At 70.7% G+C, this 57,671-nt stretch carries 46 protein-coding genes (1 of these 46 running past the window's edge); 26 read left to right on the plus strand and 20 right to left on the minus strand.

The window, feature by feature from the left end; translation table 11 throughout:
• From Aco03nite_RS09540 to Aco03nite_RS09560, 5 genes are all read left to right on the plus strand, one after another.
• Positions 1-1,848: DUF5691 domain-containing protein (locus Aco03nite_RS09540; RefSeq protein ID WP_239145028.1), on the plus strand; the 1,848-nt coding region annotated here is incomplete at its 5' end.
• The gene (locus Aco03nite_RS09545) at positions 1,845-2,912 is read left to right on the plus strand and encodes an ATP-binding protein (RefSeq protein ID WP_203794431.1); all 1,068 of its coding nucleotides are present in this window, start codon (positions 1,845-1,847) and stop codon (positions 2,910-2,912) included. The genes Aco03nite_RS09540 and Aco03nite_RS09545, both read left to right, overlap by 4 nt.
• Entirely contained in the window at positions 2,905-5,217 is a 2,313-nt protein-coding gene (locus Aco03nite_RS09550; protein WP_203794432.1) for a DUF5682 family protein, read from the plus strand. The genes Aco03nite_RS09545 and Aco03nite_RS09550 overlap by 8 nt, the downstream gene beginning before the upstream one ends.
• Positions 5,214-6,344 (plus strand): VWA domain-containing protein, encoded by a 1,131-nt coding sequence (locus Aco03nite_RS09555; RefSeq protein ID WP_203794433.1) that lies wholly within the window; start codon positions 5,214-5,216, stop codon positions 6,342-6,344. The genes Aco03nite_RS09550 and Aco03nite_RS09555 overlap by 4 nt, the downstream gene beginning before the upstream one ends.
• 19 nt (positions 6,345-6,363) lie before the next feature.
• Positions 6,364-7,125 carry a class I SAM-dependent methyltransferase gene (locus tag Aco03nite_RS09560; protein ID WP_203794434.1) on the plus strand — a complete coding sequence of 254 codons (762 nt, stop codon included), beginning with the start codon at positions 6,364-6,366 and terminating at the stop codon, positions 7,123-7,125.
• A 10-nt stretch (positions 7,126-7,135) separates the two neighbouring features.
• On the opposite strand, the gene Aco03nite_RS09565 is transcribed toward Aco03nite_RS09560, so the two are convergent.
• Positions 7,136-7,468 carry a hypothetical protein gene (locus tag Aco03nite_RS09565; RefSeq protein WP_239145029.1) on the minus strand — a complete coding sequence of 111 codons (333 nt, stop codon included), beginning with the start codon at positions 7,466-7,468 and terminating at the stop codon, positions 7,136-7,138.
• Positions 7,469-7,611: 143 nt separating this feature from the next.
• Between Aco03nite_RS09565 and Aco03nite_RS09570 the strand changes: the two genes are divergently transcribed.
• The gene (locus Aco03nite_RS09570; protein WP_203794435.1) at positions 7,612-8,349 is read left to right on the plus strand and encodes a hypothetical protein; all 738 of its coding nucleotides are present in this window, start codon (positions 7,612-7,614) and stop codon (positions 8,347-8,349) included.
• Here Aco03nite_RS09570 and Aco03nite_RS09575 read toward each other — a convergent pair.
• Positions 8,336-10,120 (minus strand): S8 family peptidase, encoded by a 1,785-nt coding sequence (locus Aco03nite_RS09575; RefSeq protein ID WP_203794436.1) that lies wholly within the window; start codon positions 10,118-10,120, stop codon positions 8,336-8,338. The two genes, Aco03nite_RS09570 and Aco03nite_RS09575, sit on opposite strands and share 14 nt — an antisense overlap.
• 68 nt (positions 10,121-10,188) lie before the next feature.
• On the minus strand, positions 10,189-11,940 hold the full coding sequence (locus tag Aco03nite_RS09580; RefSeq protein ID WP_203794437.1) for a S8 family peptidase: 1,752 nt from the start codon (positions 11,938-11,940) through the stop codon (positions 10,189-10,191).
• A 369-nt stretch (positions 11,941-12,309) separates the two neighbouring features.
• Between Aco03nite_RS09580 and Aco03nite_RS09585 the strand changes: the two genes are divergently transcribed.
• On the plus strand, positions 12,310-13,383 hold the full coding sequence (locus Aco03nite_RS09585; RefSeq protein ID WP_203794438.1) for an IPT/TIG domain-containing protein: 1,074 nt from the start codon (positions 12,310-12,312) through the stop codon (positions 13,381-13,383).
• A 273-nt stretch (positions 13,384-13,656) separates the two neighbouring features.
• Entirely contained in the window at positions 13,657-14,766 is a 1,110-nt protein-coding gene (locus tag Aco03nite_RS09590) for an IPT/TIG domain-containing protein (protein ID WP_203794439.1), read from the plus strand.
• Positions 14,767-14,858: 92 nt separating this feature from the next.
• On the opposite strand, the gene Aco03nite_RS09595 is transcribed toward Aco03nite_RS09590, so the two are convergent.
• Positions 14,859-15,566 (minus strand): hypothetical protein, encoded by a 708-nt coding sequence (locus Aco03nite_RS09595; protein WP_203794440.1) that lies wholly within the window; start codon positions 15,564-15,566, stop codon positions 14,859-14,861.
• Positions 15,567-15,895: 329 nt separating this feature from the next.
• On the opposite strand from Aco03nite_RS09595, the gene Aco03nite_RS09600 reads away from it, so the two are divergent.
• Positions 15,896-16,186, plus strand: coding sequence for a DUF1540 domain-containing protein (locus Aco03nite_RS09600; RefSeq protein WP_203794441.1), 291 nt, complete (start codon positions 15,896-15,898; stop codon positions 16,184-16,186).
• A gap of 87 nt (positions 16,187-16,273) precedes the next feature.
• Here Aco03nite_RS09600 and Aco03nite_RS09605 read toward each other — a convergent pair whose 3' ends face one another.
• Positions 16,274-18,742, minus strand: coding sequence for an IPT/TIG domain-containing protein (locus tag Aco03nite_RS09605; RefSeq protein ID WP_203794442.1), 2,469 nt, complete (start codon positions 18,740-18,742; stop codon positions 16,274-16,276).
• A 242-nt stretch (positions 18,743-18,984) separates the two neighbouring features.
• Between Aco03nite_RS09605 and Aco03nite_RS09610 the strand changes: the two genes are divergently transcribed.
• Genes Aco03nite_RS09610 through Aco03nite_RS09625 form a run of 4 tightly spaced genes read left to right on the plus strand, consistent with a single transcriptional unit; the run spans position 18,985 to position 22,846 of the window.
• Positions 18,985-19,737: an NUDIX hydrolase gene (locus tag Aco03nite_RS09610; RefSeq protein WP_203794443.1), complete on the plus strand. Its 753-nt coding sequence runs from the start codon at positions 18,985-18,987 to the stop codon at positions 19,735-19,737.
• Positions 19,734-20,696, plus strand: coding sequence for a protein kinase family protein (locus tag Aco03nite_RS09615; RefSeq protein WP_203794444.1), 963 nt, complete (start codon positions 19,734-19,736; stop codon positions 20,694-20,696). The genes Aco03nite_RS09610 and Aco03nite_RS09615 overlap by 4 nt, the downstream gene beginning before the upstream one ends.
• A gap of 9 nt (positions 20,697-20,705) precedes the next feature.
• On the plus strand, positions 20,706-21,662 hold the full coding sequence (locus Aco03nite_RS09620; RefSeq protein WP_203794445.1) for a hypothetical protein: 957 nt from the start codon (positions 20,706-20,708) through the stop codon (positions 21,660-21,662).
• A gap of 8 nt (positions 21,663-21,670) precedes the next feature.
• On the plus strand, positions 21,671-22,846 hold the full coding sequence (locus Aco03nite_RS09625; RefSeq protein ID WP_203794446.1) for an adenylosuccinate synthetase: 1,176 nt from the start codon (positions 21,671-21,673) through the stop codon (positions 22,844-22,846).
• On the opposite strand, the gene Aco03nite_RS09630 is transcribed toward Aco03nite_RS09625, so the two are convergent.
• The gene (locus tag Aco03nite_RS09630; RefSeq protein WP_203794447.1) at positions 22,833-23,267 is read right to left on the minus strand and encodes a nitroreductase family deazaflavin-dependent oxidoreductase; all 435 of its coding nucleotides are present in this window, start codon (positions 23,265-23,267) and stop codon (positions 22,833-22,835) included. The genes Aco03nite_RS09625 and Aco03nite_RS09630 overlap by 14 nt on opposite strands.
• 129 nt (positions 23,268-23,396) lie before the next feature.
• Between Aco03nite_RS09630 and Aco03nite_RS09635 the strand changes: the two genes are divergently transcribed.
• From Aco03nite_RS09635 to Aco03nite_RS09645, 3 genes are read left to right on the plus strand one after another with little or no spacing between them, the layout of a single operon-like run.
• Positions 23,397-25,097, plus strand: coding sequence for a S8 family peptidase (locus Aco03nite_RS09635; RefSeq protein ID WP_203794448.1), 1,701 nt, complete (start codon positions 23,397-23,399; stop codon positions 25,095-25,097).
• A gap of 29 nt (positions 25,098-25,126) precedes the next feature.
• Complete coding sequence (locus Aco03nite_RS09640) at positions 25,127-25,726, plus strand: sulfite oxidase-like oxidoreductase (RefSeq protein ID WP_203794449.1); 600 nt, start codon at positions 25,127-25,129, stop codon at positions 25,724-25,726.
• The gene (locus Aco03nite_RS09645) at positions 25,696-26,436 is read left to right on the plus strand and encodes a ferredoxin reductase (RefSeq protein ID WP_239145030.1); all 741 of its coding nucleotides are present in this window, start codon (positions 25,696-25,698) and stop codon (positions 26,434-26,436) included. Before Aco03nite_RS09640 ends, Aco03nite_RS09645 begins: the two co-directional genes overlap by 31 nt.
• 35 nt (positions 26,437-26,471) lie before the next feature.
• On the opposite strand, the gene Aco03nite_RS09650 is transcribed toward Aco03nite_RS09645, so the two are convergent.
• Genes Aco03nite_RS09650 through Aco03nite_RS09670 form a run of 5 tightly spaced genes read right to left on the minus strand, consistent with a single transcriptional unit; the run spans position 26,472 to position 33,523 of the window.
• Positions 26,472-28,505 carry an alpha-galactosidase gene (locus tag Aco03nite_RS09650; protein ID WP_203794450.1) on the minus strand — a complete coding sequence of 678 codons (2,034 nt, stop codon included), beginning with the start codon at positions 28,503-28,505 and terminating at the stop codon, positions 26,472-26,474.
• Positions 28,502-29,830 carry an ABC transporter substrate-binding protein gene (locus tag Aco03nite_RS09655; RefSeq protein ID WP_203794451.1) on the minus strand — a complete coding sequence of 443 codons (1,329 nt, stop codon included), beginning with the start codon at positions 29,828-29,830 and terminating at the stop codon, positions 28,502-28,504. The genes Aco03nite_RS09650 and Aco03nite_RS09655 overlap by 4 nt, the downstream gene beginning before the upstream one ends.
• Positions 29,831-29,871: 41 nt before the next feature.
• Positions 29,872-30,705: a carbohydrate ABC transporter permease gene (locus tag Aco03nite_RS09660; RefSeq protein ID WP_307837635.1), complete on the minus strand. Its 834-nt coding sequence runs from the start codon at positions 30,703-30,705 to the stop codon at positions 29,872-29,874.
• Positions 30,702-31,565, minus strand: a complete 864-nt coding sequence (locus tag Aco03nite_RS09665) for a carbohydrate ABC transporter permease (RefSeq protein ID WP_203794452.1) — start codon at positions 31,563-31,565, stop codon at positions 30,702-30,704. The genes Aco03nite_RS09660 and Aco03nite_RS09665 overlap by 4 nt, the downstream gene beginning before the upstream one ends.
• Positions 31,562-33,523: a beta-galactosidase gene (locus Aco03nite_RS09670; protein WP_203794688.1), complete on the minus strand. Its 1,962-nt coding sequence runs from the start codon at positions 33,521-33,523 to the stop codon at positions 31,562-31,564. The genes Aco03nite_RS09665 and Aco03nite_RS09670 overlap by 4 nt, the downstream gene beginning before the upstream one ends.
• Before the next feature lie 149 nt (positions 33,524-33,672).
• On the opposite strand from Aco03nite_RS09670, the gene Aco03nite_RS09675 reads away from it, so the two are divergent.
• The 3 genes from Aco03nite_RS09675 (at position 33,673) to Aco03nite_RS09685 (ending at position 37,408) form a co-directional block, all read left to right on the plus strand.
• Positions 33,673-34,692 carry a LacI family DNA-binding transcriptional regulator gene (locus tag Aco03nite_RS09675; RefSeq protein ID WP_203794453.1) on the plus strand — a complete coding sequence of 340 codons (1,020 nt, stop codon included), beginning with the start codon at positions 33,673-33,675 and terminating at the stop codon, positions 34,690-34,692.
• 215 nt (positions 34,693-34,907) lie between these two features.
• Positions 34,908-35,852, plus strand: coding sequence for a GlxA family transcriptional regulator (locus Aco03nite_RS09680; RefSeq protein ID WP_203794454.1), 945 nt, complete (start codon positions 34,908-34,910; stop codon positions 35,850-35,852).
• Positions 35,849-37,408, plus strand: a complete 1,560-nt coding sequence (locus Aco03nite_RS09685) for a DJ-1/PfpI family protein (RefSeq protein ID WP_203794455.1) — start codon at positions 35,849-35,851, stop codon at positions 37,406-37,408. The genes Aco03nite_RS09680 and Aco03nite_RS09685 overlap by 4 nt, the downstream gene beginning before the upstream one ends.
• Before the next feature lie 274 nt (positions 37,409-37,682).
• On the opposite strand, the gene Aco03nite_RS09690 is transcribed toward Aco03nite_RS09685, so the two are convergent.
• Complete coding sequence (locus Aco03nite_RS09690; protein ID WP_239145050.1) at positions 37,683-38,336, minus strand: SDR family NAD(P)-dependent oxidoreductase; 654 nt, start codon at positions 38,334-38,336, stop codon at positions 37,683-37,685.
• Between the two features lie 432 nt (positions 38,337-38,768).
• Here Aco03nite_RS09690 and Aco03nite_RS09695 point away from each other — a divergent pair, with 432 nt between their 5' ends.
• Complete coding sequence (locus Aco03nite_RS09695; RefSeq protein WP_203794456.1) at positions 38,769-39,395, plus strand: TetR/AcrR family transcriptional regulator; 627 nt, start codon at positions 38,769-38,771, stop codon at positions 39,393-39,395.
• A 252-nt stretch (positions 39,396-39,647) separates the two neighbouring features.
• Here the strand turns inward: Aco03nite_RS09695 and Aco03nite_RS09700 are convergent, their stop codons facing one another.
• A complete protein-coding gene (locus Aco03nite_RS09700) occupies positions 39,648-40,025 on the minus strand; it encodes a hypothetical protein (RefSeq protein WP_203794457.1) in 378 nt (125 codons plus the stop codon).
• Positions 40,026-40,177: 152 nt separating this feature from the next.
• On the opposite strand from Aco03nite_RS09700, the gene Aco03nite_RS09705 reads away from it, so the two are divergent.
• From Aco03nite_RS09705 to Aco03nite_RS09715, 3 genes are all read left to right on the plus strand, one after another.
• Positions 40,178-40,945: an SGNH/GDSL hydrolase family protein gene (locus tag Aco03nite_RS09705; protein ID WP_203794458.1), complete on the plus strand. Its 768-nt coding sequence runs from the start codon at positions 40,178-40,180 to the stop codon at positions 40,943-40,945.
• A gap of 66 nt (positions 40,946-41,011) precedes the next feature.
• A complete protein-coding gene (locus Aco03nite_RS09710) occupies positions 41,012-41,290 on the plus strand; it encodes a PLD nuclease N-terminal domain-containing protein (protein WP_203794459.1) in 279 nt (92 codons plus the stop codon).
• A 77-nt stretch (positions 41,291-41,367) separates the two neighbouring features.
• Positions 41,368-42,600 (plus strand): hypothetical protein, encoded by a 1,233-nt coding sequence (locus tag Aco03nite_RS09715; protein ID WP_203794460.1) that lies wholly within the window; start codon positions 41,368-41,370, stop codon positions 42,598-42,600.
• Between the two features lie 7 nt (positions 42,601-42,607).
• Here Aco03nite_RS09715 and Aco03nite_RS09720 read toward each other — a convergent pair whose 3' ends face one another.
• Positions 42,608-44,644, minus strand: coding sequence for a response regulator (locus Aco03nite_RS09720; protein WP_239145031.1), 2,037 nt, complete (start codon positions 44,642-44,644; stop codon positions 42,608-42,610).
• A gap of 63 nt (positions 44,645-44,707) precedes the next feature.
• Entirely contained in the window at positions 44,708-45,646 is a 939-nt protein-coding gene (locus Aco03nite_RS09725) for a ribose-phosphate diphosphokinase (RefSeq protein ID WP_203794462.1), read from the minus strand.
• A 65-nt stretch (positions 45,647-45,711) separates the two neighbouring features.
• On the opposite strand from Aco03nite_RS09725, the gene Aco03nite_RS09730 reads away from it, so the two are divergent.
• Positions 45,712-46,554, plus strand: coding sequence for an ABC transporter ATP-binding protein (locus Aco03nite_RS09730; RefSeq protein WP_203794463.1), 843 nt, complete (start codon positions 45,712-45,714; stop codon positions 46,552-46,554).
• A gap of 264 nt (positions 46,555-46,818) precedes the next feature.
• On the opposite strand, the gene Aco03nite_RS09735 is transcribed toward Aco03nite_RS09730, so the two are convergent.
• The 4 genes from Aco03nite_RS09735 to Aco03nite_RS09750 form a co-directional block, all read right to left on the minus strand.
• Complete coding sequence (locus tag Aco03nite_RS09735; protein WP_203794464.1) at positions 46,819-47,472, minus strand: ABC transporter ATP-binding protein; 654 nt, start codon at positions 47,470-47,472, stop codon at positions 46,819-46,821.
• A gap of 478 nt (positions 47,473-47,950) precedes the next feature.
• On the minus strand, positions 47,951-50,938 hold the full coding sequence (locus Aco03nite_RS09740) for an FtsX-like permease family protein (RefSeq protein WP_203794465.1): 2,988 nt from the start codon (positions 50,936-50,938) through the stop codon (positions 47,951-47,953).
• Positions 50,935-53,955 (minus strand): ABC transporter permease, encoded by a 3,021-nt coding sequence (locus tag Aco03nite_RS09745; protein ID WP_203794467.1) that lies wholly within the window; start codon positions 53,953-53,955, stop codon positions 50,935-50,937. The genes Aco03nite_RS09740 and Aco03nite_RS09745 overlap by 4 nt, the downstream gene beginning before the upstream one ends.
• Before the next feature lie 71 nt (positions 53,956-54,026).
• Positions 54,027-54,989 carry a magnesium transporter CorA family protein gene (locus Aco03nite_RS09750; RefSeq protein ID WP_203794468.1) on the minus strand — a complete coding sequence of 321 codons (963 nt, stop codon included), beginning with the start codon at positions 54,987-54,989 and terminating at the stop codon, positions 54,027-54,029.
• Between the two features lie 15 nt (positions 54,990-55,004).
• On the opposite strand from Aco03nite_RS09750, the gene pnuC reads away from it, so the two are divergent.
• Positions 55,005-55,703: a nicotinamide riboside transporter PnuC gene (pnuC, locus tag Aco03nite_RS09755; protein WP_203794470.1), complete on the plus strand. Its 699-nt coding sequence runs from the start codon at positions 55,005-55,007 to the stop codon at positions 55,701-55,703.
• Here pnuC and Aco03nite_RS09760 read toward each other — a convergent pair.
• Positions 55,619-57,064: a DHA2 family efflux MFS transporter permease subunit gene (locus Aco03nite_RS09760; protein ID WP_203794471.1), complete on the minus strand. Its 1,446-nt coding sequence runs from the start codon at positions 57,062-57,064 to the stop codon at positions 55,619-55,621. The two genes, pnuC and Aco03nite_RS09760, sit on opposite strands and share 85 nt — an antisense overlap.
• Positions 57,065-57,130: 66 nt before the next feature.
• Between Aco03nite_RS09760 and Aco03nite_RS09765 the strand changes: the two genes are divergently transcribed.
• Positions 57,131-57,671: the 5' portion of a TetR/AcrR family transcriptional regulator gene (locus tag Aco03nite_RS09765; RefSeq protein ID WP_275415855.1), read on the plus strand. It continues 119 nt past the right edge of the window; the window shows 541 of its 660 coding nt (coding positions 1-541); its start codon is at positions 57,131-57,133; its stop codon lies off the right edge, out of view.

The following is a 57,671-nucleotide window of genomic DNA, read 5'->3' on the forward strand; positions in this document are numbered from 1 at the left end:
AACTCGCCGGAACGAATCGCCCCCGCCGCCAGACCGAACTCGCCGGAACGAATCGCCCCCGCCGCCAGACCGAACTCGCCGGAACGAATCTTCCCTGTCGCTGAGCCGGACTCGGCGGAGCGGATCGCCCTTCCGGCGTCTGACTTGGCGCGGGCCGGGGCGCTTCTTGAGGCGGCGGCTGTCGCTCTGGTCTGCCGGCGGGCCGGGGTGGAGCCGGAGACCGGGCACGCGGTGATGGCGAGGGCTCCCGCCGAGGTGGAGGAGTTGCTACCTGCTGCTGCGGGGCGGCGGCTGGCGTTGCTGCTGCGTGGTGGGGCTCCCGGCGGCGGTCATCACGAGCAGGAATTGATCGCTCAATGGCTGACCGCGGCTGCTGCTCGCGGTGGGATCGTGCCTCCGGCGATCCTTCCGGAGCTGATGGAGGCCGGGCGCCGCAACACCATGATCCGGTCCGCGCTGGCCAGGGTCACCGGTCGGCGCGGCACCTGGCTGGCCAGGCAGCGCGCCGACTGGAGCTGGCTGCTCGCCGAGGCGGCCCCGGCACCCACCGAAAGCGGGCCGTCCTCCGAATGCGGAACGTCCTCCGGAGGCGGGACGGCCACCGGATACGGAACGTCCTCCGGAGGCGGAACGGCCACCGGATACGGAACGTCTTCTGGATACGAGGCCCCCGAACCTCAATCGTCCGGGCCAGGGCCGACCGCGGTGGAGTGGGCGACCGCTACCTCCGCTGAGCGGATCGGTCACCTGGCCACGTTGCGTGGCAGCTGTCCGGGGCGGGCTCGGGAGTTGCTGGCCGGCACCTGGTCCGAGGATTCGGCGGAGGAGCGGGCCAAGGGACTGGCCACCTTCGTCACCGGGCTTTCACTTGACGACGAACCTCTCCTCGAACTGGCCCTCGACGATCGTCACCGGATGGTCCGGGAGACCGCCGCCGATCTGTTGCGACGCCTGCCCGGGGCGGGGCTCGGAGAACGGATGGCGGCCCGGGCCCGTGCGGCGGTTCGGCTGGTGGAGGGGCGGAGAGCGGTCGACGGGCGGATGGCGGGCAGCCCTCGGTTGCTGGTGGACGTGCCAACCGGGCTCGATGACGGCCTGCGGCGGGACGGGATCGGTGGGCCGTCGGGGCGCGGGGTCAGTCCCGGCGGCTGGCTGCTGGAGGAGATCGTGGCCGGAACCCCTCTGGTGACCTGGACCGATGGATCCGGGCCGGAGGACTGGGTCGGGCCGGAGGACGGGGTCGGGCCGGAGGACTGGGTCGGGCCGGAGGACTGGGTCGGGCCGGAGGACGGGGTTGGGCCGGAGGACTGGGTCGGGCCGGAGGACGGGGTTGGGCCGGAGGACTGGGTCGGGCTGGCCCGGGGGCACGAGTGGGGGGATGCGCTGCGGCACGGGTGGGGCCGGGCCGCGGTTGCTCAGGGGGACGGCCGGTGGGCCTCGGCTCTGCTCGCCGCCGGGGTGGGGACGCTGCGGGAGTCGGTTCGGTGGGATCTTCATCTGGTGCTGCCTCCGGGACTGCTGGCCGGGCTCGCCGCCGCGGCTCTGCGTGCCGAGGACGGTTCGGCTCAGCGGCTTCTCGCCCTACTTTCGGGGCCGTGGCCGGACGGGCTCTCGGTGGCGGTTCTGGAGACGGTGGAACAGCGGGCCCGCACCGATCGGCACACGTGGCAGCTGGGGGAACTGTGCCGGGCCGCCGGGACCGCGATGCCACCCGATTACGCCGACCTGGCGGGGCGCCTCGCCGGCCGGCTCGACCGGGAGCTGGAACCGGCCCGGGTCCGGCCGGTGGCCGAGCTGGCCCGCACCTTGACCTTTCGACACGAGATGTTTCAGGAGCTGCGCCGATGAACGAACCCGTCCTGCGGCAGCACGCCGAGGAGCAGTACGCCGAGGAGCTGGCCCTGCTCACCGCCGGTGACGAGCGGGTCCGGCCGCCGGGGTGGCGGATGTCGCCGCAGGCCGTGGTCACCTATCTGCTCGGCGACGGCGACAAGATCACCCCGAAGTACGTGGGCCCACGCCGGCTGATCGAGGTGGCCGTCGCCACCCTGGCCACCGACCGGGCGCTGCTGTTGCTGGGCGTACCGGGAACCGCCAAGACCTGGGTCTCCGAACATCTCACGGCGGCGATCTCCGGTGACTCCACCCTGCTCGTGCAGGGGACGGCGGGCACCGCCGAGGAGGCGATCCGGTACGGCTGGAACTACGCACGGCTCCTCGCCGACGGGCCGAGTGATGCCGCCCTGGTGCCGAGTCCGGTGCTGCGGGCGATGCGGGGCGGGGCGATCGTGCGGGTGGAGGAGCTGACCCGGGTGCCGTCGGACGTGCAGGACGCGCTGATCACGGTGCTGTCCGAGAAGACGCTGCCGGTTCCGGAGCTGAACACCGAGGTCCGGGCGCGGCGCGGGTTCAACCTGATCGCCACCGCCAACGACCGGGACCGTGGGGTGAACGAGCTGTCCAGCGCCCTGCGGCGGCGGTTCAACACGGTGGTGCTGCCGGTTACGCGGACGGCCGAGGACGAGGTGGCGATCGTCGTCCGGCGGGTGGCGCAGCTCGGGCGGGCGCTGGAGCTGCCGGAGGTTCCGGCGGCGATGGAGGAGATCCGCCGGGTGGTGACGGTGTTCCGGGAGCTGCGGTCCGGGATGACCGAGGATGGGCGGACCAGGGTGAAGTCGCCGACCGGGAGTCTCTCGACCGCCGAGGCCATCTCGGTGATCACCAACGGGATGGCGCTGGCCGCGCACTTCGGCGACGGGATCCTGCGGCCCGGTGACGTGGCGGCGGGGATTCTGGGCGCGGTCGTCAAGGACCCGGTCTCGGACGCCGTCGTCTGGCGGGAGTACCTGGAGACCGTGGTCCGGGACCGCCCCGGCTGGCTGGGTTTTTATCGGGCCGCGCGCGATGTCTGAGCGGATCTACGGCATCCGGCATCACGGGCCCGGGTCGGCTCGGGCGCTGTTGCGCGAGCTGGAGGCCGATCCGCCGGAGGTGTTGCTGGTCGAGGGCCCGCCGGAGGCCGACGACCTGGTCCGCTGGGTGGCCGACGACGGTCTGGAACCGCCGGTCGCCCTGCTCGGCTGGGCGGTGGACGATCCCGGGCAGGCGGCGTTCTGGCCGTTCGCGGTCTTCTCCCCGGAATGGCAGGCCATCAGGTGGGCGGTCCGGCGCGGCGTCCGCGTCCGTTTTTTCGATCTGCCGTACGCCTACCGAGTGGCCCCGCCCCCATCGTCTCCGTCCACCGCAGCCGGACCGGAAGAAGCGGGCGAGGCGGAGGAGAGCGCCGACGGTGAGGTGCGGCGGCCGGTGGATCCGATCGGGGAGCTGGCCGCGGCGGCCGGTCATGACGATCCGGAACGGTGGTGGGAGGACGTCGTCGAGCATCGGGGGGTTCCGGTCTTCGACGCGATCGCGGAGGCGATGGGCGCGATCCGGGAGACGGCGCCGGACGATCCCGGGGATCTGCTGCGGGAGGCCTGGATGCGGACCGTGCTGCGGGAGGAACGGCGGCGGCAGCAGAGGATCGCCGTGGTCTGCGGGGCCTGGCACGTTCCGGCGCTGACCCGCGCGGTACCGGCCAAGGAGGACGCCGCCCGGCTCAGGGGGCATCGCCGGGGGAAGGTGGCGTTCACCTGGGTGCCCTGGACGTACGGGCGGCTGGCGTCCTGGTCGGGTTACGGGGCGGGGGTGCGGTCACCGGGGTGGTACCACCACCTGTTCAGCACCGGGGACGACGTGATCACCCGATGGCTGGTCGGGGCGGCGGGCGTGCTGCGGGCGGAGGGGTTCGCCGCGTCACCGGCCGAGGTGATCGAGGCGGTGCGGCTCGCCGAGGCGCTGGCCACACTGCGCGGGCGGCCGCTGGCGGGGCTGGCCGAGGTGACCGAGGCCGCCGAGGCGGTGCTGTGCGACGGGGAGCCGTTGCGGTCCGAGCTGATCGCCCGGCGGCTGGTGGTCGGCGAACGGCTCGGCGCGGTGCCCGCCGGGATGCCGGCGATTCCGCTGGTCCGGGACCTGACCGCGACCCAGCGTGCGGTACGCCTCCGGCCGGACGCCGTGGAACGGACCCGCGATCTGGACCTGCGCCAGGACAACGATCTGCGGCGCAGCCGTCTGCTGCACCGGCTGCGGGTGCTCGGCGTGCCGTGGGGTGAGCCGGCGGCGGGCCGGGGCACCGGGACGTTCCGGGAGCAGTGGCGGCTGGCGTGGCAGCCGGAGTTCGCGGTCCGGCTGGTCGAGGCGGGCATGTGGGGGACGACGGTGCCGGCCGCGGCCACCGCCCGGACGGTCCAGCGTGCCCGGGACGCGACGGCGCTGGCCGAGGTCACCGAGCTGGTGGAGACGTGCCTGCTCGCGGACCTGACCGGGGCGTACCCGGCGGTGCTCGCCGCCCTGGACGCCCGGGCCGCCCTGGACACCGACGTCCACCATCTGATGGCCGCCCTTCCGGCGCTGGCACGGACCCTGCGGTACGGGGACGTCCGCCGCACCGACCTGGCCGGACTGTCCACGGTGACCACGAGCCTGCTGGCCCGGGTGTGCGTGGCGCTGCCGGCGGCGGCCGGTTCGCTCTCCGAGGCGGCGGCACGGCGGCTGCGGGACGGGATGGACGGCGTTCACCGGGCGGTCGGGCTGCTCACCGACGGCACGCTGCGCGGACGGTGGCTGGACACCATCGGGGCGCTGGCGGTCCGGCCCGATCTGCACGGGCTGCCGGCCGGGCGGCTGACCCGGTTGCTGTTCGACGCCGGCCGGCTGGACGCCGCCGAGGCACGCCGCCGGCTCCGGTTGCCGTTGACGGTCGGGACTCCGCCGGCCCATGCGGCCGCGTGGGTGGAGGGTTTCCTGTCCGGCGGCGGTCTGCTGCTGGTCCACGACGAGACCCTGCTGTCCCTGGTGGACGACTGGCTGACGGACATCCCCGCGGAGACGTTCGACGACGTGCTGCCGCTGCTGCGCCGGACGTTCGGCGCCTTCGAACCGGCCGAGAGAAGAGCCCTCAGCGAACGAATCGCAGGCGGCAGGCCCGAAGGCGGACGAACCGCAGGCGACAGACCTGAAGGCGGACGAATCGCAGGAGGCAGGACCGAAGGCGGACGCATCGCCGAGCCGGAGGTCGCCCTCGATCCGGCCCGGGCGAGCGCCCCGTTGCCGCTGCTGAGCACGTTGCTGGGCCGCCGGCTGACGGTGACTCCGACCCGGCAGAAGGGGGAATGAGCATGGAACGGGAGCGGCGGTGGCGGCTGGTGCTCGGTGGGGTCGCCGAGGAGGCGCTCGGGGAGGTGAGCGAACGGGACGGCGGGATGGACGCGGCGCTCGGGGCGCTCTACGACTCGGACGACACCCCGGATCGGCCCGGTGCCAGGGGTGCGGGGCTGGGCGGCTCGGCGCCCCGGGTGGCCCGGTGGCTCGGCGACATCCGGGAGTACTTCCCGCGCACCGTGGTGCAGGTGATGCAGGCCGACGCCATCGAGCGGCTCGATCTGGCCCGGCTGCTGCTGGAGCCGGAGATGCTGGCCGCGGTGGAACCCGACGTCCATCTGGCCGGGACTCTGCTGTCGCTGAACCGGGTCATGCCGGACGCGGCCCGGGAGACGGCCCGGCAGGTCGTACGTACCGTGGTCGGGGAATTGGAACGTCGCATCGCGGAACGGACCCGCTCGGCGGTGACCGGCGCGCTGAACCGGGCGGCCCGCGCGAGCCGCCCCCGGCACGCGGACATCGACTGGCACCGGACGATCCGCGCGAATCTGCGGCACCATCTGCCCGAGCACCGGACGGTGGTGCCGGAGCGGCTGATCGGTTTCGGACGCAGCGGGACGGCGATCCAGCGGGACGTGGTGCTCTGCGTGGACCAGTCCGGCTCGATGGCCGCGTCGGTGGTGTTCGCCGGGGTGTTCGCGGCGGTGCTGGCGTCGATCCGGTCGCTGCGGACGTCGCTGGTGGTGTTCGACACGGCGGTGGTGGATCTGACCGACCGGGTGGGCGATCCGGTGGAGACGTTGTTCGGCACCCGGCTCGGCGGCGGCACCGACGTCAACCGTGCGGTGGCGTACTCCCAGCAATTGCTCTCCCGACCGCGGGACAGCGTGTTCGTGCTGATCAGCGACCTGTACGAGGGTGGCCACCGGGAGGAGATGCTGCGCCGGATCGCGGCGATGACGGCGGCCGGGGTGCGGGTGATCGTGCTGTTGTCGCTCTCCGACGACGGCGCTCCGGACTACGACCACGAGAACGCGGCGGCGCTGGCGGCGCTCGGGGTGCCGGCGTTCGCGTGCACCCCGGACGCGTTCCCGGATCTGATGGCCGCGGCGATCGCGGGAAGGGCTTGCGTGGGCGGCTGAGGTAACTACCGTATGGGGTATGAGTGCTTACCTGAAGAATCCCGCGGTGTGGCAGGAGAGCTGGGACCGGCAGCAGCAGGCGTTCATGCCGGACCGCGAGGAGCGGTTCGGCGCGATGCTCGACGCGGTGGCCGCGGTCACCGACGGTGACGCGCCCCGGCTGCTCGACCTGGCCGGCGGCACCGGCAGCATCTCGCTGCGCCTGCTGGCCCGGTTCCCGAAGGCGCAGGTCACCGTGCTCGACCAGGACCCGGTGCTGATGGCCGTCGCGGAGTCCTCGCTGCGTGACCGGGGCAGCGTGATCGACGCCGATCTCAAGGACGGCGGCTGGCGGTCGAAGCTGCCGGGCGAGCCGTTCGACGCGGTGCTGACCGCGACCGCGCTGCACTGGCTGCCGGCCGAGCGGGTGAGCGAGCTGTACGCGGAGGTCCGGGAGGTGCTGCGCCCGGGCGGTGTCTTCGCGAACGCCGACCACATGGAGGACGAGGGGCTGCCGGAGCTGTCGCCGAAGCTGATTGCGCGGCGGGCGGCGCTGCGGGACGTGCGGTACGCGACCGGCGCGGCCACCTCGTGGCCGGACTGGTGGGCGCGGGCCGCCGCCGACGAGCAGCTGGCTGCGAAGGCGGCCGAGCGGGCGCTGATCTACCCGGAGAACCGCCACCACCAGGAGTGGAACCCGCCGGCGACGTGGCACGTCGAGGCGCTGCGCAAGGCCGGTTACCGCGAGGCCGGCGTGCTGTGGCGCGGCGGCCCGGACGCGGCGGTGGCCGGGATTCGTTAACCAGAAAACTTCAGGACGTCCAGCGCAGGAACCGGTCGAAGAGGTACGAGGCGGGCGCCTGGGGCATGTCCCGGGCGGCCTCCTCGAGGTGCTCCCACATCAGCACGGCGAGGTCGAGGCGACTGCGCCCGCGGACCAGCTGTTCGCGGGCCGGCTCGCAGGGCCACGACAGGCCGCAGACGCCGCATCGCCAGGACGGCCGGTCCGGGTTGTGCTCCACCTGGTGACCGCCCCTTTCCTTCACGGTGAGTGCAAGGACACCTTGCGCGTGCATCGCCCGGCGGTCAACAGCCGAGGTGGCCTGCTCGCTTGTCCGGGTGACGCCCGGGAGGAGCATCGGCACCCGTCGTTCCGGCACGGTCACGGTGGGTCGCGCCGGGCGGAAAATCGCGGCCCCGGGAGATGCCCCGATTCTCGCCCGATATGTACCTTTCTTTGGGAGCATGAGGCAGGCGAGGAAAAGGGAGCACGGCCGAGGACGGTGAGATGACCTACGACGATCAGCCGGTCTCCGGCAGTGGCCTGTACGTCTCCTCGGCGGCCTCCACCCCGCAACGCTCGGCCCGCCGCCGCAAGCAGGCGATCGTGGCGGTGGCCGGAGCGGCGGCACTGCTGGCCGGCACCGGTTTCCTGGTGACCCAGCTGATGAACGAGCGGCAGGACGGTCTGCCCGAACCGGCCGCGCTGGCGCCGATGACGGCACCGCCGGAGACCACCGGGCCGACCACGGCTGCCCCGCTCGCCTCGCCCACCCGTACGCCGAAAACCACCAGGCAGGCCGCGCCGGTACGGATCAGCCCGGTCCCGCCACCGCCCCCGGCGAGTCTCGCCGGGATCCCCGGCTACCCCGACCCGGGCGATGCCCAGCCGACGGGCGGTTTCGCCGCCGCCGAGCCGATGTATCCGGAGCCGGACCTGGACGAGGAACCGATCCGGGAACGGACCGAGGCGGTGGGATCCGGGACGATCCGGATCCTCACCGCCCATCGGGATCTGACCAGCGAACGTCAGACGCTGCTCTCCCGGGACAACGGCCGTTCGGTCGGGCGCGGGGTGCGTTGCACCACCGAGATCCGGTTCGGTACCGGCCTGCCGGCCGGGGAGCCCGGTGTCCTGGTGTGCTGGCGCGTCTCGTCGTCCCGCAGTGTGATCACGATCGGTCAGAACACCGATCCGGTGGAGAGCGCCGACGTGATCGCCCAGGAGTGGCTCACGATGCGGTGATCGGCAGGCTGATCACTCCGGCGACGGCCTCGGTGTCCGGGACCACTACGCGGTAGGTCTGGCCGGGCGTGACACCGCCGACGGTCACCCGGGCCGACGACGACGGCACGGTCCAGGTGGCGACGGTCGCCCAGTCGTCACCGGTGGCCTGCTGGATCTCGATGTCCTGCCCTTCGGCGCCGGTCACGGTGAGGGTGAGCTCGCCCGCGCCGGAGTTGAACAGCATCACGCCGGCCTTGACCCGGTAGCTGACCGGCTCCGAGGCGGTCCCCTCGGCCTTGAGCACGACCTGGTACGAGGCGTTCGCGGCTCGGGTCACCTGGGCCATCCCGTTCGGGCCGGTCCAGGTGCGGGTGCACTCGGCGTCGGCGCCGGTCTCGGTCACGCACAGCTCGACCGACTTGCCGGCCCATGCCTTGCCGTCGACCTTGACGGTGAACCGGGTGGTGGTGGAGGTGCCGTAGACGACCTCGGTGGAGGTGGCGTTCGCGGTGATCACCGGCTTGACCGTGGAGGGCTTGGTCGGGACGGCCGGAGCCGGAGCCTTCGTCGTCACGGCTTCCAGCGCGGCGACCGCGTCGATCCGGCCGCTGCCGAAGTCGGTGTCGGCACCCTTGGCCCCCAGGTCCACGGCCGACTTCTTCAGCGCCGACTCGATCTGGTCCGGGGTCAGCGTGCTGTCGAAGCTCTTGAGCAGCGCGGCGACGGCGGCCACGTGCGGCGCCGCCATCGAGGTGCCGTTCATGGTGGTGTAGGAGCCCTTGGCGGTCGGGTAGGTGCTGACGATGGAGCTGCCGGGAGCGGCCACGTCGACGTAGGAGCCGGCGTTCGAGTACGGGCCGATCCGGTCCGCCGAGTCGGTGGCGGCGACCGCGATCACACCGGCGTCGGCGGCCGGGTAGGAGGTGGGGCTGCCCTCGCGGCGGCTGTTGCCGGCCGCGGCGATGACCGTGACGCCCTTGCTGCGGGCGTACTTGATGGCGTTGCTGACCGCGGTGACCTTGGTGGTGCCGCCCAGCGACATGTTGATGACCTGGGCGCCGTGGTCGGCGGCCCAGACGATGCCCTCGGCGGTGTCGGACATGTTGCCGCTGCCCGAGTCGGACAGCACCTTGACCGGCAGGATCTTGACGTCCGGCGCGATACCGGTGACACCGACCTCGTTGCCGGTGACGGCCGCGATGGTGCCGGCCACGTGGGTGCCGTGACCGTGCCCGTCGGTGGTCGGGCCGGCCTTGTCGGTGACGGCGTCGTAGCCGCTGAGGACGTTGTCCTTCAGGTCCGGGTGGTCGGCGTCGACACCGCTGTCGATGACGGCGACGGTCACGCCGGCGCCGGTCGAGCGCGCCCAGGCGTCCGTCGTCCGGATCTTGGCAAGGTCCCACTGCTGGTCCCGGTACGGGTCGGAGCCGGCCGGCACACCGAGCGCGTAGATCGGGGCGTCGATCTCGACACCGACCGCGTCGTCCGAACGCTGCGCGTCCGCGACCAGCTTCACCGCGGCGGCCTTGTCGGTGGCCTTCCGCACCGAGACGACCGGGCGTCCGTCGGCGTCGATCGTGGTGGTGACGACCCGCGCCGGCTGCGCCTCGGTGACGGTGGCCGGGACGATCTCCTCGGGAGCCGTGGTCAGCCCGTACGACACCGGTGTCCAGTCGGCGGTGCCCGCCGGAACAGCGAACACACCAACGGCGGCAAGAGCACCGGCGGTGACGGCAGCGGCGGCAAACCTACGGATCAGCAAACTGTGTTCCTCCCCCTCGAGCGACATGACAAAGATTCGAGGAGGAGGGTTGTGTATTCGGTTTTCGGGCCGTTGCCCGTCGGTAGCGGCTCCTCTCAGCCGTTCACGGTGTTGCTCGTGGCCCCCAGCAGCCCGGCGCCGTCTTGCACCACGACCCGGTACCGCTGCCCGGACTTCAGCCCGGTGATCGTCGTCTTCGGCACCGCGTCGTAGGTGCCGGCGGTCTCCCACTGGCGGTCGGCCGTCAACTGCTGGACCTGCACCGGCTGCCCGGCCGCTCCGGCGATGGTCACCGTCATGACTCCCCGGGAGACGCTCGCGCCGGCCTTCACCCGGACCGTCCAGACCGCCACCGGTGACGTCGCCGCCTGGGTCGTGTCGGTTTCCGCCATCTTCACCGAGAGCTTGACCCCCACGGTTGCGGTACGGGTGACCGGAACGGTCCCGGAACCGGTGGTCTTGACGTCGGTGCAGACATCGTCGGTACAGAGCCGCACCGGCTTGTTCGCCCACGGGACACCGCCGACCCGGACCGTGAACGTGGTCGACGTGCTGCTCCCCCAGGCCACCTCCCGGCTCGTCACGTTGGTGGTGATCAGCGGGTTGAGCTTCGGCTTGGCGCTGCTCGGGCTCGGGCTCGGCCCGGCCGGTGGGGTGACCACCCCGAGCGCCGCCGCCGCGTCGACCCGGCCGTACCCGTAGTCGTTGTCGAACCCCTTCGGCCCCAGGTCGACGGCCGACGACTCCAGCGCCGCCTCGATCTGGTCCGGCGTCAGCTTCGGCTGGGTGCTCTTGAGCAGCGCGGCCGCCGCGGCCACGTGCGGCGCGGCCATCGAGGTGCCGCTGAGACTCCTGTACTGCGCGCCCAGGGCCGTCGGGTAGGTGCTGAGGATCGAACTGCCGGGCGCCGCCACATCGACGTAGGAGCCGGCGTTCGAGTAGGGGGCAACCTTGTCGGCCGCGTCGGTGGCGGCCACCGCGATCACTCCGGCATCGGCGCCCGGATAGGAGGCCGGGCTCCCGGCGGCCCGTTCGTTGCCGGCCGCCGCCACCACCGTCACACCCCTGCTGCGGGCGTACGCGATGGCAGTGCTGACCGCCGTGACCCGGGTCGTCCCGCCCAGTGACATGTTGATGACCTGCGCGCCGTTGTCCGCCGCCCAGACGATGCCGGTGGCGGTGTCGGACATATTGCCGCTGCCGGAGTCGGACAGCACCTTCACCGGGAGGATCCGCGCGTCCGGGGCCACCGCACTGATCCCCACGTCGTTGCCGGTCAGCGCGGCGATGGTGCCGGCCACGTGGGTGCCGTGCCCGTTGCCGTCCCGGCTGACCCCGGCCTTACGGACCGTCGCGTCGTAGCCCGGGAGCACGGTGCCCCGGAGATCCGGGTGGTTCGCGTCCACGCCCGTGTCGATCACCGCGACGGTGACTCCCGTGCCGGTCGACCTCGTCCAGGCGTCACTCACCCGCATCTTGGCGAAATCCCACTGCTGGGGGCGGTACGGGTCGGAGCCGAGCGCGTACACCGGCGCGTCCATCTCGACACTGACCGTGCCCTCGACCTGCTGGGCGCTGGTGACCAGCGCGATGGCGGAGTCCCGGTCGGTGGCCTCGGCGACGGTGATCACCGGCCGCCCGTCCGCGTCGAGCACCGTGCTGACCACGCGGGCCGGCTGCTCCTCGCTGACGACGGCCGGGAGCATCTCCTCGGGACTGGTGGACAGCCCGTAGGAAACTCTTGCGCCCTGGCCCGCGGCGGGGTCCGCCTGGCCTCCGGAGGGAAGCACGAACACCACGACGGCGGCGGCCAGCACCCCACCGGTGGCACAGCTGAGCAGCTTCATGCCCGGTCCCCTCCCGCTCTCGGTTCGGGGACCACCATCGTCGGCGCCGTCGGCCGCTTGACCCTTCCACCGGTTGCGGCTCGGTAGCGGGCACGCCCAGTTCTCTCGGTCTATCTACCGGAATTGCGGCCGGAAACGGCATTAGAATACCGGGCCAAATAATCGGACCTGATGGCTCTCGATATCGCGAACCATTGCCCCGCGCGGTGCTACTTTGACTCGGAAAGCGAGGAAAGGCGGCACCAGAACGGTCGGCCGCACCGCTCTTGAGAGGACCTCTGCTAAATGTCTCACGTCCCACACAAGCGGCGTGCCCGCGCCGTTTCCGTCGCTGCCGCCTGCGTTCTCGCGGCGGGCACGATGAACATCGTGACAGCCACACAGGCGCTCGGCGCGACTTTGCCGGGAACCATCACGGTATCCACCCCCACGAACGGCAAGATAGCCGCCGACACCAGCAAACAAGTCGTGGTCCTAGTGGTCAGCGGGACCAACGCGACACCGCTCATGGAGACGAACGTGACAGGCGTGAAGTTGGGCGCGGACCCGGACTGCGCGAACATCCAGAGCTACGTCGTCTCCAGCGCCACCACCCTGACGGTCAAGACTCCGGACGGCGGGTGCGCGGCCTCGGCGAACAACACCGCCGAGAGCATCTCGATTCTCTTCGGCGCCACCGACACCATCGACAAGGCCTCGGCGATCACCTTCGTCAACGCGCCGGCTCTCGTCGCCGCCGCCAGCAAGCCGGTATTCACCGACAACAGCCTCAACCTCGACGTGGCCGACAAGGTGCAGCGATTCAACGCGGCAGGCGGGCAGACCGTTCGGGTCCTAGCCGACTCCGCTTTCGCCTTCGACCCGCGCAGCTCCTACGGGCTCACCGTGACGTTCGGCGGCAAAGCCGGCAGCGAGGTTAAGGTCTACGCCGACGCGACCTCGACGACACCGCTCTCCGCAACCACGGCGGGTACTATCGGGAACTCCCTCACCTTCAAGACGGGCGCCGGGATGTCGACCACCGACGCCAGCATGACCATCTTCCAGAACGGCGTCGCCAAGACTTTCAACGCCGCCGCCACCGGGGTCACGGGCATCTCCGCCAACCCGACGATCACCTCCGTCACCCCGCCCTCGGGGCGCACCAAGACGGCTCAGCAGGTGGTCATCACCGGCACGAACTTCGACAAGGTCGCGGCCAACTACGGCAACGGCACCAACGTGCGGTTCTGCGGTGTCGCCGCTTTGGCTTTCGGGACGCCCGCCGTCAACGCGGCCGGCACCCAGATCACCGTCACGGTGCCCGCGGCAGTCGCCGACAGCACCCCGGGACTGGGCACCGGCGTTACCGCTGGCAGCTGCCCGGTGCAGGTCTCCGACGGCACCCCGGGCGGCACCAGCCCGGTCACCCCGGCGGCCGTGTACACGTTCGTCCGGGAGTAGCGAACACTGGAAAACAGCACTGAACACCACGAGCCCGGCCCCTTTAGGGGCCGGGCTTCGTCGTGCACGAACCCGCACTCAGGAATTTCTCGATATACAACCAGGATTCGAGAGAACGTGCTAGAGACGAAATCCTTTGACGAATTTTTTAAGTCTTCCCATTTTGGGTAATGCGGCGCAGTTACGCTCCCTGCGAGACCGGCCCGGCGATGTCTAATCCGCCGGCGCCCACCCAAACGACCGAAGCGGTTAAAAACCGCAGGAGGACCTCGCATGAGCAAGTCTCGTACGTCATTCCGGCGGACCGTGCTGCACGCCGGAATCGCCACTGCCACGACGATCGTCGCCACCACCGCAGTGGCCACCCCGGTCTTCGCGAACGCGCCGCTGACCCTGAACGTGACCTCGGCGAACGCCACCCAGATCACGGCGGGTGTCAACGTGATCGCCACGGCAAGCACGAACTGGCTGGCCAACGTCAGCGGCGGAAAGGTCTTCTTCACCACCGCCACCTGCCCCACTTCCTACCCGGCAAGCACTCCCAGCTGGACGCCCTCGGGGGATTTGACAAAGTTCAGCGCCACCAAGGGCTTCTTCAAGGTCGCAACTGGCCTTCCGGCCTCGACCGCAACAAGCTACAAAGTGTGCGTCTATGCGGGCACTACCACCGGCGATGCCTACATCGGTACCGGGACCTTCGCAGCCGCGCCAGCGCCTGTGTTGACATCGCTCGACGTAGTCACCGGGCCTGCCGCCGGCGGTACCACAGTTACCGTGACCGGCTCTGGGCTGCCCACCACAGCAGCCGGATATGCCAGTGCAACCCTGGGCGGCGTCAACGTCGGCACCATTACGGCGGGCAGCGCGACGAAGTTCTCGTTCACGACGCCCGCACGCGCGCCCTCGGGCACCGCACAGCCGCTCGTCGTGAACTTTGCCACCGCGGGCTCTGTCACCCTGGATACGGCCTTCACCTACTACAACGCGATCACGGTTGCACCGAACGTTGGCCGCCAAAACACCGACACTTACATCAACATCACGGGCGCTGGCTTCAACGCCTTGTCTTGGGGTGCCCTCGCCAGTACCGGTGCACACGTTTACCTCACTCATGGCGCTTATGACAAATCATTCACCGACGCCTACAAGGTTGTCACCGAATGCGACAACGCCTCCATCGTCCCGGTGAGCGACAACGAAATTATCTGCCTTCTCAAGCTGAGCGCAACACTGAGCACCACCCCCGCCGCGGTCGCCACGCCGGTATCGAATGGCGCTTACACCGTCACGGTAGTCGACAACGGCGCCAAGGCTGCCGCCACGGTCAATCCGAGCATCGTCAGCCCGTCCGCCACCTTCACGGTCGCGACAGTCACCTCCTGATCCTAGGATTGGCCAGGTGATCGACTGACACCGTAAAGCGCTCGGCTGAAGAGTCAGCCGAGCGCTTTACCATTCCCTAAGAGGCAATCCAATTAGCCCAGCTTTCCCCATTCCTTCTCAATAACCTTAAGGTAGGCAGAAACCGGCGGCTCACTGCCGTCATATGTCGTTCCTAGAGTTATCACGCTACGATTCCCCGAGAGTCGCCAACAAATCATCATGTTGGGGATGTGCCGCGGTTCGGCATTGAGGGCGAACCGAAACTTCTGTGAGCAGGTCGCTTCGCCAGCCGGGAAACCCTTGTCCGCTACGATCCGGAGATCCTTTTGCCCACCCAAGTCTCCCCGCGCGGTTGTAACCCTTAATAAACTGGCTTGCCCCTTCTCGGTCTTGATCTTGATTTCGCTATCCGGCAGGGTCCGACTCGGCGCGGGCAAAGGCTGGGTCAGCTTGATGCCGGCTGCCTCCTGGGCTTTGCGGGCGTCCTCGATCTCCTTGCGCACCTTCGGGAGCATCGCCTCACTGCCCTGAGTCCGGGAAGGTGACGAACTCGGCCCGGTCTCGTCGATCGGTGTCGCAGAGGCCGACGGCGCGACCGACTGTGGACCGGGGTCGACGGGAAGTGTGGGGGCTACCACCACCGCGTCTGATGATGTAGTGGCGTCTCGGTCCACGATCTGGGCTGTGATGGCATATGCGCCGCCGCCTAGCACCACCGCCGCTCCGGCCGCTCCCACCACGATTCGCCTGCGGCGGATATCTCGTGCCGAGGGGCGCCGATCATCGTCGTCGTAGGTCACGTCAGCTTCCTCCAGGGGTTCCGGCCGGTGGCCGCCCTGGTCGGCGGCCAAATCCTCATCGTCCCCATCAGTCGGACATAATGGGCGGGGATCCGGGAAACCGGCCCCGAAGGTGGACCAGACGGGGTCTGAGCTGGCGGAACTCTTGACGTGCGTACGTCAGGCAAGGCAATTGAATTATCAGGTTTGGCTTGCCTAAATTGCTGGAAGTAAGGCTTGCCTAATGATTTATGGATCATAAAAATATTACGGCGGTATCGTGTTTAACAGCATTGGGAATGGCTATATTCGGCAGCGGTGACAATGCCTGCCGACCTGAGGAGAACGTCATGACCCAGATGCTGAACATGCCGCGCGTGCAGACCTGCACCGTCACCGGCTGTGGTTACAACCACGATGGCTGCACCGCCTTCGCCATCACCATCAGTGAGAGCAACTCCGCCTGCGGCACCTTCGCGGGTGAGGGCCTCTCCGGCGGGATGGGGATCGCGACCGCCCAGGTCGGCGCCTGTAAGCGGGCCGACTGCAAGTACAACGAGAACCTCGAGTGTCGCGCGCCGGCGATCACCGTGGGCGCGTCGGCGGACCAGGCCGACTGCCTCACCTACGAGCACGCCTGACCCGGGCCGTCCGGTGCGCCGGGCGAATGCGGACACGCTAAAGGCGCCGCCCCACATCATGTGGGACGGCGCCTTTGCGTTATCCGGTCAGAACGGGCTGACGGTGAAGATGGATCCGCTGGTGAGAGCGGTCTGCTTGTAATCGGCGCTGGTGGTGGACGCGCCCGGAGCGCCGTTGCTGACCAGGGTCAGGTTGTAGGCGCCGTCCGGAACGGCCAGGTTGGGCAGCAGGGTGAGGCCCACCGGCCGGTCGACGGCGGCCGGGGTTCCGGTGACGAGGTTGTTGAAGGTCGAGGTGGCCGCCTGCGAGATCTCCGCGGTGGTGTTGTTGTTCGTCAGCTGGGTGATTCGTGAGCCGACCGGGATGCCGGCGGAGTTCTGGCCGAAGACCGCGCCGGCGTCACCGACGGAGAAGTCGCCGCTGACGAGGTTGCTGCCGAGCAGGGTGCTGGTGATCTTGATCGGGGTGCCGCCGGTGGTGCTGGCGGTGGCCGGCGCCGACAGGACGGCGCTGGTGCCGCCCGGGAGGACCGCGCTGATGGTGGTCCCACTGACGATGCCGGTGACGTCCTTCAGCACGCGCCCGACGTCGGACTTGCTGAACGTCGTGCCGGACGCCGTGACGACGTTGCTGCCGGCCGTGGTGAGCACGCCGACGCCCCCGGTGGTGGCCTTCAGGACGTCACCGACGATCCCGGAGAGCAGGCTCTGCAGCGTGGTGGTGCCGGTGGCCGGCTGGGAGATGAGGGCCAGGCCCGGGGTCAGCACGGCCTGGATGGTCGACCCGGCCGGAATGGTGTTGCCGTTGCCGCTGCCGGTCAGGACCCGCCCGATGTCGTCGAGGCTGAACTTGTTGCCCAGCGAGGTGATCAGCCGGCTGCCCAGGCGGGTGCCGATGTCGCTGGTCAGGCTCTTGGTGGCGCCGAGCACGTCGGCGAGCACCCCGGTCTTGTCCAGGCGGCGGTTGAGCTTCAGCGTGCAGACCAGCTCGGTGTCGCTGAGGACGAACGGGTTGGTGCACTCGGCGAGCGGGCCGTTGGCCTTGTTGTTGTTCTCGTCCACGGTCGGGTCGTACTCACCGCGGACCAGGTAGATCTTGGCGCCGTCGGCGGAGGTGCCGAACACCTGGCTGAGGAAGTCGGTGCCCTGGACCAGGACGTCGGTCGCCGCCGAGGTGGCCGGGGCGGTGTTGGTGCCGAGGATCTTCAGGGCGTTGCGGAACGAGAACGCGCCGGGCAGCGTGCGGGAGCCGGCCAGGGTGTTGACCACCAGGGCGGCGTTGTCTCCGGCGGTGCGCAGCGGGAGCGTGGCGGTGAACGAGGTGGGGTTCACCGGGGTGACGTTCAGCAGGTCGACACCGCCGAGGGTGGCGCTGATCGAGCCGGGCGTGGTCGGGAAGTCGGTGCCGTTGACGGTGATGGTGATGCCACCGGTGGTCGGCCCGGCGTTCGGGGTGATCGAGGTCGGGTTGGGCAGGACCGTCGAGGTGTACGGCGCCGATCCCAGCACCGTCGACTCGCCGGACGACCCGGTGTAGGTGCAGAGCTGGTAGACCTTCGGCTGCTTGTCGGTGATCGCCAGCTTGGGCACGGTGATGCCGAGCCGGTTGTTGGCGAGCTTGCGGATGCCGGAGGCCGGGACCGCGACGCTGCCGGCCACCGTCGTGTCGTAGTTGGCCGGGCAGCCGGCGTTCGGGGTGAACAGCACACCGGGCGCGGCGATGCCGCTGAACAGGCTGGTGGCGCCGCTGTTGGCGGTGATGTTGTTGACCGCGTCGTACGGGCCGCTGTTGGCGCTGAGGCTGAGCTGCGGCAGCGTGACCTGGTAGGTGCTCGCGCCGAGCAGCGGGTCGTTGGTGGTGCTGCCCTGGTAGACGCAGGTGTTGAAGCTCCCGGAGCCGATCACCGCGGACGGGACGGCGACGGTGGCCGCGGAGTTGGCCAGTCCGGCCTTGATCACGGGCGCCGGGATGTTGCCGGCGGACACCCCGTAACCGGCCGGGCAGGGGTTCTGGGTGAAGAGGGCGGCCGGTGTGGTGACGCCGGTGAAGATCGGGGTGGCCGAGTTCAGCGTCAGGTTGTTGGTGACGCCGCTCAGGCCGTTGCTGGGGTTGCTGGTCAGGCTCTGGTACGCGGTGAGGACCGGTGTCGTGCCGCCGATCGGGGTCGCGCCGTTGCCGGCGTTCGGGTAGACGCAGACGTTCTGGGCCTTGGCCACGCCGTTGGTGCCGAGCGGGAGGACCGGGACCTTGAAGCTGATCGTGCTGTTGTCGACCTTGGTGGCCGACTCGGCGGAGACCAGTGTCGACGACGGTGTCGTGTAAATCGCGCATGTCTCGTTGGATGGCCTGAGCAGGACGGCGGGCGCCGAGGTCGCGGTGGTGAAGCCGTTGGGCTCGGTGATCCGGACGGTTCCGCCGATCGGCGCGGTGGTCGCGGACACGACAGCGGCCTGGGCGGGCTGCCCCACGGCGACGACCACGCCAGCGGCGGCCGCTACCGAGGAGGTGACCGTCCCGAGGGCACGGACCAGGGATTTCTTGCGGATCTTGGGCATGCCAGAGCCTTTCTTGCCAACGATGAGGAGTGGATGACCTCGGCAGGCCGTCCCGCCGGAAGCGTAATGATGAAACATTCTCTTTCCAGCGATAACGGCATAAGTCGGACCAGGAGGGCCGGGTACGGACGGTCGAGGCCGGCGTTGACGGCGGCGCGATCTCGCGCTAAGTTGACCTCAGATCGAGTAAGACTCAATCTGAGAAACACTTAGCTTGAGAAGAACTCAGAACGAGAAGGACCATGATGGACGAGGCGAGCTTCCTGGCGGCGTACGACCCCCGCGACTATCCCCCGGTCGCCGTGACCGTGGACGTCGTGGCGCTGACCATCCGGGACGGCAAGCTCTGTGTCCTGCTGGTCGAGCGCGGCCACCAGCCGTTCGCCGGTCAGCGCGCCCTCCCCGGCGGTTTTGTCCGCATCGAGTCGCTGGCCGAGGCCGCGCTGCGGGAGCTGGCCGAGGAGACCGGCCTGACCCCGGGGGTCGACGACCTGGAGCGGGTCCATCTGGAGCAGCTCCGGACTTATGGGAACCCGGATCGTGACCCCCGGATGCGGGTCGTCTCGGTCGCCTACCTGGCGTTCGCCCCGAGCCTGCCCGAGCCGACGGCCGGCAGTGACGCGGCCCGCGCCTACTGGGTGCCCGTGGAGGAGGCCAAGGATCTGGCCTTCGACCACGACGAGGTCTTCGCCGACGGGCTGGAGCGGGCCCGTTCGAAGCTGGAGTACACGCCTCTCGCCACCGCCTTCACCGGCACCGAGTTCACCATCGGCGAGTTGCGGCAGGTCTATGCGGCGGTGTGGGGCGAGGAGCTGCACGCCGGCAACTTCCACCGGAAGGTGCTGTCGGTCCCGGGCTTCGTGGAGAGCACCGGGGGCACGACGGCCAAGGGCGGGGAACGGGGCGGGCCGAAGGCGAAGTTGTACCGGGCCGGAGACGCCCGGCTGCTTCACCCGGCCCTGCTCCGGCCGACCAGAGAGGACCGGGTGCGATGATCACGACGGCCGGGATCGAGACGCTGTCATTCGAGGAGGCCGTGGCCCGGATCGCGGCCGCGGAGGACTTCCAGGAGCTGGGCGAGCGCCGGGCGTACCGGAAATGGGCGAAGTTGGTCCACCCGGACACCGTGGGCGCGGCCCGCCGGGCGACCGCCACCAACGCCTTCGCGAAGCTGGCGAACCTCTACAAGGGTGCCGGCCAGGCACCGGTGCTGCACGGGCGGCGCCGCTCCTACCGGATGGACCGGGTGCACGCGAGCGGCGATCTGGCCGAGCTGTACGCGGACGGCGCGGTGCTGATCAAGGTGCCGCGCAGCCCCCGCGACAACGACCTGATGGAGACCGAGACGGCGTCGCTGCGCCGGCTGTGGAGCGACGGCGACCCGAAGTTCCGGCCCTACGCGCCCCGGCTGGTGGAGAGCTTCGTCTACGAGGACGAGACGCGCCGCCGCCGGCGGGTCAACGTGCTGGAGCGGCAGGCCGGGATGATCAGCCTGGCCGAGATCCGCCGCCCGCTGGACCCGCGGGACGCGGCCTGGATGTGGCGGCGGCTGCTGACCGCGCTCGGCTGGGCGCACCGGGCCGGGGTCACCCACGGGGCGGTCCTCCCGGAGCACGTGCTGATCCATCCGGAGGAGCACGGGCTGGCCCTCGTCGACTGGTGCTATGCGGGACATCGACCTGCGGCGATAGTGAAGGCACGACTGTCCGACTATCCGCCGGAGGTGCGCAACGACCGACTCGCCGGTCCCGCGACCGACATCTACATGGCAACGGGCCTGATGGCGCGGCTGATCGGGCCGGGGATGCCCGCCCCGATGCGGCGGTTCGCCGCGGGTTGCATGTACGACGCGCCGCGCATGCGGCCGCAGGACGCCTGGGCGTTGCTGGGCGAGTTCGACGAGTTGATTCACCGGCTTTACGGCCCGCGCAAGTTCCGGCCGTTCGTTCCTTAGGAGGACAAAATGGGAAGCGGACACTGGTCCACCGACGTCTACACGGCCGCCGCGAACTACCGCACGGCGACCGGGTCGAGCGCGTTCGCGTACAGCGACAGCGGCGCCCGCACCGTCCACGCGGACCTGAACCCGCACGGCGTGTTCATGCGGGAGAGCCGGGACAGTGACGAGCACCCGTTCAGCACGCCGATAGCCGTGCTGTTCGACGTGACCGGTTCGATGGGCAACGTCCCACGAACCCTCCAGACGAAACTGCCGCAGCTGCTGGGCCTGCTGACCCGCAAGAGCTACGCGGTCGACCCGCAGATCATGTTCGGGGCGATCGGGGACGCCACCTGCGACCGGGCGCCGCTGCAGATCGGGCAGTTCGAGTCGGACAACCGGATGGACGGGCACCTGGAGAAGATCGTCCTGGAGGGCGGCGGCGGGGGCCAGAAACACGAGTCGTACGAGCTGGCGCTCTACTTCATGGCCCGGCACACCCTGCTGGACTCGATGATCAACCGGGGCCGGCGCGGGTACCTGTTCATCATCGGTGACGAGATGCCGTACCCGCGGGTCAAGCCCCGTGAGGTGCGGGCGGTCATCGGCGACGAGCTGAGCGAGCCGATCTCCACCGAGGACATCCTGGCCGAGCTGCAGCGCAAGTACGACGTCTACTACATCCTGCCGACCGCCGCCCACCACAGTGGGGACCGTGAGGTGCTCGGCCGGTGGCGCAAGCTGCTCGGGCAGAACGTGCTGGAGCTCGACGACCTGGACGCGGTCTGCGAGACGATCGCGCTGACCGTCGGGCTCGGTGAGGACGCCATCGACCTGGACGAGGGCATCTCCGACCTGACCGACGTCGGGTCGCGCGCGGGTGGCTCGGTGGAACGGGCGCTGGCTCCGCTGCAGCGTACCCAGGTGGTCCGGGCCGGTTTTGAGATCGCCGGAGGCGCGGGCGGCAATCAGCGGCTGTGAATGAGCACATGGCTGTGGTCGATCTGGGCTACGGCGACGCGGGCAAGGGCACGGTGGTGGACGCCCTCTGCGCCGAGCGGCCACGACGGGCCGTGCTGCGTTTCAACGGGGGAGCGCAGGCGGCACACAACGTGATCACCGAGGACGGACGGCACCACACGTTCGCCCAGTTCGGGTCGGGCACACTGCGCGGGGTGCCGACCCACCTGACGCGGTTCACGGTGGTGGACCCACTGGCGCTGGCCGGTGAGGCGGCGGCGCTCGGCAACCCGTTCCACCTGCTCACGGTGGACGGGGACGCGCTGCTCGCCACTCCGTGGCATCGCGGAGCGAACCGGCGCCGGGAACTCGCGCGGGGCGATTCCCGGCACGGTTCGTGCGGGATGGGGGTGGGCGAGACGATGTCGTACGCGTTGAGCCGGCCGGACGACGCGCCCCGGGTGGGTGACGTCCTCTCCCCCACGCGTCTGCGCCGGAAGTTCGGGGTCCTGCGGGACTTCTACGACGACCACGACGTGCCGTTGGAGGACGTGGTGGAGGCGTTCACCGCGTTCGGCGAGACGGTCCGGATCGTCCCGTCATCCTTCACCGACCGGCTGCTCCGCGAGGGGCCGTGTGTGTTCGAGGGCGCGCAGGGTGTGCTGCTGGACGAGTGGCGGGGCTGGCACCCGTACACGACCTGGTCGACGACGACGTTCGACAACATTCAGAAAATTTGTCCGGATTTTTCAAGACTTGGTGTGGTACGGACATACACCACTCGCCACGGCGCCGGTCCCTTCGTCACCGAGGATCCGAGCCTGGACCTGCCCGAACGGCACAACGGCCGGGATCCGTGGCAGGGCGCCTTCCGGGTCGGCCACTTCGATGCGGTAGCGCATCGATACGCGATCGAGGTGGCAGGTGGTGTCGACGCGCTCGCGATCACCCACCTGGACGTCCTCGAGCGCTGCCCCGGCCTGCGGATCTGCACGTCGTACGACATCGGGAGAAGGATCGAACCGGGCCCGTGGAAGGACCTGGACCACCAGGAACGTCTCGGCGCCGCGCTGGCGGCGGCCCGCCCGGCAGAGACCTGTCGCCCGGACGACTGGTGCGACGCGATCTCCACCGAGCTGGGCGCGCCGGTGTACCTGGAGTCCTACGGCCCGTCCGCGGCGGACAAGAAGATCAGGTGCGGGTGAGGACGAAGACCGGGAGCACGCGGTCGGTCTTCTTGGTGTACTCCTCGTACTGCGGGAAGGCGGCCACCGACCGCTCCCACCACACGTCGCGCTCGGCCCCGGAGACCTCGCGGGCGATGTATTCGTGCTTCTCCTGAAGGTCCTGGAGCTCGACCCGCGGGTTCGCCCGCAGGTTGTAGACCCAGACCGGGTTCTTCGGGGCGCCGCCGAGGGAACCGACGACCGCGTACTCCCCGTCGTGCTCGACCCGCATCAGCGGGGTCTTGCGTAGTTGGCCGCTCTTCGCGCCGACGCTGGTCAGCACGATGATCGGCCGGCCCATGATGTCGTTGCCCTCGGCACCGCCGGTGGCTTCATACTTCTCGGCCTGCTCGCGGGCCCAGTCCGAAGGGCTGGGAGCGTATTCACCCGTCAATGGCATGATCCCGACCCTACCTCGCGCACCCGGATCGCACCCCGGGCGCGCCCTCTCCCGCACTGCGCCGGCCTCACCTTTGTTCCCACGGGCCGGCTGCCATCGCACCGGCCCCCCGACGGAGGGTGGACACGGATGCGGGCACGGCGGAACTTCCTGGCGGGCGGGATCGTGGCGGTCACCGCGGCGGCGATCGGCGCGTTCGCCCTGCCCACCGGCAGCCAGGCGTTCAGCCCGGTCTCCTACGGGACGGCCGGCGAGCCGGTCCGGATCCTGACCACCACCCTGGACGCGGACGGCCGGCCGGTCTACTCGGTCCAGGTCGCCACCGGGCAGGCGCAGGCGAAACGGATCGCCGCGTCGGTCGCGGACCGGGACGGCACGGTCGCCGTCGAGGTCGACTCCCGGATCCACGCCCTCGAGGTGCCGGCCGACAACGACCCGTACCGCGGCAAGCAGTGGGATCTCAAGACCATCGGCATTCCCACCGCCTGGGAGTCGAGCACCGGTGAGGGTGTGGTCGTCGCCGTCATCGACAGCGGTGTCGACGCGAGCCACCCGGACCTGGCCGGCCAGGTGCTGCCCGGGTACGACGCGGTCGCGGACGCCGGGGGCGGCGACAGCGACGTGGACGGGCACGGCACCCACGTGGCGGGCACCATCGCCGCGCTCACCGGCAACGGCAAGGGCATCGCCGGAATCGCCCCGGACGCGAAGATCCTGCCGGTGCGGGTGCTCGACGCCAGCGGTGAGGGCTACACCTCCGACGAGGTCGAGGGCATCGTCTGGGCCGTCGACAACGGCGCCGACATCATCAACCTGTCCCTCGGCGGGACCGAGGCCGACACCGCGGAGAAGACCGCCATCGAGTACGCCCGGAAGAAGGGCGTCACGGTGATCGCCGCGGCCGGCAACGAGCGCAAGCAGGGCAGCCCGGTCAGCTACCCGGCCGCGTTCCCCGGCGTGATCGGGGTGGCCGCCACCGACGCGAACGATCACGTGGCCGACTACTCGAACCGGGGCGACTACGTGGACGTGGCCGCGCCCGGCAGCGGCATCCTCAGCACCTGGATCGACGGCAAGTACGCGACCGCGAACGGCACCTCGATGGCGACGCCGCACGTGGCCGCGGTGGCCGCGCTGCTCAAGGCGTACCAGCCGGATCTCACCCCGGACCAGATCGAGCAGACGCTGGAGAAGACCGCGGTCGACCTGGGCACCAAGGGCTTCGACACCGACTACGGCAACGGGCGCATCGACGCGGCGGCGGCACTGGTGGCACTCGGCGCGGACGGCGGCGGCGACTCACCGGCTCCCGAGGTGACCGTCGACCAGGAGGATCAGACCGTCACGTACGGCGCGAAGACCCGGACCACGTTCACCGTGACCGCCGGTGACGAGGCCTACGCCGGCCAGGACGCCCAGCTGTGTCTCACCGTCGGCGGCGTCGACAAGGGCTGCCAGGCCGTGACCACCGACGCCGACGGCGAGTACGTCTACCACCGGGCCGCGACCGGCACGTTCCAGATCACGCTGGAAGTGGCGTCCGGGGACGACTCGGTCGAGTCGCCGGCCGCCTCGGTGGCGTACACGGCCAGGGCCGCGGTCAAGGCGAGCCGGACCGGCAAGGGCGCGATCACGGTGCGGGTGACCGGCGCGACCGGCCAGAAGATGACGCTGCAGCGCCTGGTCAAGGGCAAGTGGAGCACCGCGAAGACCTACAGCGCCACGGCCAGCCGCAAGATCACCGGGCTGGTGTCCGGCGGCAGTTACCGGGTGGTGCTGGCCTCCACCAAGACCGTGGTGGGCGTGACCACCGGCACGGTCAAGGCCTGACGTAACAACGGTGGGGTTTACTCGACCCCATGAGCATCATCTCGCGGGGCTTCGGCGGGCGGCGGCGTGATCCGTCGCCCGACCTGCCTCCCGGTCAGTATCAGGCGCACGACTTCCCGGTGCTCTCCGCCGGGCCGACGCCGCGGATCCCGCTGGACCGCTGGCAGTTCTCGATCCTCACCGAGACCGGCGAGGAGCACACCTGGGACTGGAAGCAGTTCACCGCGCTGCCGGCCGAGGACGTCACGGTCGACATCCACTGCGTCACCAAGTGGTCGAAATTCGGCACCGGCTGGAAGGGCGTCTCCCTCGACACGCTCTTCGAGGACGTGGAGACCGCCGGCGACTACGTGATGGCGCACAGCGTCGGCGGCTACACCACCAACGTCCCGTTCGAGGACCTGCTGGACGGCAAGGCCTGGATCGCCTACGAGTACGACGGTGAGCCCCTGCATCCCGAGCACGGCGGCCCGGCCCGGCTGCTGATCCCGCATCTGTACTTCTGGAAGTCCGCCAAGTGGGTGGACCGGCTGCGGATGATGCACGAGGACGAGCCCGGGTTCTGGGAGAACGCCGGCTACCACATGTACGGAGACCCGTGGCAAGAGCAGCGGTACCACGGCGACTGACCTGGCAGGTGGCGACCGTCCGGGAGACGCGCGAGGAGACCGGCACCGCCCGGACCCTGGTGCTCGACATCCCGGAGTGGGCCGGCCACCTGCCCGGTCAGCACATCGACATCCGGCTCACCGCCGAGGACGGCTACCAGGCCCAGCGCAGCTATTCGATCGCGTCGGCCTGGTCGGCGGACAGCAAGACCGTCGAGATCTCGGTGCAGCGCCTCGAGGACGGCGAGGTGTCGCCCTATCTCACCGAGGTCGTCGAGCCCGGTGATCAGATCGAGGTCCGCGGGCCGATCGGCGGCTGGTTCGTCTGGCGGGCCGAGTCCACGGCGCCGGTGACCCTGATCGCCGGTGGTTCCGGGATCGTGCCGCTGATGGCGATGGTCCGGGCCCGTGGGCGGCAGCTGTTCCGGCTGATCTACGCGGTGCGGACCCCGGCCGACGTGCTGTACGCGGACGAGCTGCGCCGCCGCGCCCGCGAGGATTTCGGGCTGGACGTGCACTTCGTCTACAGCCGGGAGGTGCCGGCGGGCTGGCCGGTCCCGCCGCAACGGATCGACATCGCGGTGGTCAACACGCACGGCTGGCCGCCGGACTTCGCGCCGGACTGTTTCGTCTGCGGACCGAACACCTTCGTCGAGGTCGTGGCCGACATGCTCGTCGCACTCGGCCACGACCCGGCGAAGGTCCGCACGGAACGCTTCGGCGGCGCCTGAGTAAGGCGTCTGAGTAAGGCGCCTGAGTAGAGCGCCTAGTTCAATTCCAGCAGCAGTGCCTGGTCGGGGACCAGCAGCGGGGCCGGGAGACCGGCCTCGCTCAGGATCCGGCCGGGCAGGGTCACGCCGTTCGCCAGCCACGGCGGCGGCGCGTCCTGGACGACCCGCGGCGCGACGCCGATCGGGCGGACCGTGTAGAGCCGGTCCGGGTCCAGGCCCGGGAACCTGATCGGCGGCGGCAGGGCCGCTGCCGGAGTGCCGACCGTGACCAAGGCGTACACCGCGTGGGTACGGTCCTGGGCGACCACCCCGTGCAGCTGCTGGGCCGGGTCCGGGGTGTCGGCCCGGACCACCCGGCCGGTGTGCAGCAGCGGCCGCAGCCGCTTGTGCTCGGCGATCCACGCGGCGACGTCGGCCTTCTCGGCAGGCGACGCCCTGGTCAGGTTCCACTCGATCCCGGCGCTGCCGAACAGCGCCGTGGCCAGGCGGAACCCGAGCGCGGAAGTGCGGCCGGTGACGTGCGCGACGCCGTCGCCGAGGTGACCACCGAGGTACTCCGGCGGCACCACCACCGAGGTCCAGCGCTGGATCGACTGCCGGTCCAGCGGATCGTTGGTGTCCGACGTCCAGAACCGGTCGACGAGCGGCAGGATTCCTAGGTCGATCCGGGCCCCGCCGGAGGCGCAGCTCTCGATCTCCACGTGCGGGAACGCCATCCGCAGGTCGGCCAGCAGCCGGTACAGCGCCCGGGTCTGCCGGTGCGCGTCACCCGGGGTGAGCAGGTCCCGGTTGTGATCCCACTTGAGGAAGGCGATCGGGTACTCGGCGAGCAGCGCGGACAACCGTTCCAGCAGGTGGTCGTAGGCCTTCTCGACGTCGAGGACCCGCTGGTGACGCCAGGTCGGCCCGGCGCCGCCGCCCAGAATCCAGTCCGGGTGCTCGGCGGCCAGCCGGGACTCCGGGCTGATCATCTCCGGTTCGACCCAGAGACCGAATTCCATCCCCCGTTGCCGTACGTGTGAGATCAGCGGGTGCAGGCCCTCGGGCCACACGGTGTCGTCGACGAACCAGTCGCCGAGCGCGCGCTTGTCGTCGCGGCGCCCGGTGAACCAGCCGTCGTCCAGGACGAACCGTTCCACCCCGGCCTCGGCGGCGGCGTCGGCCAGCTCGGTCAGCACCGCCAGGTCGTGGTCGAAGTAGACGGCTTCCCAGGTGTTCAGCACGACCGGCCGCGGCAGCTTCAGCGGCGTCATCCGGCGGATCCACGGGTGCAGCCGGTCGGAGAGCCCGTCCAGGCCGTGCTCCGAATGGACCGTGATCAGCCACGGGGTCTCGTAGGTCTCCCCCGGCCGCAGGACCACCTCGCCCGGGGCGAGCAGCTCACCGGCGCCGAGGACGCCGTAGCCGAGGGCCGAGCGCTCGGCCCAGATCCGCTTGTCGCCGCTCCACGCCAGGTGGGCGGCCCAGACCCGGCCGGTACGGAACCCGAACCCGGGCTCGCCGGCGACCATCAGGAACGCGTCGTCGTGACCGGGACGGCCGTGCCGACTCTCCCGGGACCAGACGCCGTGCCGCAGCGGGAGCCGCTGGGGCTGCCGCTCGTGACACCACAGGCCGGTGAAGTCGAGCAGTTCGGCGGCCTCGGCCGGGATCGGGAGCAGCACGTCCAGGCCGGGAACGGCGAGGTCGGCGCCGGTGCGGTTGGTCAGCGAGTGCCGGACCCGCAGGACGCCTTCGGAGGACAGTTTCAGCTCGCTGAGGACCTCGGCGTCGCTGTTCTCCGAACGTACACAAATCGCCCGGTTCTGCTCGGAGGCAGAGACCAGTCGCAGCGGACCGCCCGCGGTGAGAGCCGGGCGCCCGCTCCATCCCTCGAAGAGGGACGGAAGAAGGGACAACTGCGGGGGTACGTCGATCGAGCTCGGCGGCACGGCCGGAACCGTGGCGTCGGCCCAGGCAGCGACGTCGACGTCGCCCAGATCGGAACCCCAGTGCAGGATCGACGGCGCGACGCCGCGGGCGTCCAGCACAAGGCTGGTGCCCGCGGCGCGCAGGTGGAACACGGTCACTCGGCGACCGGGATGGACTGCGACTTCAGGGTCGCGACGGTCTTCTCCTGGGCGGTCTTGAGCGCGTCGTTGAGCGTGCCGGTGCCGGAGACGACGGCCTTGAAACCGTCCGAGGCCGACGCGTAGGTGTCGGTCATCGTCGGGCCCCACGCGAAGTCGGCGGCGACCTGGGTGGAAGCGGTCGCGAAGACCTCGTAGATCTTCTGGCCGCCGTAGAACTCGACGCCCTCGGTCAGCGCCGGCAGGGTGGCACCGGCCTTGGTCGCCGGGTAGAGCTGGGCGGCCTTGTTCAGCGCGGTCAGCGCCTCCTCGGAGGTGTTCAGCCACAGGGCGAACTTGGCGGCCTCGTACGGGTGCTTCGAGGACTTGAAGACCGCGGTGGACGAGCCACCCCAGTTACCGGCCGAGGTGCCGCCGGCGGTCCACTGCGGCATCGGGGCGACCGCCCACTTGCCGGAGGTGTCCGGCGCGCCGGACATGATCGAGTTGGCGCCCCACACCGCGGAGACCCAGGTCCACGCGTTGCCCTTGTTGTAGGCGTTGTCCCACTCGGTGGTCCACGGCGGGACGCTGGAGACCAGCTTCTTGCTGATCAGGTCCTGCCAGTAGTCGGCGACCTTCTTGGTGTTGTCGTCCTGGAAGTTCACGGTCCACTTGCTGCCGTCGTTCGAGAACCAACGGCCGCCGGCCTGCCAGGAGAGCCCGGCGAACTGGCTGATGTCGCTCTGCGAGAAGTTGGTGATGTAACCACCGGCGGTCTTCACCTTCTCGGCCGCGGCGGCGTACTCCTCCCAGGTCGTGGGGACCGGGATGTTGTTCTTCTCGAACAGGTCCTTGCGGTAGAACAGGGCCATGGGGCCGGTGTCCTGCGGGATGCCGTAGACCGAGTTCTCCTCACCGAAGGTGACCTGACCCCAGGTCCAGTCGACGAACTGGTCCTTGGCCGCGGTCACCTCGGAGCAGGAGGCCAGGTTGGTCAGGCCGTCCTGGACCCGGAAGCTGGGCAGCGCGTCGTACTCGATGTGGCCCAGGTCGGGGGCGTTGCCGGCCTTGAGCTGGTTGAAGAAGTTGGCGTAGGTGCCGCCGTTGCCGTTCGGGCCGGTCTGCACCTTGACCTGGATGTTCGGGTTCTTGTCGTTCCAGAGCTTGACCACGTCCTCGATCCCCGGGATCCAGGTGGTGTAGGTCAGCTCGACGTTGCCGGAGGCCGGGGCGCAGCTGGCCGCGCCGCCGGTCGCCTCGTCGGTCGAGTCGTCGCTGCCGGAGGAACAGGCCGCGAGGGTCACGGCCAGGGCCGAGGTCAGCAGGATGCTGAGCGATCGCATGGGTGGACGCACTTTGATCCTCAATCTTCTGTGATGTGCGGTTACTTGATGGCGCCGGAGCCGAGGCCGTTGCGCCAGAAGCGCTGCAGGAACAGGAAGGCGATCACCAGCGGGACGATGGAGACGAGAGCGCCGGTGAGCACGAACATCCGCAGCTCAGGGATCTGGTTCACCTGGGTGTTCCAGGAGTAGAGGCCGAGGGTGACCGGGAACAGCCGCTCGTTGCCCAGCATGATCAGCGGGAGCAGGAAGTTGTTCCAGACGGCCACGAAGTGGAACAGGAAGATCGTCACCAGGGCCGGGAACATCAGCTTGGCGGAGATCGTGAAGAACGTGCGGACCTCGCCGGAGCCGTCCAGGCGGGACGCTTCGAGCAGCTCGTCCGGGACGCTCGCGGTGGCGTAGATCCGGGCCAGGTAGACGCCGAACGGGTTCACCAGGCTGGGCAGGAAGACCGACCAGAAGGTGTTCGTCGCCTCGAACTGGCTGAAGATCAGGAACAACGGTAGGGCGAGCGCCGTGGCCGGCACAAGTACCCCGGACAGGACGATGTTGAAGATCGCCTCGCGGCCCGGGAACCGGTACTTGGCCAGGGCGTATCCACACATCGCGGCGAGCACGGTGCCGATCAGGGCGGCGCCGCCGGTGTACAGCACGCTGTTCAGCATCCAGCGCAGGAAGACCCCGTCGCGGTAGGCGAACAGCTCACTCAGGTTGTCACCGAGCGAGAAGTCGGCGAACCAGAGCGGGGTGGTGTTGTTGAACTGGGCGCGGCTCTTGGACGCCGCCACCAGCAGCCACCAGATCGGCACCAGGAAGTAGAGGGTCGCGGCGGCCATGACGACCATGGGGCCGATGCGGTTGACGTTCTTCACTTGTCGGCCCCCCGCTGGGTGAGCTTGAGGAAACCGAACGAGAGCAGGCAGGTCGCCAGGGCCAGGACCACCGAGAACGCCGCCGCCAGGTTGAAGTTCGGGATGGACGAGGTCGAGTAGACCGTCAGGTTCGGCGTGTACGTGCTGGTCACCGCGGAGCTGAAGGTGCGGAACACGGCCGGTTCGGCGAGCAGCTGCAGGGTGCCGATGATCGAGAAGACGGTGGTCAGCACGATCGCCGGCATGACCAGCGGGATCTTGATGGCCCACGCGGTCCGGAGCGCGCCGGCGCCGTCCATGCGGGCCGCCTCGTACACCTCCTGCGGGATCGCCAGCAGCGAGGAGTAGATGATCAGCATGTTGTAGCCGACGTAGATCCAGGTCACCACGTTCGCCATCGACCAGAGCACGAAGTCCGCGGAGAGCAGGTCGACGTTGCCGGTCAGAGCGGTGAACGGGGACAGGTTCGGCGAGTAGAGGAAGCCCCACATGATGGCGGCGACCACACCGGGGACGGCGTACGGCACGAAGAACGCCAGCCGGAAGAACGCCTTGCCCTTGACCAGGCCGGAGTCCAGCAGCAGCGCCAGCGCCAGCGCGACGCCGAGCATGACCGGCACCTGCACGATGCCGAACAGCAGCACCCGGCCGATCGACTCCCAGAACGGGCCGTCGGAGAAGACCCGGGTGTACTGCTCGAGTCCGCCGAAGACCTCCTGGGCCTTGCCGAACGTGCCCTGGCGCTCGATCTTGTACAGCGACTGCTTGATCGCGTAGCCGATCGGGGCCAGATAGAAGGCCGCGAACAGCAGACCGAACGGCGCGATGAAGAAAAGGAGCGGGCCCTTCTTGCCCTTCACGATGCCTCCTCCCGGACGACTGCGACACCGCCGCCCTCGACCCGCAACGCTCCGGTGACCGGTTGGCCGGTTACCAGGTCGTGGCCGGTCGCGGGGAACTCGACGGGGTCGGTGCTGTGGTTGATGACGAAGAGATAGCTGCGGCCGCCACCGGAGCGGCGGACGATTTCTACGTTCTTGTCCGTTTGACGGCCGGAAACCTCGGCCGCCTCTTTGAGCAAATCAGACATGTCAGCGTTTGTCGCGATATACCAAGCTGTACCCGCACCGTGCTGGTTGCGAGTGATCGCCGGAAGGCCGGCCATCGGGCCGTCGTCATAGGTGGCGATCGTGGTCGCGGTGGTCGCCTGCAGCCGCTCGGTCCAGAGCGTCGCGCTCTGGCCGTTGCTCAGTGTCACCGTTGTGCCCGGCTTCAGCGGCGCGAACTCCTCGGACCGCACACCCAGCACGTCCCGGAACGCGCCCGGGTACCCACCGAGCCGGACCCGGTCCCGCTCGTCGACGATCCCGCTGAAGAATGTGACCACCAGTCGACCGCCGGCCGCCACGTAGTCGGTGATCAGCTGCGCGTCGGCGTCCGAGATCAGGTAGAGGCAGGGCACCACGACCAGCTTGTACCGGCTCAGGTCGGTACCGGGCGCGATCACGTCCACGGTCACGCCCTGCTCGCGCAGCGCCCGGTGGGCGCCGTGCACCTGGTCCAGGTAGGTGACCGCCTGTGACGGCCGGGCCTCACCCTCGGCGGCCCACCACGACTCCCAGCTGAACAGCAGGGCGACGTCGGACTCGACCTCGGTGCCGGCCACCTCGCCGATCCGCTGCAGGGTCTCGGACAGCTTGAGCACCTCACGGAACCCGGTGCTGTCGGTGCCGGCGTGCGGCAGCAGCGCGGAGTGGAACTTCTCCGCGCCCTGGGCCGACGCCCGCCACTGGAAGAAGCAGATCGAGTCGGCGCCGCGGGCCACGTGCGTCAGCGAGTTGCGGATCATCTCGCCCGGCGCCTTGGTCAGGTTGTGCGGCTGCCAGTTGACCGCGCCGGTGGACTGCTCCATCAGCATCCACGGGCGCCCGCCGGCCAGGCCCCGGGTCAGGTCGGCGGCGAAGGACAGCTCCGCGGCCGGCTCCCCGAGACGGTTGTCCAGGTAGTGGTCGTTGGCGACGACGTCCATCTCCGGCGCCCAGGTCCAGTAGTCCTGGTTACGGATGTGCGCGGTGACCATGAAGTTCGTGGTGACCGGGACGTCCGAGTGGCGGCGCAGGATCGCCGCCTCGGCCCGGTAGTGGTCCAGCAGGTTGTCCGAGCTGAACCGCTGGAAGTCGATGAGCTGGCCCGGGTTGCGGAACGACAGCGTCAGGCGGGGCGTGCGGATCTCGTCCCAGGCGCCGTACCGCTGGCTCCAGAACGACGTGCCCCAGGCCTCGTTCAGCGTCTCGATCTTGTGGTAGCGGGCCCGCAGCCACTCCCGGAACGCCTCGGTGCTGGTCTCGCAGTAGCAGAGCGCGTTGTGGCAGCCGATCTCGTTGGAGACGTGCCAGAGCGCGATGGCCGGGTGCTTGCCGTACCGGTCGGCGACCTTCTCGACCAGGGCGAGCGCCCGCTCCCGGTAGACCGGCGAGCTGGGGCAGAAGCCCTGGCGGCCCCCCGGGTAGCGGGTCGTGCCGTCGGCGGCGACCGGCAGCATCTCCGGGTGCAGGGTGGTCAGCCAGGGCGGCGGCGACGAGGTGCCGGTACCCAGATTGATCTTGATGCCGTTCGCGTGCATCAGCTCGACGACCTGGTCCAGATCGTCGAACCGGTACCGACCCGGGCTCGGCTCGAGGTTGGACCAGCCGAAGATGTTGACGGCCACCAGGCCCACACCGGCCTGCCGCATGAGCGCGGCGTCCTCCCGCCAGACGTCCGGCGACCACTGCTCCGGGTTGTAGTCGCACCCCAGACTCACGCCCGGTAGCGGCATGCTCACGCTTTTCATAGAACTCCAGATCACGAAATGTGTGCACGTGCACACATTTCCGCGAGCCTAAACTGCGGTTACGGATGTGTGAACGTGCACACAGTAGGACTGGCCTGCGACGAGGTCAATACCGGGGCGGTTACTGTTGGTTCATGTCACGGCCACTGCCCCAGAAACGAGCCACGGTGCACGACATCGCGGCCGCCGTCGGCATGTCCCGGGGCACCGTGAGCCGCGTGCTGAACGGGGGCTATGTCTCCGCCGAGGCACGCGCCGCCATCGAAGCGGCGATGACCGATCTCGGCTACGTGCCGAACAATGCCGCCCGCGCGCTGAAGATGCGCAGGTCACAGGCGGTCGCGTTCGTCGCCCACGAGCCGCACTCGCTCTTCCTCGACGACCCCAACATCGGCTCGATCATGCTTGGCGCCAACGCCGCCCTGTCGCTCGCCGACCACCAGATGGTCAGCCTGGTCGTCGAGTCGGCCCGCGACAACGAGCGGGTCGCGCGCTACCTCAGCGGCGGCTTCGTCGACGGCGCCATCGTCGTGTCGGCCAGAACAAACGACCCGATCATCAAGGTCATCAGCGATCTCGCGCTGCCTGCCGCGTTCATCGGCCACCCGCCCGACCTGGCCCAGCACATCCCGTTCGTGGGGATAGACAACGTCGGCTCGGCAGTCGCCATCACCGAGCACCTGGTGAGCACCGGCCGCCGCCGGATCGGCATGATCGCCGCCGCCCTGGACCGTGACTCCGGCATCGACCGGCTCAACGGCTTCCGCGACGCCCTCGGCCCGCTCTTCGACGAGGAGCTGATCGCCGACGTCCCGCACTACGACTACGGCTCCGGCGTCAAGGGCATGCGCGACCTGCTCGAGCGCGAGCCCGGCATCGACGGCGTGTTCGCCGCCTCCGACGCCATCGCCGCCGGCGCTCTCGAAGCGCTTCGCGAGGCCGGCCGCAGCGTCCCCGGCGACGTCGGGCTGGTCGGTTTCGACGACAGCACGTGGGCGGTCCGCTGCCAGCCGCAGCTGACCACCGTCCACCAGCCGGCCAAGGAGCTGGGGTCGTGCGCGGCGCAGGTGGTGCTGCGGCAGTTGAGCGGCGAGACGGTGGAGACGACCAGGCAGCTCCTGCCCACCCCGCTGGTGCTGCGCGACTCGGCCTGAGCTGCCTCACCGCGCTTCCGCACTTTCTCAACAAGCCGCGCTTTCTCAACAAGCCGCATGTTCGCAACAAACCGCGCCTTCGCAACAAACCGCGCCTTCGCAACAAACCGCGCCTTCACGAGAAACCGCGCCTTCGCGCCAGGCTGCCTGATCCGTCCTTTCGGCCGCTTGATCACGTCTCGTTACTTGGGGTTCTGCGGGCCTACCGTGGCGTTATGCGTCCGGTACGGATCCACTGCCTAGTCCTGCCCGCGGTCAACCTGCTCGATCTGGCCGGGCCGGTCCAGGTCCTGCACACCGCTGCTCACCACGGCGGCCGGTACGAGATCGGCTTCGTCGCCGCCCGCCCCGCCGAGCCCTCCGCCCAGGGGCTGGCCTTCGGTTCGCTCGCCCCGCTCCCGCCCGTCGCACCGGGGGACGTCGTCCTCATCCCCGGGCCCGACCTCACCCAGCGGCTGGAGATCGACGCCCCGACTCTCGACTGGGTCCGTTCCGCCGCCGGCGCGGGCGCCTCGTTCGTGTCGATCTGCACCGGCGCGATCGTCCTCGGTGACGCCGGGCTGCTCGACGGGCGGCGGTGCACCAGCCACTGGAGCGTGATCGAGGCGATGCGACTGCGGTACCCGGCCGCCCTGGTCGACGACTCGGTGCTCTACGTCCGGGACGGCGCCGTCGCCACCAGCGCCGGGATCGCGTCCGGAATCGATCTGGCACTCGCCCTCGTCGAGGACGACCTTGGACCGGCGGTCGCCGCGGCCGTCGCCAGGGAGCTGGTGGTCCACGTGCGCCGCAACGGGTCGTCGGCGCCGCAGAGCCCGTTCCTCAGCCGCCGTGATCACCTGGATCCGGTGGTCCACCGGGTGCAACAGCTGCTCGCCGACCGGTTCGCCGAAGCGCACACGCTGCCGTCGCTGGCCCGGGCCGCACACGTGTCGGTGCGGGCGCTGACGGCCGCGTTCACCGCCGCGACCGGGGTGACACCACTGCAGTACCAGCAGGAACTCCGGATCGGGCACGCCGGGAACCTGCTCACCGCCACCGGCCGGCCGATCGACGACATCGCCCGGGACTGCGGGTACGCCGACGCCCGCCACTTCCGCCGCCTCTTCACCGAACGGCACGGGGTGTCACCACGCGCGTTCCGGGCCGCACACCGATGAGGCGCCTCGTCGTCCTGCTGCTGACGCTCGTCGTGCCGGCGGCGATGCTGGGCGCCGGCTTCACGCTGACCATGAACAGATCGTTCCCCGGCTCTTCTACCGGATCTACCGGACCTCTTGTCGGTCCTTTTGCCGGCTCCGGTGTTTCTCCGGCGGGCCGGATCCCGGTCGCGATCCTGCTCGGCAGCGGTGGTTCGGTGGCGACCGATGTCCTCGGCCCCTACGACGTGCTGGCTGGTTCGCCCGCCTTCGACGTGTTCACGGTCGGCGTGGGCACCGCCCCGGTGGCCCTGTCCGGCGGCCTGCGGACCGTTCCTGATCACTCGGTCGACGATCTGGACTCCGGCCGGGCACCGTGGCCGGAGATCGTGGTGGTCCCGGCGTTCACCGACCCGGCCGGCGACCCCGAACTGCTCACCCTGATCGAACGGGTCCACGACCGCAGCGGCCTGATCTTCGGGGTGTGCGCCGGAACAAGGGTCCTCACCCACACCGGAATCCTGAACGGCCGCCGGGCCACCTCGTTCTGGTCCGACCTGGACGGCCTGCGCCGGAGCCATCCCGGAACCACATGGATCAGCGGACAACGCTGGGTACGCGACGGCCGGATCCTGACCACGGCCGGTGTCAGCTCCGGAATCCTGGGAGCGTTACAACTGGTGAAGGAGCTGGCCGGCCCGTCCGAGGAACAACGCATCGGCGCCCGCATCAACTACCCCGGTTGGAACAGCGACTCCACCACGATCCCGGCCCAGCGGATCACGGCCTCCGACTACCCGTACCCGCTCCACGCCCTGCTCCCCTGGTTCCAGCCCCGCTACGGCCTGGTGCTGCCCCCGAGAACCGAGGAGATCGACATCGCCGCGGCGGCCGAACTCTACGGAGGCGTCGCGTTCACCGCCCACGTCATCCCACTCGCCGAGGCCGGAGAGATCACCACCGCCCACGGATTCCGCCTGCTGACCACCCCGATCAGCGAGGCCCCACAGTTGGACCGCCTGATCATTCCCGGACTCCGGTCCGGGTCCGGGCTCCCGTCTTTGTCCGGGCGCTCATCCCCACCTGAACTCCCACACGGGCCCGGGCTCCCGTCTTTGTCCGAGCGTTCATCCCCAGCTGAACTCCCATCCGGGTCCGGGCTTCCGTCTTTGTCCGGGCTTCCTTCCTCGGCCGGGCTCCCTTTTCCTGCCGGTCTTCCCTCTTTGGCCGAGCTTCCGGCCGGTGTGCCGGTTTTTCTGCCGCAAGCCGTCGAGGAGCCGGGGGATTCCGGATTTGACCCGATACTCCGTGACATCGCCCGCACCGACGGTCGTGGGGTAGCTGCGACGGCCGCGAAATACATCGAGTACCCGGCGCCGGTACTTCCCTCCGGAGCGCCCTTCCCCTGGCGGATCACGCTCCTGGCCGCCGGATTGTTCCTGCTCACGACCGCCGGATGGGCGGTGGCTCAGGTCGTCTCGCGCGTGCGGCGATCCGTCGTCCCCCAACCCTTTTCTGATACGAATCAGCAGGTCCCCGCCGAATCCGAGTCGCACCGTGGCCACACCGCGAGGTGAGCGCGGCGCAAGGTATCCCCGCGACCGCCGGGCCGGTAGCGGTGGTCACCGGCTGTCAGCCGCCGCCGCTGATCCGGTCCCACCGGCCAGGGGGATCCGGTCCCGCGGGTCAGGGGGATCCGGTCCCGCGGGTCAGGGGGATCCGGTCCCGCGGGTCAGGGTGATTCTCCGGGCCTGGCCGATCCGCCGCCCAGTTAGGGTGATGTCGATGATCTGTTGCCGGGTCGGTGACGCGGGGGTCGACGCCAGCGCCCGTCGCACCGCATCGCGCATGTCAGGCTGCTGCGGGGAGAGCGGGGCCCAGCAGGAGGCCGCCGTCGATGATCAAGTCGGTTCCGGTCATGAAAGCGGCGGCGGGGGACGTCAAGTAGAGCAGGGCCTCGGTGATGTCGGTGGGGGTTCCCAGGCGGGGCACCGCGAACGGGGACGGGTCGTAGAAGTCCGCGATCGGGCGGGCGCCGGGGCCGGCCGGTTCGGAGATCAGTCTGGTGTCCACCACTCCGGGGTGCAGGGCGTTGACCCGGATGCCGTCCCGGGCCAGCTCCAGGGCCGCGCTGCTGGTCAGGCCGCGGATCGCCCATTTGGCCGCTACGTACGGGGCGTACATCGCCGTCCCTCCGTACGCCATCGTGGAACCGATGTTGACGATCACGCCGCCGCCGGCCCGGCGCATCGACGGGGTGACCGCCCGGATGCCCAGGAACTGGCCGGTCACATTGGTCGCCAGCGTGCGGTCCCAGGTCTGCCGGTCGGTGGACTCCACGGTGGCCGGCGGATTCTGCACCCCGGCGTTGTTCACCAGAATCGTCACCGAGCCGAACCGTTGCTCGGCCGCGGACACGGCACCCGCCCAGTCCGCCTCGCTGGTCACGTCCAGACGGACCGCCATCGCGCGCTCGCCCAACTCGGCGGCCAGATCGAGCGGCACCCCCGGCAGGGCACCATTCCGACCGAGCCGACGCTGCTGTTCGGACCGAACCGAATCATCGGCACCGCTCCGAACGCCGGTCCGAATCGGATCATCGGCACCGCTCCGGACACCAGACCGGATCGGATCACCGGCACGGCTCGGGACACCGGACCGAATCGGATCATCGGTGCTGGTCCGGACGCTGGACCGGTTCGGATCATCGGCGCTGGTCCGGACGCCGATGATCACGTTTGCGCCCTCGGCGTGGTAGGCCCGCGCGTGGCTCGAGCCCATCCCGCCGGTGCCGCCGGTGATCAGGACGGTCTGTCCACTGAATCGCATGCTGTCCCCTCATTGAGGTGAGGTGAGCCGGTCAGCTCACCACCGAAGGTTAAGCCGTCCGCCGATGGCGAGTCAAGTGACTCACCTCGCCACCGGCATACTGTGGGCATGACCGCCGCGCCGTCCACCTATCACCGCCGCGTCGCCGAGCAGAAGCGCGCCGCGATCCTGGAAGCGGCCACCGGGCTGTTCCTGGCCTCGGGATACGACGGCACCTCGCTCGCCCGGATCGCCGAGTCCGCGGGGGTCTCGAAGGCCACCCTGTTCAAGCAGTTCCCGACCAAGGCGGCACTGTTCGACGCGATCGTCACCGAGTCGTGGCAGGTGGATGACGCGGACGGGCCGCAGCCTCCGGCCACCGATCTGCGCGCGGGGCTGACCACGATCGGCGGGCGGTATGTGGAGCTGCTGACCCGGCCCGGCATGACGGCCCTGTTCCGGATCGTGATCGCCGAGTTGCCGCGTTTCCCGGAGCTCGGCGAGGCCCAGTTCAGCCGGGGGAAGATGCCGTATTTCGAGTCGGTACGCCGCTATCTGGCCGCCACGGACGCCGCCGGAACGGCCACGGTGCCCGATCCGGAGCTGGCCGCCACCCAGTTCCTGGGCATGATCTCGAACTTCGTCTTCTGGCCGACCCTGCTCCTGACCCACTGGGAGCCGGGCGCCGAGGCACACCGCCACGCGGTCGACGAGGCCGTCACGACGATGGTCGCCCGCTACGCCCGCCAGGTGTGACGCTTCGCCGGGCCGTTCGACCGGGGTGATCGATGTGCGGTGGCCGGGCGGCATCGGTCGCTGGATCGGCGGCTGAGATGTCGCCGGGCGCAATCGGACACGTGGGGTCAGCGCGGCCCCGGCCGAGGACGTGCGGCCCGGCCGGTGACCGTCGCATCCGGCCCGGCGGTCGCGGGGCGGCGGTGAGTGCCGCCGGCCTCGCGTCTGGTCACGGGACGGACCGATGTGGCGGCGCCCCGGACTCGTACAAAATCAGCCTCTCAAGCCTTTGAGACGTTGGGCCAGGCTCGGCGGGGGCGGTGGGGGAACCGGGCGCCGCGGGCCGGTGGCGGGGCGGGAGCGGCCGATCGGGCGGTCGTAGTCGGCGGCGGCGATGGCGTCGATAACCTGCTCCTCGGTGAAGTCCTCGGAGCCGGGGATCGAGTCGACGAAGCCGACCAGCACGCCGTCGCGCATGACCTGCGCTTTCAGGGCCGCCGATCCGTCGTCGCCCCAGGTCGCCTCGCGGCCGTCGGGGAGGACCACCCGGACCGCCCAGGTGGAGCGGCCGGCGCTGGGGAGTTTGAGGTGGGCGAACACGTTGCGCTCACGAAGGCTGGCGACGACTCGGCGGGCGCGGCTCTCTTGCATGATCGAAACGCTAGCTCGCTCGTCTGGACGATCGCTGAGGATCCCCTGAACCTGAGCATATTGACGAACGCTACTACTTTGACACACCGATTTCACCGGATTCCTTTTCACGGGAGGCGGGCTTACCGTTCGGTAACCGAAGGGGGCCATCGATGAGATCGGTAACCGTCCTCGCCGTCACATCCCTGCTGAGCTTGGCTTTTACCGCCCCGGCGCAGGCTGCGGGCACTGTTTACGCCGCGCTCGGCGACTCCTACTCCTCCGGTGTCGGTGCACCGAGCCAGACCGGGATCTGCCTGCGCAGCAACCACAGTTACGCGTCCCGCTGGGCGGCCCGCAACAACCCGGCCACCTTCCAGTTCCTGGCCTGCAGCGGCGCCACCACCGACGACGTGCGGGCCGGCCAGATCCCGGCGCTGAAGTCCGGCGCCGACCTGATCAGCATCACCGTCGGCGGCAACGACGCCGGGTTCGCGCCGACCGTCGTCACCTGCCTCACCGCCAGTGACTCCGCGTGCGCGGCCAAGGTGAATCAGGGCAAGGCGTACGTGGCGAACACGCTCCCCGGCAAGCTCGACGCCACCTACGCGGCGATCCGGGCGAAGGCGCCGGGGGCGAAGGTGATCGTCCTGTCGTATCCGCTGATCTTCGACACCGCGGCGGTGATCTGCGAGATGAGCGTCGCCAAGCGCAAGGCGATCAACGACGGGGCCCGGGTCCTCGACGAGATGATCGAGCAGCGGGCCGAGGCGGCCGGGTTCGTCTACGCCGAGGTGCGGGACGAGTTCAGCGGTCACGGGGTGTGCTCGAAGTCACGGTACCTCAACGGCCTGACCATCGTCCCGCCACAGAATTCCTACCACCCCAACAGCAGCGGGTACGCCGACGGGTACCTGCCCGCGCTCAGCGACGCCGTCTGACGGGGCAACCGGACGGCAACGGGACCGGACCCGGATCCGCCGCCCACGATCGCCATAGTTCTCGTCATGGCCCGAGTGAACACGCTGATTTTCCTGGTCGTCGTCGCGTTCGCCGTGGTGGCACTGATCGACTGCCTGAGCACCGGCCGGGACCGCGTCTCGTCGTTCCCGCGCCGCGCGTGGGTGGTGCTCATCCTGCTCTGCCCGATCTTCGGCCCGGCCGCATGGTTCCGGGCCGGGCGGGCGCCCCGGGCCGTGTCTCAGGCGCCCGTCGCCCGGCCGTTCGGACCTGAGGACGACCCGGATTTTGTACGCCGGCTGGCGGAGTCCCTGCGTAACCCATGACTTTTCCCACCCCCGGTGGAACGGGCGAGGTGCTCTCGGGCACCTCGCCCGTTCTGTTTTCCCCGTACCCTCCCGGGATGAAGACGCGCAACCGCATGCTCACGGCCGGTGCGGGCCTGATGACGGTGGCCCTGACGGGCTGCAGCACGCCGATGGTGGAGCCGATCAAGCCGCTGGAGCCGATCCCGGCGATCACCGCCGGTGCGAAGCAGTTCGACCCCCCGGTCCGGTTCAGCGACCAGCCGCTGAACGTCGGTCTGCCGCCCGGTGGTGACGCGCTGCTGCACGGGCCGCTCGTGTTCTTCGGGACGTCCGAGGCCGTCACGGTCACCGATGTGCGCACCGGGCAGGAGGTGGCCGAACTGGCGCCGGAGAACAAGCCGGGCACCGTCAGCGGCGACCCGGCCGGCGCCGACTACCACGACGCGGTGCTGGTCACGTCCTCGGCGGGCGAGCGGGTGGTGGTGCCGTACGTGACCGTCGAGACCGGCTCCGGCACCGCCCGGGACCGGGAGAAGGCGGAACTGGTCGTCGCCGACGCCGCCACCGGGCAGAGCGCCGGGGTGCTCCAGGTGGACGTCCCGGCGAACGCCTACGACTACAGCACCGACGGCCGGCTCGCCGTCGCCGGGACCAGCGGCGACCTCGTGGTGCTGGTGTTCGAGGGCAGTGAACAGCTCGCCCCGGAGACGGTCGCCGTCGACGTGGTCACCGGGAAGACCGTGTGGCGGCGGCCCGGCCTGGCCGCCGCGGCGGTGCTCGGGGACACCGTGATCGGCGCGGACGGCCTCGAGACGCGGCACCTGGCCGGCGCCGCCGTCGCGGACGGTGTGCAGCGCTGGAAGCAGACGCAGACCCAGGTTCTGCGGATCACCCCGGCCGGCCCCAAGTACGCCACGGTCCACGGCCGCAAGAACGACGGCAGTTTCACCCGGATCCTCACCCTGGTGGACGCGGCGGGCGCGGCGGCCGGTGAGTTCGATCCGGCGAACGACTTCACCGACTGCTTCTACGACGAGCAGTCGACCACCGTCTGCGCCGGCTACGGCAACGGCGCCCAGTTCGCGATCGGGTTCGACGCGACCACCGCGGCGGTGCTGTGGCGGCTCCCGACCCAGGACCGGCTCGCCCCACGGGTCGGCGCCGCCTGGCACGGCGCCGTCTACGGCGAGGTGAAGACCCGGGCGGTGGCCCTGGACGCCCGCACCGGCGCCGACCGGGAGAACAGCGACGGCCTGGCGATCCCGGCCGCCGTCAACGGGTACGGGGCGCTGACCAGCACCCCGCAGTTCTTCCCCGCGGTCGGCTGACCAGGTTTTATCCCGCGGCCGGCTGACCCGGCGCCGGCGGTTGCGGACCGCACAGCGAGCGGATCGCTCCCAGCAGCGTCGAGCGGGTGAACGGCTTCTCCAGCAGCATGCTGTTCTCGTCCAGGTGCAACTGCGGGCCGAGTGACGCCGCGGTGTACCCCGACATGTAGAGCACCGGCAGGTCCGGCTGGTGGGTGCGCAACGCGCCCGCCAGCTCCGGCCCGGTCATCGTCGGCATCACCACGTCGGTGATCAGCAGGTCCGGGCGGGCGCCGGAGGCCACCTGGGTGACCGCCATCAGCGCGTCGGTGGCCACCGCGATCTCGTAGCCGGCCGGTTCGATCAGCCGCCGCACCAGCTGCGCCACGTCCGGCTGGTCCTCGACGATCAGGACCCGGCCGATCACCGCGTTCTTCTTCTGGCCCTCGCCGGCCGTACCGGACTTCTGCTCGGCCGCCGGCAGGTAGATGTGCACCGTCGTACCCATCCGGGGCTGTGACTCCAGCTCGATGTGGCCGCCCAGGTTCTGCACGATCCCGGCCGTCGTGGCCAGGCCCAGGCCGGACGCGGTCGGGCGGGTGGTGAAGAACGGCTCCAGCGCGCGCCGCCGGACCTCGTCCTCCATGCCCACGCCGGTGTCCGTGACGACCAGGTGCACCAGCTTGCCGGCCGGGGCGTTCTCGGCGGCCAGCTGACCGGGTTCGATCACCTCGTTGGTGGCCGCGACCCGGACCATGCCGCCGTGCAGCATCGCGTCCCGGGCGTTCGCGGCCAGGTTGACCAGCGCCTGCTCCAGCGGGCCCCGCTCGGCCTTCACCGGCCACACGTCCGGGCCGAACGCCAGGTCCAGGCCGATGTGCTCGCCCAGGGTCCGGCTGAACAGCGCCTGCACGTCGGTGAGCAGGTCCGGGATCGGGATCACCTCGGGCCGGTTGCCCTCGCTGCGGCCGAACGCCAGCAGCTGGTGGGTGAGCGTGCGCCCGGTGCCGACCGCGTCCAGGATGTCCTTGGCCAGCTGGTGGTGCGGCGAACTCTCGTCGGCCGTCGACAGGATCATGTCCGCTGAGCCGGCCACCACGGTCATCAGGTTGTTGAAGTCGTGCGACAGGCCGCCGATCAGCTGGCCCAGGCTGTCCAGCCGGCGCAGGTGGTCGAGCTGGCGCTTCAGGCCACGGGCGTCGATGTGATCGGTGGTGTCGGTGATCATGCAGAGGACGCCGATGAACTCGTGCGTCTCGTCCTGCACCGGCATCATGCTGATCCGCACGCTGCGCCGGGAACCGTCGGCCCGCATCAGCCGGGTCGCGCCGACCGTGGACCGCCCGGTCTTGCACTCGGCGATCCGCCGGTCCAGCTCCTTCTGGCCCACGTTGTCCAGGAAGCCGCGCAACGACACCCCGATCAGCTCGGCCCGCGGCATGCCGAGGACCACCCCGATCGGCTCGTTGGCGTACGTCGCCACCCCGTGCGGGTCGAGCTGCAGCACCCCTTCCGGGATCGTCTCCAGCACCCGGCGGTACCGCTCCTCGGCCACCCGCAGCCGCTCCTGGGCGCGGGCACTGCTCACCGCCAGCGACAACTCGCCGGCGATGTCCCGGGCCAGCTCCACCTCCGGCGTCGAGTAGAAGGCGTCCTCGGTGTGCCGGGTCAGGATCAGATAGCCGATGTACGTGTTGTCCACGATCACCGGGCACAGCACCGCGGCGGTGATCTTCGCCTCCGGCGCCGCCAGCTCGGCCGCCGTCTCACCGGCCAGCACGATCGGGCGGCGGCTCGCGGCGAGAGTGGTCGAGTACTCGTTGTCCGGAGCCTGGCCGGCCCGGGACAGGGCCCGGGCCAGCGGTTCGGAACGTTCGTCGTCGAGATGGTGGTACGAGATCTCCTCGTACCGGCCGTCGTCGCGGAGCAGTTGGACACCCGCGCCGTCACCGATCATGTCGGCGGCGGCGCGAGCAGCCGTGGAGCGTACCTCGGCCGGATCCGCCGCAGCGCGGCTGAGCGCGAGGGCTAGGTCGGCGAGCGCGTACCGGAGGGGGTAAGCCATGACACCCATGAGCAACATGATTCGGGTTTGGCGCGGCCCGCGCGGCCGATTTGCCGGAATTGGTCAGGCGAACAGGGCGCTCACCGACTCGCCGTTGTGGATCCGGCGGATCGCCTCGGCCAGCGCCGGGCCCACCGAGATCACCGTCAGCTTGTCGGTCGCCTTCTCCGCCGGGATCGGCACCGTGTTCGTGCAGACGATCTCCTCGATCTCCTTCTCCGCGGACAGCCGCTTGATCGCGTCGTCGGTGAACAGGCCGTGGGTACACGCCACCCGGACACTGCGCACGTTTCGCTCCCGCAGCCGGGCCAGCAGCTCGAACACCGTGCTGCCCTTGGCGATCTCGTCGTCCAGCACGATCACGTCCCGGTCGGCGACCTCACCGATCACCGAGCTGATCACCACCTTGTCGTCGGCGTACCGCTGCTTCGCACCGGCCGCCACCTCGACACCGAGCATCCGGGCGAACGCCGCCGCCTCCTTGGCGTTACCCAGGTCCGGGGAGACCACGACGGTGTTGCTCAGGTCGTACCCGCGGAAATGGTTGGCCAGCTCCCGCAGCGCGTGCAGGTGATCGACCGGGATGTTGAAGAAGCCGTGCACCTGCGGCGAGTGCAGCGTCATCGCCAGCACCCGGTCCGCGCCGGCGGTGGTCAGCAGGTCGGCGACCAGACGGCCACCTATCGAGATGCGCGGGGCGTCCTTCTTGTCGCTGCGGGCGTAGGCGTAGTGCGGCAGCACCACGGTGATCCGGCCCGCCGACGCACCCCGCGCCGCGTTGAGCATGAACAACAGCTCGGCCAGATGCTCCTGGGTCGGAGGAACCATCGGCTGGATCAGGAAGACGTCACGTTCCCGGCAGTTCCCCTGCAACTGCACCTCGATGCAGTCGTTGGCGAACCTGTCGATCCGGGTCGGCATCAGCGGTACACCGAGGTGCTCGCAGATCTCCTTGGCGAGTTCAGGATGGGCAGATCCGGTGAAAACGGCGATGTCACGCACGCCCACACGATAAGTGGCGCCCCGCGGGGTCGCGACGCCGGTCCCGCTGCCGTTAACGTGGCCACATGAACGGACTCGCCGTCGCCTGTCGCCGAGTGGTCCACATCTACCGCGCCGAGGCCGGTGACGTCGTCGCCCTCGCCGGCGTCGACCTGTCCATCGCGCCCGGCGAGACCATCGCCCTGGTCGGCCCGTCCGGCTCCGGCAAGTCCACGCTGATCGCCCTGCTCGCCGGTCTGATGCGCCCGTCCGCCGGCCGCATCAACATCGGCACCTACGACATGGGCAAACTCTCCGACGGCGAGATCTCCCGGCTGCGCGGCACCGAGGTCGGCGTGGTCCTGCAAGGGGCGGCCCGCAACCTTCTGCCGTACGCCAGCCTGCACCGCAACATCTGGCTCGCCCAGCGCCGGGCCGCACACACCCGCGGCATCCAGCTCGACGACCCGGACCGCATCCTCGACCTGGTCGGCCTCCCCGGCCAGGGCCGCCGCAAACTCGCCGACCTCACCCCCGGTGGCCGCCAGCGCGCCGCCGTGGCCGTCGGGATAGCCACCGGCCCCGGCCTGCTCCTGGTCGACGAGCCCACCAGCCGCCTGGACACCGCCGGCCGCGACGAGGTGCTGGACGCCCTGGAGACGGTCAACACCGAACGCCAGACCACGATCGTGGTGGTCACCCACGACAACGAGGTGGGCGCCCGCCTGGGCCGGGCGGTGACGATCCGCGACGGCCGGGTCGGAGCCGAGGGCCGCGACGGCCAGGACTTCGCAGTGGTGGCCGGCGACGGCACGGTCCAGTTGCCCCCCGAGGTCCTGGGCAACTACCCACCGGGCACGCTGTTCACCGTCCAGCACATCGACGGCGAGGTGACCCTGCTCCCGTCCAGCCACGACACTCCGGTCTGAGATTCCCCCACCAGGACCACCCCTTTTCTTCCGGTACGCCCACCCTCCGCACCTGACGCCGCCCGGCATCCACCCAGCACCGCTTCCGGATTCCCCACCACCGTCAGCGCCACCAGGGGTCACGAGCCCTCGCCCGGCCTGTGTTCCCGCACCACCACCCGCCACGCCACCCCACATCCACGCCGAAGTCCTCGGGCCCGGTGACCGCGAGCCGACGCGACGCGGGGCGGTGGGTCAGGGGGTGGGGGCTTCGGTCTCGTCAGGTCATGGGCGGGGCCAGGTGGCGACTCCGTCGGCCAGGTGTAGTTCGCGGTCGCAGGCTGCGGCTGCTTCTGGGTCGTGGGTGGCGAAGACCACGGCTGCGCCTCGGGTCGCCTCGGCTCTCAGCAGGTCGAGGACTCGCTGGCGGTTGGCGGCGTCGAGTTCGCTGGTCACCTCGTCGGCCAGGACCACGTCGCCGTGCAGTGCCAAGCCCCGGGCCAGGGCGGTGCGCTGCTGCTGGCCGCCGGAGAGTTCGTCGATCAGCTGGTTGGCCTGGCCGGAGAGTCCGAGCGCCTCCAGGGTCTCGGCGGTCCGGCGGCGGGCGTCGGCCGGGGTACCTCCGGTGGCGATCACCGCCACCGACACGTTCTCCGCCGCGGTCAGGATCGCCGCGAGGCCGTTGTCCTGCGGAATCAGCACCACCCCGAGGGAGACCGCCTGATCCCGCCCGGTCAGCGGCACCCCGTCCACCGCGATCGTCCCGGCGCGGGCCGGAAGGATTCCCGCCATGGCGTTGAGCAGGGTGGTCTTGCCGGCCCCGGAGGTCCCGGTGACGGCCAGTACCTCCCCGGCCCGCGCCGTGACCGTGACATCGCTGAGCACGGCGTCCCCGTCGCCGTAGCCGAAGGCCGCACCTTCAACGCTCAAAGTCCGCACGACTCCCCCTCCTCATCGTTTCCACCCGGCGCAACCGCCCGAAAATTGTGGCAACCCCGCAGGCGCCCTCTCCACCAACGACCACAATCCGGACACGGCAAGCCAAAGGCCGAAAGCCAGCCGGCGCCCGGCGCCCGGTGCCCGGTGCCCGGCGGCCGGCGGCCGGCGGCCGGTGCCCGGCGGCCGGTGCCCGGCGGCCGGCGGCCGGTGGCCGGTGCCCGGCGGCCGGTGGCCGGTGCCCGGCGGCCGGTGGCCGGTGCCCGGCGGCCGGTGCCCGGCGGCCGGAAAGCCAACCGCCAGAAGGACAGGCGCCAGAGGGTGGGATCGGCCGGTGACCGTGGCAGGCCGGACCGAAGAAGGGCACCAGCCGGTGGGCGCGGAAGACCGGGCCGAAAAGCGAAACCAGCCGGTGGGCCGGGCCGAGGGGCGGGATCCGCCGGTGGGCGACACCGGAGGGGGGCCGGCGGGCGGGAATCGGTCATCGGCGTTCGATTCGGCGGCGTAGGTCTCGGCCTCCCAGGAACGCGACCAGCAACTCGACGGCCAGGACCGCGCCGGTTGCGGCCAGGAGGGCGAGCAGGCCGGGGCGGGACGGCAGCGGCACGTCGGGTGGGGTGAGGCCGGCCAGCGGCAGGGCCCAACCGGTCAGCCGCCAGGTCGCGGCGGCCACCAGGACTCCGACGGCGGTGGCGATGACCACCAGCACCGGGTACGTCCACAGGGTGGCCTGGCCGGCCGGGCCGGATCGCAACCCCTGGGTGCGCAGTGCCGTCAGGTCCTCGGTGCGGCGGATCCGGTCGACGGCCACGGTCAGGGCCAGCGCGCCGGCCCCCAGCAGCGCTGCCAGGACCGCGGCCAGCAGGTGGAACCAGAGGGCGATCGCCGGGCCCTGCTGGTCCAGGCCGGCGCGGACGTCCGCGGCCGTGGTGTCGGAGACGATCACCAGGCCGTGGGTGGCCATCCGGTCGGCGACGTCGGCGGGGGCGGCGGGCCCCAGCCACACCTGCGGGTCGATCACCGGTTTCGGGTCGACGGCGAGGCGGTCGAGGTACTCCAGGTCGACCAGGGCCGACTCCCGCCCGGCGGCGGGCACCGCGGGCAGGTCGGCGGCGTCGTCGAGCAGGACGCCGACCGGTGCCACGCCGGTGATCGACGGGTCGGCGGGGCGGGTGCCGGCGAACGCCATCGGCAGCGGGTACGGCGTGACCACCGGCTGGATCCAGACGACCTCGGCGACACTCGCGGTGACCTGGACGTCGGCGCGCAGCCCGTCGGGGGCGGCGGAGAGACGGCCCAGCCCGGCGGTACGCCAGCCGGCGGCGTCGGTAAGCGTCACCGGAACCGTCGTATTCAGCTGGTGGAAGGTCACCTGCCCGGTGATGGTGGAGCCGCCGCCCGCGCCGGAGAGCCGGATGCCGTTGATCCGGCAGCCGTCCCGGCAGACCTCGGTGCGCTGGTAGTAGCTGTGCCTGCCGTTCTTGAGGAAGCCCATCTCGACGAGGGCGTCGCCGTGCCCGGCCAGGGACGACACCGAGACGACCATCCGCATCTCCCCCGGGGTGGAGACGGTCGCGTCGATCAGGATGTCCCGGGATGCGAGCGCCGGTGGATCGGCGGCGGCCGGGTGCAGGATCCGGTGCACGTCGCGCGGGTCGCGGGCTCCGGCGGGCCAGGCGGCGACGGCGGCGAGCCGTTCGGTGTCGACGGCGAGACCGGGCACGGACACGCTGCCGCCCGGTAGGCGTACCGCGGCCATCGCCCAGGCGCCGTCGGGGTCGAGGGCCCGGACGGCGGTGAGCAGCTGGCGGCGGGTGAGCGGCTGGACGGTGACGACCCGGTCGGCGCCGAGGCCGACGTCCGCCGCGACGGCCCGGCCACGGTCGGCGGTGTCGACCGCCCCGACCGCGTAGGCGGCGACCGCCGCGGTGGCGACGAGCAGCGCGAACAGGCGGCCGGCGCCGGGCCGGCGGGACAGTTGCAGCCCGGCCAGGGCCAGACCGAGGCGGCCCCGGTTCAGCGCCCGGACGGCCAGCAGGTTCACCACCGGGAGCAGCAGCCGGGCGGCCACCAGGGCGAGCGCCAGCACGATGAAGGCGGGCGCGAACATGCCGACGCCGGTGAGGGGTTCGCCGGAGAGCGCGAACTGGACGCCGGTGGCCACGGCGAGCGCCGCCACCACGGCTTCGGCGGCGGCGATGCGCCGGTGGTCGCGGGCCGGGGCGCGGCGGAGCAGCCGGGTGACCGGGCTGACGAGTTGCCGGCGCTGGGCGACGACCGCGGCGATCAGTGCCGCCACGGCGGCGAGTGGCGCGTACCGCAGGGAGGTGATCGCCGGGTCGGCGCCGACTCCCGGGAACAGCGCCGCCGACACCGCGTTGACCAGCAGTTGCCCGGCGAGGCAGCCGGCCACCGCGCCGGCCAGGACCGCGGTCAGGCTCTCCCCGGTCGCCAGCCACCAGCGGGTCCACCAGCGGGCGCCGCGCAACGCGACCACGGCCAGTTCGCTCTGCCGGCCCTCGGCGCCGTAACCGACGGTGAGGTAGATGGTGAAGCAGGCGAGCAGCACCAGGGGCACCGCGATGACCGGCACGAGCAGCCGGGCCGCCGCCCGGCCCTGGTCGATCCGGTCGAGCAGCCGCGGGATCCCGCTGTCGAACTGGATCCGGTCGAGTTCCAGCGCGGTCGCTTCCAGCCGGGCCACGTCGGCCCGCAGGTCGTCGAGCCGGTCGATGTCGACGGTGCCGGGCCGGGCGAGGCCGTCGATGGTCAGCAGGGTGGTGGTGCGTTCCATCGTGTCGAGGGTGACGGCGTTGGTGAACGCGGGCTCGCCGGAGCTGACGCCGGTGCCGCTGACGAAGTAGCCGTGCAGCCCCCAGTAGCCGTCGGCGGGGTCGATCGCCCGGTAGGTGCCGGCCACGGTCATCGGTTTCGGCGCGGCCGCGGCCATCCAGGTGGGTGGGCGGGACTGGTCGTCCTGGCGGGCGGCGGTGAGCTCGACGGAGTCGCCGGGGGTCAGCCCTCGGCGCTGTGCGGTGCGCTCGCCGATGAGCACCTCGCCCTCGCCGGCCAGGCAGCGCCCGCTGACGATCCGGACGTGGGCGCAGATCTCCTGACGGAAGACGACCCGGGTGGCGAAGTCGGTGGTCTCCTCCAGGCCGACGGCGGGCACCTCAGCGGCGTGGTGGTAGGTGAACCCGGGCAGGGTGAGCAGCACGGTGCCGACGTCGGGGAAGGCGATGCCGGCCGAGCTGGTGGTCTCGTCCAACGTGTCGGTGGTCCGGCGTAGGACCAGGCTGAGTTCGTTGTCGGGGGCGGTGGCGATCTGCCCGGCGGCGATGGCCCGCTCGGCGGCGACCAGGTAGGCCGGGGCGGCGACCGCGGAGGCGACCGCCAGCAGAGCAAGCAGGGCGAGGGTGACCGCCTGCCCCCGGCGGGTCCAGACCATGGCGAGGACCAGCGAGATCATCGGTCGGCCCCCTCGCGCGAGCGGAGGATCCGGAGCAGCGGCGACAGGGTGGCCCAGGAGGCCGACCCGAGCACCGCGAGCGCGACGGCGAACGCGGCCCCGGTGGTCAGCGGGTCGAGCGGATCGGGTGGGGTGATCACCGCCCAGCCGTCGGCGAATCCCGGGACGGTGCGCCCGATGACGGCGACCGCGAGCGAGGTGGCGAGGAGCCCGCCGAACAGCCCGGTCAGCACCAGGACGGCGGCACCGGCCCATCCGGTGGTGGTGGCCGCCCAGTGGGACAGCCCCTGGTCGCGCAGGGCGGTGAACTGTTCGGTGAGGGACCGGCGGTCCACCGTGGCGGCGACCGCGACGGTGGCGGCGGCGAGGAGCAGGGCGGCGATCCCGGCGATCAGCCCGAACCGGACGACGACGGCCGGGGCCTGGGCGCCGAGCCGGGCGGCGTGGGCGGTGACGGTGTCGTCGGCGGTCACGGTGAGCCCGCCCGCGGTGAGGGCGGCGACGAGGCCGGACGGCGTGCCGGGCGCCAGCCACACCTGGTACTCCCCGCCGGGATCGGTCTCGGCGGCGAGACGGCGAACGGCGTCCAGGTCGACGACCAGGCCGTCCCGGCCGACCAGCGGCAGCGCCGGGACCGTCGCGGTGACCTGCACCGGAGCGGGATCACCGTACGCCGTCAGGGCCGCCTCGGCGCCCCGCCAGTCGTCCGGCGGCGGCCCGGCCATCAGGGCGGGCAGCGGCAGGAGGCTGTCGGAGGCCCACGCCGCGGTGCCCAGCGGCCGGCCCGCACCGCCCAGGTCGGCGTCGCCGGCCAGTCGCAGCACGCCGTCGCTCGCGGTGACCTCCAGGGCCACCTCGGTGGTCCCGGCCCGCCAGCGGGTGATGTCGCCGAGCACCGCCGCGTCCAGCACCGGGGCGCCGGAGTCACCGAGCCGGAGCCCGAGCACCCCGACCGTGGTCCCGGCCGGTGGCGGCTGGATCCGGCCACCCTTGCCGGGTGGCGTGGTCAGTTCCCATCGCACGATCCGGCAGCCGGGTGCGACCGAGCAGCCGGTCACCTCGGCGGTCGTGGTCTGCTCGCCGGGGCGCAGGGTGCCGAACCGGACGGTGACCGGCAGCCCGGTGGCCTCGTGCTGCAGGCGCAGTCGCAGGGCGAGGGCGGCCGGGCCGTCGCGCCGGGCGGTCAGGGTGAGCCGGTCGCCGGTGACCAGGGGCAACGGGGTGAGCCCGGCGGCGGCGACCGCGGCCGGGAGGGTGCCGGCCGGCCCGTACTCCGGGCGCCAGCCGGTGACCGCGGTGAGCCGTGCGGTGTCCACCTCGAGGATCTCGATGTCGTCGTTGCGGTTGCGGACGGCGGCCATCGCCTGCCGGCCGCCCGGATCGGCGGCGCGGACGGCGTGCAGCAGCACGGTCCGGTTGTCCGCCTCGACGGTCAGCACCCGGACCGCGCCCAGCTCGGTCTCGCTGCGGGCCAGACGGGCCGCGCCCTCGGCGCCCCACCCGCCGGCGGCGGTCAGGAACATCGCGACCGCGACCACCACCAGCGCCAGGACCCGGTCGGTGCCGGGTGACCGGGAGAACCGGAGGGCGACCAGGCCGGTCCGCAGCCGGCCGGCCCGCAGCGCGGCGGCGCCGCCCCGGTCGGCGGCCCGGCTCAGCAGGCGGGCGACGAGCAGGCCGACCGCCAGGGCGACCAGGGCGGGCGCCGCCGGGCCGAGGCCGTCGTCGGGGCCGTCGGAGCGGGCCTGGTAGATCGCGGCGGCGGCGACCACCAGCAGGAGCAGGTCGACGAGGGCCGGCCGCCAGGCGCCGCGCTCGGAGCCGGCCGGCCGCAGCAGCGCCGCCACCGGCCGCCCGAGAACCGCCGCTTCCACGGCGGCCAGCACGGCCAGGCCGCCGAGCAGCACCGCGGCCACCGCCGCCGCGCTGTAGAGCAGGGCGGACGTCTGGTCGGCGGCGACCGGCACCGGCCCGGCCAGCAGCCGGGCCAGCAGGAAACCGGCCGGTGCGCCGAGCAGCACACCGGCGATCAGCGGCACCAGGTGCTGGCCCCAGGCCAGGCGCAGCCGCCCGAACCGGCCGATCCCGCGCAGTTTGAGCAGGGCGGCGTCGGCACGGCGGTCGCGCAACGTGTACCACCCGGCGAGGCCGACGGCGAACCACGTGACGATCAGCAGCTGGGCGCCGGCGGTGAGGACGCCGTTGAGGATGACGTGCCGATCCCAGGCGATGGACTCGGCCAGCGGGACGGACCGGCTGGTGAGCCGCATCTGGGAGCCACCGAGCCGCCGGTCGGCCGTGGTGATCTCGGAGCGCAGGTCACGGCCGCCGTCACCGCGCAGGAGGGAGTCGGCGATGGTCACGTCGTACGCCATGTTGGGGGTGTGCAGCTCCTGGCGGGTGAACGTGCCGGGCGTGGTGAACGCCGGGTCGAGGATGCCGCCGGTGCGGAACATGGCGTTGTTCCAGTACGGCCCGGCCGGGTCGGTGCGGGCGTAGAGCCCGGTCACCCGCAGCTCGAGCGGCCCGTCGGCGGTGGTGCTGAGGACGCCGATGGCACCGCCGACACCGACGGCCAGGCGCTGGGCGGTCTCGTGGGTGATCGCGACGTCGCGGTCGGCGGCCGGGCAGGCGCCCTCGATGCGCACGTGGGCGCAGAAGTCGTCCCGGTAGGCCACCGGCATGCTGGCCGCGCTCGTCCCGTCGCGCACGTTGAGCGGCCACACCATGCCGCCGACACCGTCGCCGAGACCGGCCGGCAGGGCGGCCCGCGCGTCGGCGGTGAACCGGTCCAGCCGGGCCTGCGGGCCGGTGCGGGCGTCCACCCGGGTGACCACCGAGAGGGTCCGCTGGCTCGCCGGGGCGCTGCCGAGGTAGGCGTCGGCGGAGGCGCTGACGGCCGCGAACCCATACCACGGGCCGGCCGCGGCGACGGCTGCGGCGAGCATGGTCAGAACGAGAATCGTCAGCACCTGCGCGGCACGGGTGCGCACCGCGCCGAAGACGAGTGCGAGCATTCACCCTCCCCCGGTCCAGGGCGACGTTACGCGATCACCGGGTCACGCGGGGGCCCCTGTGGACAGAGGTTTCACAGCCAGCCGCGGCGCTTCAGGAAGGTGTACAAACCGCTGGCCGCGGCCAGCATCAGAGCGCAGCTGAGCAGGAATCCCCACCACTTCCCGAAGCCGGGATAGGGCACGTTCTGTCCGAAGTAGCCGGTCAGGGCGGTGGGTACGGCGATGATCGCGGCCCAGGCCGCCAGTTTGCGGGTGACCACGTTGAGTTCGTTGCTCTGTTCGGCCAGGTCGTCGTCGAGCAGCTCGGTGATCCGGCCGCGGGAGTGCTCGATCAGGTCGACGGCGTGCCGGGCGTGGTCCTCGACGTCGCGGTAGTACGGCCGCAGATGGTCGTCCCCGGCCAGCTCCTTAGCAACGTCGCGGACCACGTCGGGCATCGGCGCCACCGCCCGGCGCAGCGTGGCCAGGGCCCGGCGCAGGACGAATCCGCGCCGCCGGACGTCGCGGGGCGCCGGGCCGTCACCGAGCATCCGGTCCTCGACGGTGTCCATCGCCTCGTCGATCCGCTGGGCGGTGCGGTACTGCCCGTCGACGACGAGGTCGAGCAACCCGTACACCAGGAAATCGACGCCGGCCCCGGCCGGCCGCCCCTCCTCGTCCCACCGCTGGGTGAGGGTCTTCAGGTCGAAGGGTGTCTTGCGGACCGTGATCAGCGCCCGCGGGGTGATGAACGCACTGATCTCGGTCTTGCGTGGCGTGCCGTCGGCGTCGTCGAAGGTGACGGCGTAGACGTTGAGGAACAGGTGGTTGCGGTAGTGGTCGAGTTTGGGCCGCTCGTGTTCCTGGACGGCGTCCTCGACGGCGAGCGGGTGCAGGCCGAACTCGTCGGCGAGGGTGGCCAGGTCGGCGGCGCCGGGTGCGTCGAGATCGACCCAGACGACGGCGTCCGGGGCGGTGCGCAGCCGTTCGCCGGCCTCGTCGATGCCGAATCCCTCGGCCGTCAGCCGACCGTTGACGTAGAGGCGGGAGGTCACGGCCTACGATAAGCCGTGACCTGGATAGATCAACTGCTGACCGCCTTCTACGAGGCCCGGTGGCAGGTGACCGACACTCAGTCGATCTATTGGCGGGAGATCGTCGGCAACGTGTTCGGGCTGGGTTCGGCGCTGCTGGGGCTGCGCCGCAACTACTGGGCCTGGCCGGTCGGGATCGTCGGCAACGTGCTGCTGTTCACCGTCTTCCTCGGTCAGGCGGTCGGCAACGATCAGGGCACCCCGCTCTACGGCCAGGCCGCCCGGCAGGTGTTCTTCCTGGTCACCAGCGTCTATGGCTGGTGGGCGTGGCGGCGCAACAGGCGGCGGGACCACGGCACCGCGGTGATCCCGCGCTGGGCCACCCCGCGCCAGCGGATGATCTTCATTCCGCTGGCGCTGGTCGCGGTGGCCGTCTGCTTCGTGGTGTTCCGGGAGATCGGCGCGGGGTTCCCGGTGCCGTGGTGGTACTACCTGGCCGACTCGTGGATCTTCGTCGGGTCGATGCTGGCGACCTACGCGATGGCCCGTGGCTGGGTCGAGTTCTGGCTCTGCTGGATCGCCGTGGACCTGGTCGGAGTGCCCGAGCTGCTGCACTTCGGCTACTACCCGTCGGCGATCCTCTACGCCGTCTACCTGCTCTTCGTCATCTGGGGGTTCGTGGTCTGGACCCGGATCTCCCGGTCGGACTCGCTGGTGACCGCCTCGTCACCCTGAGGGCGTCGCAGCATCCACAGGCTGACCGGGACTCCGGCCGCGACCAGGACCGCCGCGACCACCAGCGAGTCCTGGTACCCGCTGAGGAATCCGGCCGTCTCGGCGCGGTCGGTCAGGATGGCGCCGAGCACCGTCACGCCGAGCAGCCCGAACACCTCACGGGACACGTTGAGCATGCCGGAGGCGATACCGGCCCGCTGGGGCGGCAGCGCGTCGACGACCACGGTGTTCAGCGGGATCAGCAGGCCACCGCCGACGCCGTAGAGCAGGAACCAGGGCAGCAGGTCGAGATAGGTGGTGCCGGCGCCGTACTGGGCGATGCCACCGATCGCCGCGGCCATCACCGCGAGACCGAAAGCGGTCACCCGGGCGACGCCGAACCGGATCTCGAGACGGGGCGCCAGGACGGCGCCGACCGCGGTGATGATCGCCATCGGGATGAACGCGGCACCGGCCGAGGTGGGCGAGAAGCCGAGCACGTCCTGTAGGTAGATGGCCATGTAGAAGTAGATGCCGAAGACGCCGAAAGCCCACAGGCCCATCGCGAGCAGGCCGCCGGTGAACATCCGGGACCGGAAGAAGCGCAGGTCGACCATGGCGTCGGAGTTGCGGTTCTGGAGGATCACGAAGGCCAGGGCCGCTGCCGCGGCGAGACCGAAGAGGCCCAGGATGAGCGGCGAGGTCCAGCCTTCCGCGTTTCCTTCGATCAGCGCGTACGTCAGCGCGAACAGCGCCAGTGACGAGGTGGCGAGTCCGGCCGGGTCGAGCCGGCGGAGCACTCCGGCGCGGTCGGCCGCCGGGTCGCCGGGCACGCTGACCAGGGTCAGCGCCAGGGTCGCCAGGCCGATCGGCAGGTTGATCAGGAAGATCCAGCCCCACGAGACGTGTTCGCTGAGCACCCCGCCGGTGAACGGGCCGACGGCGAGGGCGAGCGCGCCGACCCCGCCCCAGATCCCGATCGCGGCGCCGCGTTCCTTCGGGTCCGGGAACAGCCGCTGGATCAGGGCGAGTGACGCCGGGGCGAGCAGCGCCGCGCCGACACCCTGGAGCGCGCGGGCCCCGATCAGCGTCGCCTGACCGCCGGCGAGACCGGCGACGACCGAGGCGGCGGTGAAGACGGCCAGCCCGGACACGAACGCCAGGCGGGTGCCGAGCACGTCGGCGATCCGGCCGCCGGCGAGCAGCAGACCGGCGAAGACCAGGATGTACGCGCTGGTGATCCATTCCAGCCCGGCGATGCTCAGACCCAGGTCCCGTTGAATGCTCGGCAGCGCGACGTTCACGACGTTGTTGTCGAGATAGGTCATGAAGGTGCCGAGCGCCACCGCGACCAGCGCCCACCACCGTCGGTTCTTCTCCATCGAATCTCCCCCTGTACGCCGTACATGTACTCCGTACATGAGACCTGTACGTTGTATGGTTGTCAAGTGACAGCCGATCGACTCACCCGGACCGCCGTGGCCGGCCGCGCCGTGCGCCTCGCCGACGAGGAGGGCCTGGAAGCGGTCACGATCCGTCGCCTCGCCAAGGAGCTGGGCGTCACTCCGATGGCGCTCTACTGGCACTTCAAGAACAAGGACGAGCTGCTGATCGGCCTGGTCGACCAGGCCCTGGCCGACGTGCGCACCGATCCGGCGGCCACCGACCCCTGGCCGAAACGGCTACGCGCCGTGATCGAGATCGTGATGGACGTGCTCCGCGCGCACCCGTGGCTGCCGACTCTGCTGTTCTCGGTGGACAAGTTCCGGGTGGAGAGCTTCACCCGCGCGACGAACGACACCCTCGCCCTGCTCGCCGACGCCGGGTTCACCGTCGAGGAGTCGTACTGGGTGGCGACCCACCTGCTGAACGGGTGCATCGGCGCGGTCAACGGCCAGCCGGACTGCCCGCCGAACCTGCCGGCCGGCCAGGAGGCGGAGTGGCGGCGGCAGAAACGGCTGCACCTGGAGAGCATGCCGCTGGACCGCT

Origin of the sequence: Actinoplanes couchii (genome assembly GCF_016862075.1) — a bacterium.
GTDB classification, from domain to species: domain Bacteria; phylum Actinomycetota; class Actinomycetes; order Mycobacteriales; family Micromonosporaceae; genus Actinoplanes; species Actinoplanes couchii.

Coding starts and splice junctions, on each gene's coding strand:
- Aco03nite_RS09545 (WP_203794431.1), top strand. CDS start 1,845: ATGAACGAACCCGTCCTGCGGCAGCACGCCGAGGAGCAGTACGCCGAG.
- Aco03nite_RS09550 (WP_203794432.1), top strand. CDS start 2,905: ATGTCTGAGCGGATCTACGGCATCCGGCATCACGGGCCCGGGTCGGCT.
- Aco03nite_RS09555 (WP_203794433.1), top strand. CDS start 5,214: ATGAGCATGGAACGGGAGCGGCGGTGGCGGCTGGTGCTCGGTGGGGTC.
- Aco03nite_RS09560 (WP_203794434.1), top strand. CDS start 6,364: ATGAGTGCTTACCTGAAGAATCCCGCGGTGTGGCAGGAGAGCTGGGAC.
- Aco03nite_RS09570 (WP_203794435.1), top strand. CDS start 7,612: ATGACCTACGACGATCAGCCGGTCTCCGGCAGTGGCCTGTACGTCTCC.
- Aco03nite_RS09575 (WP_203794436.1), bottom strand. CDS start 10,120: ATGTCGCTCGAGGGGGAGGAACACAGTTTGCTGATCCGTAGGTTTGCC.
- Aco03nite_RS09580 (WP_203794437.1), bottom strand. CDS start 11,940: ATGAAGCTGCTCAGCTGTGCCACCGGTGGGGTGCTGGCCGCCGCCGTC.
- Aco03nite_RS09590 (WP_203794439.1), top strand. CDS start 13,657: ATGAGCAAGTCTCGTACGTCATTCCGGCGGACCGTGCTGCACGCCGGA.
- Aco03nite_RS09600 (WP_203794441.1), top strand. CDS start 15,896: ATGACCCAGATGCTGAACATGCCGCGCGTGCAGACCTGCACCGTCACC.
- Aco03nite_RS09605 (WP_203794442.1), bottom strand. CDS start 18,742: ATGCCCAAGATCCGCAAGAAATCCCTGGTCCGTGCCCTCGGGACGGTC.
- Aco03nite_RS09610 (WP_203794443.1), top strand. CDS start 18,985: ATGATGGACGAGGCGAGCTTCCTGGCGGCGTACGACCCCCGCGACTAT.
- Aco03nite_RS09615 (WP_203794444.1), top strand. CDS start 19,734: ATGATCACGACGGCCGGGATCGAGACGCTGTCATTCGAGGAGGCCGTG.
- Aco03nite_RS09620 (WP_203794445.1), top strand. CDS start 20,706: ATGGGAAGCGGACACTGGTCCACCGACGTCTACACGGCCGCCGCGAAC.
- Aco03nite_RS09625 (WP_203794446.1), top strand. CDS start 21,671: ATGGCTGTGGTCGATCTGGGCTACGGCGACGCGGGCAAGGGCACGGTG.
- Aco03nite_RS09630 (WP_203794447.1), bottom strand. CDS start 23,267: ATGCCATTGACGGGTGAATACGCTCCCAGCCCTTCGGACTGGGCCCGC.
- Aco03nite_RS09635 (WP_203794448.1), top strand. CDS start 23,397: ATGCGGGCACGGCGGAACTTCCTGGCGGGCGGGATCGTGGCGGTCACC.
- Aco03nite_RS09640 (WP_203794449.1), top strand. CDS start 25,127: ATGAGCATCATCTCGCGGGGCTTCGGCGGGCGGCGGCGTGATCCGTCG.
- Aco03nite_RS09655 (WP_203794451.1), bottom strand. CDS start 29,830: ATGCGATCGCTCAGCATCCTGCTGACCTCGGCCCTGGCCGTGACCCTC.
- Aco03nite_RS09670 (WP_203794688.1), bottom strand. CDS start 33,523: ATGCCGCTACCGGGCGTGAGTCTGGGGTGCGACTACAACCCGGAGCAG.
- Aco03nite_RS09675 (WP_203794453.1), top strand. CDS start 33,673: ATGTCACGGCCACTGCCCCAGAAACGAGCCACGGTGCACGACATCGCG.
- Aco03nite_RS09680 (WP_203794454.1), top strand. CDS start 34,908: ATGCGTCCGGTACGGATCCACTGCCTAGTCCTGCCCGCGGTCAACCTG.
- Aco03nite_RS09685 (WP_203794455.1), top strand. CDS start 35,849: ATGAGGCGCCTCGTCGTCCTGCTGCTGACGCTCGTCGTGCCGGCGGCG.
- Aco03nite_RS09695 (WP_203794456.1), top strand. CDS start 38,769: ATGACCGCCGCGCCGTCCACCTATCACCGCCGCGTCGCCGAGCAGAAG.
- Aco03nite_RS09700 (WP_203794457.1), bottom strand. CDS start 40,025: ATGCAAGAGAGCCGCGCCCGCCGAGTCGTCGCCAGCCTTCGTGAGCGC.
- Aco03nite_RS09705 (WP_203794458.1), top strand. CDS start 40,178: ATGAGATCGGTAACCGTCCTCGCCGTCACATCCCTGCTGAGCTTGGCT.
- Aco03nite_RS09710 (WP_203794459.1), top strand. CDS start 41,012: ATGGCCCGAGTGAACACGCTGATTTTCCTGGTCGTCGTCGCGTTCGCC.
- Aco03nite_RS09715 (WP_203794460.1), top strand. CDS start 41,368: ATGAAGACGCGCAACCGCATGCTCACGGCCGGTGCGGGCCTGATGACG.
- Aco03nite_RS09720 (WP_239145031.1), bottom strand. CDS start 44,644: ATGGCTTACCCCCTCCGGTACGCGCTCGCCGACCTAGCCCTCGCGCTC.
- Aco03nite_RS09730 (WP_203794463.1), top strand. CDS start 45,712: ATGAACGGACTCGCCGTCGCCTGTCGCCGAGTGGTCCACATCTACCGC.
- Aco03nite_RS09740 (WP_203794465.1), bottom strand. CDS start 50,938: ATGATCTCGCTGGTCCTCGCCATGGTCTGGACCCGCCGGGGGCAGGCG.
- Aco03nite_RS09745 (WP_203794467.1), bottom strand. CDS start 53,955: ATGCTCGCACTCGTCTTCGGCGCGGTGCGCACCCGTGCCGCGCAGGTG.
- Aco03nite_RS09760 (WP_203794471.1), bottom strand. CDS start 57,064: ATGGAGAAGAACCGACGGTGGTGGGCGCTGGTCGCGGTGGCGCTCGGC.